Consider the following 57,302-nt stretch of genomic DNA (forward strand, 5'->3'; position numbering starts at 1 on the left):
GAACAAGGTGCGCCAGCTCCTGCGCGACGGCCACCTGATCGCGGTGCGGCGGGACGGCGAACTGTGCGTACCGGGCGATTTCTTCGTCTCCGGTGGGGTGGTCAAGGGCCTGGCCGGCACGATCACCGTGCTCGCCGACTCCGGCTTCACCCGGACCGAGATGCTGCGCTGGCTGTTCACCGCGGACGAGACGCTGCCGGGCACCACCCCGATCAACGCCCTGCGCACCAGTCACGGCACCGAGGTTAAGCGGCGCGCCCAGGCCATGGCCTTCTGACCACGGTCACGGAGCGTGCGGACACCGGCGCCGCGTGACCGATCCGTGCCGCCTAACTCCGGCGGAGCCACCCGGCGCACAGCGCGGGGAGCGCGACCGTGAGCCGCCGCCGGAGGCCGACCACCGCGCGGCGGTCGAGCACGTCGTAGTCCATCGCCTCGATCTCGTCCAGGATGCCCTCGTACAGCGTCATCGAGGTCCGCACGCAGGGTCGGGATTCCGGGCGCAGCAAACGAATTCCGGCCTCGGCACGGCGGTAGACGGCGCGCGTGCGCGACACCGTGAAGGCGAGCGCGGCCCGCACCCGCGGGTCCGGCCGTCCGGCGCGGCGGGCCGCCTGCAGGATCTCCCGGTCCACTCCGAAGGCGGCCAGTTCGCCGGCCGGCAGATACAGCCTTCCGCGGTCGAGGTCTTCCCCGATGTCCCGCAGGAAATTGGTCATCTGGAACGCTTCGCCCAGCGCGGCCGCTCCAGGCTCGGCCTCGGCGAGCGGGCCGACGGTGCCGAACACCGGCAGCATCTGCAGCCCGATCACGCCCGCGGAGCCGTGGATGTACTCGGCGAGGTCGGCGTACGTGGCGTACTCGGTGACGGTGAGGTCCATCCGCATCGAGTGCAGGAATGCGTCCACCAGCGTCCGCTCGATGCGGTAGCGGCGCACTGTGTCCGCCATGGCGCGTAGTACGGGCTCGGCCGGCTCGCCCCCGCCGTAGACCTCGTCGACGAAGTCGCCCACCTTGTCCAGTGCCACGGCCGGGTCGACGCCGGGTTCGGGGTTGTCGACCAGTTCGTCGGCCATGCGCGCGAAGCCGTACAGCGCGTGCGCGGCCGGCCGGGCACGCGCCGGAAGCAGCCGGGTGGCGAGGAAGAACGTACGGCCGTAGTGGGCGTTGATGCGTCGGCATTCGAGGTAGGCGGCCCGCAGGCCGGGATCGGTGATGCCGGCGGCATCCAGCTCGGTCACCGTCCGGTGATCCTTTCCGCGGCGAGACGTCCGGAGATGAGTACCGGCGGGATGCCGACGCCGGGCGTGGTGCCGCAGCCGGCGAGCACCACGTTGCCCGCCGCGCGTACCAGGTTGGCGGGACGGAACGGGCCGGTCTGGGCGAAGGTATGCGCGAGAGAGAACGGCGTGCCCGCGGCGAGCCCACGGGCCGCCCAGTCCGCCGGGGTGAGCTGTTCGTCCACAGTGAACTCTTCGGCGAACCCGGTGAGCCCACGGGCTTCAAGCGTGCGAAGGAGTTCTTCGCGATAGGCGGGGCCGATGCTCGCCCAGTCCTGGCGGCCGGTGCGCAGGTTCGGCGTGGGAGCGAGCACGGAGACGATCTCGCCGCCTTCCCCGGCGAGCGACGGCTCCGTCGCGGTCGGCCGGGTCACCAGCAGCGACGGGTCGCTCATCAGCGTGCCCTCGCGGACTATCTCGGCGAAGGTCCGATGCCAGGCTTCGCCGAAGAAGATCGTGTGGTGCTCCAGCTCCGGCCAGGAACGGCGTGCGTGCCCGTGCAATACGAAGGCCGAAGGCGAGTACCGCAGTGGCAGCACACGGCGGGGGCGCGCGCCGAGCAAGCGGTACGCGGCCGACAGCTCCGTCGCGAGCACCACGGCGTCACAGGCCATGCGTTCGCCCGCGCGCGTGCGTACGGCGCGTACGCGGGACGAAACCCGCTCCAGCCACGCAGCTTCGGTACCGAACCGCAGTTCGCCGCCCGCGCGCGTCACGGCGTCGGCCATCGCGCGGGCGATGGCGCCCATACCGCCGCGTGGGTGGTAAACGCCGCCGACAGTGTCCATGTACGCAATCACGCCGTACGCGCCCAAAGCGCGCGCAGGTTCGAGACCTGCGTACAACGCCTGGAACGAGAAGAGCCGTTGAAGGCGTTCGTCGCGAAGGAACTTCGCCACGCGCGGGCCGAGACGTCCGAAGCCGCCCAACGCGGCGAGCTTCACCAGTTCCGGCCGGACGAGATCAAACGGCGAGTCGAAGTTGGTGCCGATAAAGCGGTCCTTCTGCACTGCGTACAGCGCGGTGAGCCACTGTCGCAGCTTCCGGTACCGCAGCGCTTCGGCCGGACCGGCGAACGCGCGGATCTCGGCTTCCATCGCTTCGCCATCCGTACGCAGCGCGAGCGTGCTGCCGTCGGCGAACCGGGCGCGGTAAGCCGGATCAAGGCGAGTGAGCGGCACGGTGTCCGCGAGCGATTCGCCCACCGCGTGCAATGCCTCGTCCACCAGCTCCGGCATGGTCAGCACGCTGGCACCGGTGTCCACCGCGTTCGCGCCGAAATCCTGCTGCCCGGCCCGGCCACCGGGCGTCTTGTGCTGCTCCAGCAGCGTGACCCGGCGCCCCGCGCCGAGCAGGTGCAGCGCAGCCGACAGCCCGGCCAGCCCCGCACCCACGACCACCACATGGTCGGCGTACGTGCCGACAGTCCGCATCACGAGGTCCGTTGCGTGGCCAGCCGGATCAGCTCGGCCAACACCGACGGCGCAGGCTCGGCCAGGTGCGCGCGCTCCAGCGCGTCCGCCGCGGACGTGGTCAGCTCGTCGATCCGGCGCTCCACCGCAGCCACCGCGCCCACGGACGTGAGCGCCTCGCGTACGCGGTCCACCGCCGCGCCGGCGAGGTCCGTGGCGCCGATCGCGTCCGCGATGACCCGCGCCGCCGCGTCGTCGCCCCGCTCGGCCGCCAGCTGCAGGCCCAGCGCCACAAGCAGGGTGCGTTTGCCCTCGCGCAGATCGTCGCCCGCGGGCTTCCCGGTGACCGACGGGTCGCCGAACACGCCGAGCAGGTCGTCACGCAGCTGGAAAGCCACGCCGACCTCGCCGCCGAACTCCAGGAGGGTGGTGATCAGCTCCTCGCCGGCACCGGCGAGGGCGGCACCGAGGTGCAGGGGGCGCTGCACGGTGTACGCGGCGGTCTTCAGCCTGTCGATCCGCAGAGCGGCTTCGGGGGAGGCGTCGCCCACTGCCTGCGTACGCACGTCGAGGTACTGCCCGGCGAGCACTTCGGTACGCATCGCGCGCCAGGCCGGCCGCGCCGCAGCGAGCGTGGCTGCGGGCAGCGGAGCTTCGGCGAACATGTCGTCGGCCCACGCGAGCGCGAGATCCCCGACCAGCACCGCGCTGGCCAGGCCGAACGTCGCGGGCGAGCCGAGCCAGCCGTGGTCGGCGTGCAGCTTCGCGGACGCGACGTGCACCGTCGGGTTGCCGCGGCGGGAGTCGGAGGAGTCGATGAGGTCGTCGTGGATCAGCGCGCAGGCCTGGATCAGTTCCAGGCTCGACACCACCTGCAGCGCGCCCTCGGCGGCCGGCCCGGTGGCCGCGCCGCCCGCACCGCGCCAGCCCCACCAGGCGAACGTCGGCCGGATCCGCTTGCCGCCGCCCAGCACGAAGCCGGACAGCGCGTCGATCCCGGCCGCCACGCTCGGTTCGGTGCGCACGATCTGCTCGCGCGCGTGGCCGAGGAAGGCGGCCAGCGCGCGCTCCACGTGCGCGGGGAGATCGGCGTCGAATCCGTCCATACCGCCATCCTCACCGACGCCGGTGCTCGTGCTCGCGGCGGGTGGCCCCGGATGTGGTGAACCAGACGTGCTCACGCACTCCAGAACGCACCGGTGAGCCCGGCGGACGCGAAGTACCCGGCGGCCGCCTCCGGACCGCGCGGCCGGTAGCCAGGGGCCAGGCAGCCGGTGTACCAGTCCTTGGCCAGATGCCACAGCGCGGGCAGGCCGAGCAGCTCACCCGAACTGTCCACACAGGACTCATCGCAGTACAGCCGCTGGTTCGCGCGCTGTCCGGCCAGCCGGGCGGGGGAGGCCGGGAAGCAGGCGACCCGCGGCCCGTCCGGCGGCGGCCGGTCGCGGCGCACGACCAGCGCGGACGGCTCGCCGCAGCCGGGACAGCGGGTGGCCACCAGCACCTCGGGCTCCTCCGGCACCACGTGCGGGATCGCGAACGAGTCCCACGCGCAGCCGCCCCACCACAGCGTGTGCTCGCCCATCACGGCGAACCCGAGCGGGACCGCGGCGAACGGCGCGGCCAGCGCGACGTGCTCCCGCTCGTCGAGCCACAGCCAGTGCGGGTCGGCCATCCGGTGCAGCGCCTGCTTGGCCACCGCGAGCGAACCGTGCGCGGCGTCCGCCAGCTCCGCGGCGGTGGGCGGAGCGCCACGGGTGGCGAAGGCCTGGTACACCGCCAGCCGCACGTCCTCGTCCCAGGCCAGGTCGTCTTCGCTGCTCACCGGCGGCTCCTTCCGGAGGCTCCCGGACCCGACGGTACGCCCGCGCGGGAGGCCGGGCCATGTGCCGGATCTGCCGGGCTTCGAGGCGAGCTACTACCATTTCACGGTATGACGTCGGTGATCGAGCGGCTGCAGGGGGACGCGCCCCCGTTCTCCATCGAGTTCTTCCCGCCCCGGGACGAGGCGGACGAGGCCGTGCTGTGGCGCTCGATCCGGGAACTGGAGCCGCTGGACCCGGCGTACATGTCGATCACCTACGGCGCCGGCGGGTCCAGCCGGGACGGCACCATCCGCAGCATCGCCCGCGTGGCCACCGAGACCACGCTGTGCCCGATGGCGCACCTGACCGCGGTCGACCATTCGGTGGCCGAACTGCGGAACGTGATCGGCTGGTACGCCGCGGTCGGCGTGCGCAACATCCTCGCCTTGCGCGGCGACCCGCCCGGCGATGTCTACGGCGACTGGGTCCCGCACCCCGAAGGCCTCACCTACGCCGAGGAACTGGTCGAGCTGGTCCGCTCGCTCGGCGACTTCTGCGTGGGCGTGTCCGCGTTCCCCTATGGCCACCCGCGCTCGGCCGACCTGGAGACCGACACCAAGTACCTGGTCCGGAAATTCCGCGCGGGCGCGGACTTCGCCATCGCGCAGCTGTTCTTCGAGGCCGAGGATTTCCTGCGGCTGCGCGACCGGGTGGCCGCGGCCGGCTGCGACGCGCTGGTGCTGCCCGGCATCATGCCGCTGACCACGCCGCGGACCCTGCGCACCACCATCAAGCTCTCTGGCACGAGGGCGTCTCAGCGGCTGCTGGACCGGCTCGAACCGCTGTCGGACGACCCGAAGGCGTTTCGCGCCGCGGGGCTGGACGCGGTCACCGAAATGTGCGAGAAGCTGCTCGCCGAGGGCGTGCCCGACCTGCACTTCTACACGTTCAACCGGGCGAAGGCCACGCGTGAGGTGGTGACCCGGCTGGGACTCGTCCCCGCGCGGGCCTGATCGGGTGCCCCGGCGGGCGGTAGCGTGCCGGGCATGGCTTCCACCGAACAGAGCGTGCCGGGCATCTGCGACCGGTACGTCGACGATTACGCGGCCGTGGACCCGGTCGCGGCGACCATGCTCGGCGTCACCGGCTACGACGACCGGCTCACCGACTACTCGCCCGAGGGCCACGCCGCGCGTGCCGAGCTGGGCCGGCGGACGCTGGCCGCGATCACCGCCGCGGAGCCCGCCGACGCGGGGCAGCGGGTCGCCAAGGCGGTCTTCGCCGAGCGGACCGGTCTCGAACTGGAGATCCACGACGCGGGCCTCGACGTGGCGGCGCTCAACGTGATCGACAGCCCGGTGCAGAGCCTGCGCATGGTGTTCGACCTGATGCCGAACGAGACCGAGCAGGACTGGGCGAACATCGCGGCCCGGCTGCGCGCGGTCCCGGAGGCGCTCGCCGGAATGCGGGCGTCGCTGCTCAGCGCGGCCGGAGACGGGCGCGTGTCGGCGCTGCGACAGGTCGCCAAGGTCGCCGAACAGTGCGAGACCTGGGCCGTACTCAAGGACGGCGGCGGATTCTTCCGCCACCTGGTGTCCGGCGCGGAGATCGACGCGCTGCGCGGTGACCTGGACGCCGGTGCCCGCGCGGCCGGGAAGGCGTTCGCCGAGTTCGCCGGCTTCCTGCGGGCCGAGCTGGCTCCGGAGGCCCCCGCGAAGGACGCGGTCGGCGAGGACGCCTACCGGCTGTGGTCGCGCTACTTCATCGGCGCGGAGCTGGACCTGCGGGAAGCCTACGAGTGGGGCTGGGAGGAGTTCGCCCGGATCGAGGCGGACATGCGCGAGGTGGCCGGCCGGATCCGCCCGGGCGCCTCGGTCGCCGAGGCGGCGCAGGTACTCGACGCCGACCCGCGCTACCACGTGCACGGCCGGCCGCAGTTCGAAGCCTGGATGCAAACCCTGTCGGACGACGCGCTGAAGTCGTTGCGCGGCAAGCACTTCGACATCCCGGACCGGCTGATGGCGCTGGACTGCCGGATCGCTCCGCCGGGTGGCGGCGTCGGCGCGTATTACACCGGGCCGAGCGAGGATTTCACCCGCCCAGGCCAGATGTGGTGGTCGGTCCCCGCCGACCGCGAGGACTTCATCACCTGGCGCGAGGTCTCGACCGTCTATCACGAGGGCGTGCCCGGCCACCACCTGCAGATCGCGACCGCGGTGAACCAGGCCGCGACGCTCACCAAGTACCAGCGCCTGATGACCTTCGTCTCCGCGCATGGTGAGGGCTGGGCCCTGTACGCCGAGCGCCTGATGCGGGAACTGGGCTACCTCTCCGACGACGGCAACCTGCTGGGCATGCTGTCGGACCAGCTGTTCCGCGCCGCCCGCGTGGTCGTCGACCTGGGCATGCACCTGGAACTGACCATCCCCGCCGGCACCGGTTTCCACGAGGGCGAACGCTGGACCCCGGACCTGGGCCTGGAATTCATGCTGACCCGCACGATCACCGAGGAGGCCCACGTCCGCGACGAGATCGATCGCTACCTGGGCTGGCCGGGCCAGGCCCCGGCGTACAAACTGGGCGAACGCCTGTGGCTGGCCGCCCGCGAAGAGGCCCGCCACCGGCAGGGTGCGGCGTTCGACCTGCAGCAGTTCCACACCAAGGCTTTGCGCATGGGCGGGATGGGGCTGGACACGCTTCGGGAGCAACTGGCACGGCTGGACTGAGCCGGTGCGCGGGCTCGGGGCAGCCTGCTGTGAGGCCGGGTGAAGGGTCCCTTCACGGACGCTGGGGCCAGGGTTCCGGCAAGTCGGTGTAGAGGTCCGTGAAGGGACCCTTCACGGACTCTGAGTCTGTGAAGGGTCCCTTCACAGACCCGAAACCGGTCCGGCGCACGCCACGAGGTGGTCGCACACACCTCCGCATCGCCCACTGCCGGGTCCCCGACCAACTTTGCCGACACCCTGGCCGCTGAGTCCGTGAAGGGCACCTTCACGGAATCAGGTGGTCCCTCCTCGGGGCGCTCGTGGGTTTCGGTGCCACGTAACGGCTCTTGCCGGGTCTCGGTGGGCTACCGGCGGCTCGCACCACGGTGAACTCAGCGCCGCTCCAGCGGCAGCTGCCGTCCGAGGATCGCGAACGGCCGTGGGTCGCCGGTGAAGTGGTAGTCACGCAGGACGTCGACGAACCCGGTGCGGCGGTACAGGTTCCATGCACGGTTGGTGCCCTCGGGCGTGGAGAGCAGCACCTTCGACTTCTCGACGCCGTCGAGCAGCCCGAGCAACAGGCCCTCGCCGATCTGCTTGCCCTGGTTTTCCGGGCGTACGTGGATCTCGGTGAGTTCGAAGTAGTCCGACAGCCACTCGTCCGCCTTCTCTCGCCCGGAACGCCGGGTGAGGCCCTGGCGGACCTGCTCGTGCCACCACTGCCCGGCACGGCCGTGGTACCCGTAGGCGAGACCGAGCAGCACTCCGTTGCCGTCCAGCGCGGCCATGCAGCGCCAGCCGTCGCGCAGGGCGTGGGTGAGCCACATCGGCGCGCGCTGCTCGGCCGTGCCCTCGGGGTACTGCATGGCCTGCACGTAGATCGCGAGGGCTTCCTGCAGCCGCGCGCGGAACTCGTCCGCGGAGAGCCGCACGTAGCGGGAGCATCCGGAGGACATGGCGGTCACGGTCGTTCATCCTCCCCTTCTCCGGCGAACGTGCCCGCGATACCCCCGGTGAGTTCGACGAGCAGGTCGAACGTGGCCGGGAAGATCGACTTCGGATGCCCGGCCGCGGCCCACACCTCGGGATACTCGCGCAGCGTGGGGTCCACGAGCGTGACCAGCCGGGCAGGGTGCCCGATCGGGGCGACCCCGCCGATCGCCTGCCCGGTGTGCTCCCGGACGAACGCCGCGTCGGCCTTGCCCACCTCGGCGAAGCCGGCCAGCTCGGCCATCCGGGATTCCCGCGCCCGGTGCGCCCCCGAGGTGAGCGCGAGCAGCGCGGCCTCCTCGCCGTCCGCGGTGCGGGCACGGAACACCAGGCTGTTGGCGATGGCGCCGACCGGGACGCCGAGCGCCGCCGCGGCCTGCGCGGCGGTGCGGACCTCGGCGGGCAGCATCCGCACCCGATCGGCGGCGGCCTGGTGACCCGCCTCGGCCAGTGCGGCGGTGACCTTGGCGACGGCGGGGTGATCGTGGGAGCTCATGCGGTTATGAGACCACGCCGGGGTGGTCGTGTCCGGAGCCACGCCCTGGATTTCCCCGCCAGGGTTGAGCCCGCCCGCCCCCGGAGCTATCCTGGAATCGTTCGAACAGACGTTCGACATCCGGTGGGAAATCCCGGACCGGCCCCGGGGCGGGGGAAGCGCCTCGTGGCCGGACCGGTCCCGCCCGAGCAGGAGGAGGGTCGTCATGTCCGTCTCGGCCGTGTCCCCCGCGGATGGTCCCCCCGGCCGGGGGCAGCCGCAGCTGCCGCTGTCGCTGCGCCCGCCGGCGCACCCGGCCGCCGCGGCCCTGCTCACCCAGGCGAAGCGCGGTCTGGCGCACGCCGCGAACGAACGTGATCCGGCCGAGCGTTTCATCGGCGCCTACCTGGCCGCACTGCGCGGTGCGGGGGCGGTGCTCGCCGCCCGCGGGCGGCCGCGCCGGGGCCGGGGCCGTCCGGCCAGCGGCTGGGTGCTGCTCGACGCGGTGGCACCCGAGCTGCGGGACTGGTCGGCGTTCTTCGCCGCCAACTCCGAGACCAGGGCCGCCGCCGAGGCGGGCATCACCGGCCGCGTCACCGCCGAATCGGCCGCCGATCTGCTGCAGGCCACCGGCCGGTTCCTCGAGCTGGTCCGACGGGTCGTGCACGGCCTGCCGATCTCCGGCGAAGCCCATGTCGCGTGAACTCGGCACGGTCGATCACGGCCGGTTGCTCGAGGCGTTCCGGATCGAGGCCCGCCTGCTGGGCGAGGTGGCCCACACGGCGTCGCCGGACGTTCCCGTGCTGGCCACCCCCGGGTGGACGCTGAACGATCTGCTCCAGCACGTCGGAAGCATCCACCGGTACGCGGTGGCGTGGCTGCGCCGGGGCCGCCGTCCCGGGCGATGGCGGACGGCCCCGGCCGCGGGCGAGTCCGTGGCCGGGTTCTACGAGTCCGGGCACGAGGAGCTGGCCGCCGAGCTGGCCGCGCACGACCCGGAGACCCGCGCCGCCACCTGGTGGCCCGCCGATCCGACCTACGGTTTCTGGCGCCGCCGCGCCCTGCACGAAACCCTGATCCACCGGGTGGACGCCGAACGCGCCGCGGCCACCGGCGTCCCGGCGGTCCCGGAAGACCTGGCCACCGACGGCGTGGACGAGGCGCTCACCCTCTACTTCGGACACCGCCTCACCACCATGGGCATCTCCGGTACCCGCCACGGCACCGTGGGCTTTCACGCCGAGGGCTCCCACCCCGGCGGCCACAGCTGGATCGCCCGCGCCGGCCCCGGTGAAACCGAGGCCTGGCGCTGTGCCCCGTCCGAAGCGGATACCGCGGACGCCGTGGTCACCGGTTCTCCCGCCACCGTGTATCTCTGGCTGTGGGGCCGGACCCCGGTGACGGCGACCCACACCGAGGGGGATCACGAGCTGTCCGCGCAGCTCTGGGCATTGCTCCGGCTGGCCACCCGCTGAACCCGGGGTTCTTCTTCCGTCGGGCTTGCGTTGCTGGACTTTCGGGCCTCGTTGGCTGGTCGATTGTCGCCCGGTGTGCTTCGGTTTTCCGTGCCGCTGTGCCGCTGTGCCGCTGTGCCGCTGTGCCGCTGTGCCGCTGTGCCGCTGTGCCGCTGTGCCGCTGTGCCGCTGTGCCGCTGTGCCGCTGTGCCGCTGTGCCGCTGTGCCGCTGTGCCGCTGTGCCCGAGCGCCTGGCCGCGGTTCGCGTGGTGACGCGATCGATCTCGCCGATGTCTTGTCTTGCAAGGGTTGTGCCTCGGAACGACACCGGCGCGGAACGACACCGGACGCGGCGGCAACCGTCGTGGATCAGTGGTCGGTGAGGCGGAATTCCAGCAGGCACCGTTGGTCGCTCAGATCGGTCACCTGGTCCAGGATCAGGCGGTGGGCGGCGGCGAGAGTGCGGAATTCGTCGACTCGACGTTCGCGGCTGCCGAAGATCGTGAGCATGGCCAGGTTCATGGCGCTTTCCCGCGGCGGCCGCCGACCGGTTCGATGATCAGGATGCGGCCGGTGGCGGGGGCGGCTTCGGCGCAGCGGGCCAGGATCCGGTGGGCGTGCTCGTCATCCCAATCGTGCAGGATGTCGGACAGCAGATAGGCGTCCGCGCCGGCCGGAAGAGGGTCGAAGAAGCTTCCCGCGGTGACGCGCGCCCGGTCGCCGAGGGCGTGGCCGCGGAAAGTGCGCTCGGCGGCGGCAGCAGTGGGGGCCAAGTCGATCAGGTGACCTCGCACCGCGGGATGCGCGAGCAGGATCGCGGCGAGGAGAGTGCCGCGCCCGCCCCCGACGTCCACGATGCCGGAGTACCTGCCCCAGTCGTGCCCGGCGGCGACCTGCGGTATCTGGTCCCGGAACCGGTGCGTCATCTGCCGGTCGAACGATTCCCGCAGGCGCGGCTGCGCGGCGAGATCCGCCCAGAAATCCTGCCCGTACCGCCGGGGGTACCCGGCCTCGCCGGTGGTGACGCTGTGCAGCAGTTCGGTAAAGGCCAGCTCCGCTCGCCCACCCGCGGCGGTCAGGTCCAGGAGATTCGCCAGGCCGTTGCCCGCGTCCGCGCACAAGGCCGTGCCATAGGCGGTGGTCCGGTAGCCGCCGGGTCCCGTGGTCGACGACGCCGAGCGTGCCGAGGTGCCCCAGCAGGAGTTCGAGCGCGACCGGCGAAACACTGAGTTCCGCCGCGATCTGCTCGATGCCCGCACCGTCCCCGCGCAGCCGATCGGGCAGCCCCAAGGTGACCGCGACCCGTAATGCCATCGGAGTGGCCAGCCCGGCGAGTTCCCGGAGCGTGGCAAAGTCCTGTTCGCTCACGAAGATCGACGATGGCATGCCGGTCAACCGGTTAACGCCGGCGGATGTTTCGTCCGGATCACCGATCGCGCGTGACTGCTGACATGGGCGAAACATCCGGGGAGCAGGCCGGTTACCGGCGACGGGGACCGTGGAACCATGGAGACATTCCGAGCACGAACGACGCAGGTCCTTCCGGCCGGAACGGAACCGGTGACGCCGGTGTGGCGGGTCCGGGTGCGGATGGACGACCGGCCCGGCACGCTCGCGCGCATCGCCGTCCGGCTGGCCGATCTGGAGTGCAACGTCCTCGGGCTCACCGTGCTCCCGGTTCCTGGCGGGGTGCTCGACGAGATCGTGCTGCGCCCGGCGGAGGGCCTGCCGAAGCACGTGCTCGCCGCCGCGATCCGGGAGGAGGGCTGCGCCTGTTCAGGAATCGTCGAAACGGACCTGCACGAACTACGGGATCCACCAACCGCCATGCTTCTCGCTGCGAAGCAAGCAGTCGACGCGCCTCCGCAGCTCATCGAAGCGGTGCGTCACGTGCTGGCGGCCGACCTCGTCACCCTCCTCCCGGCCGCCGAGGCGAACCCGGATCGCACCGAAGGCGGGCATCGGGCCGTTTTCCCGCTCGACACAACGAAAGTGCTGGTCGCACGCCGCCACTGGGCGCCGTTCGTCGATCTCGAACTGACCCGCGTGGCAACGCTGATCGATCTTCTCGCCGCGGCACGCGACAACCTGTCGGGCGCTGTAGTGCTCGACCGCCGGGACGGCGCCGCGGTCGTGCTGCGCCCCGGCACACTCCGGGACACCGAAGCCGTGGCCGAGCTGCACCGGCGATGTTCGAGCACGACGTTGTACAGCCGCTATCACACCGGAATCCGCACCGTGCCGCGAAACTGGCTGCACAAACTGCTGCTGCCGCCGGGCGGCCTGAGCGTGCTCGCGGTCTGTGGCCGGGACGTCCTCGGATTCGGCCAGCTCATCCCGCAGCCGGACCGGACCGCGGAGATCTCGCTCCTGGTCGAGGATTCCTGGCAACGTCAGGGCATCGGCACCGCACTGCTGGCGAGGATGACCGTGCTGGCGGCGGCACGGTCGATCACCGGGCTCACCGCGAACCGCCTCCCCGGCAACGACGCGATGATCCGCACCGCGCTCCGGGCCGGACTGCACGCCGCCCCGGCACCGGACGACCCGGAAACGGTACGGGTGGAGATCCCGTCGCCGCGGTGACTCACCGGTTCCAGAACCAGTCCTTGCCGCGTGCTTCGCGCAGGGCCTGCTTCTTCCGTTCAGGGGTGAGCCGGTCGAGGTAGAGCTTGCCGTCGAGGTGGTCGGTCTCGTGCATCAGGCACTGGGCGAGCACCTCCGTGCCCTCGACCTGGATCGGCTCGTTGCGCAGATCGACCCCGCGCACCACCACGTGGTCCGGCCGCACCGTGGGAAACCACAGCTCGGGAACAGACAGGCAGCCCTCGCCGATCTCCCGCGTCTCCTCGGAAACGTGCACGACCTCGGGGTTGATGACGTACCCCGTCGCCTTGCCGACGTCGTAGCTGAACACCCGCAGCCCGACCCCGATCTGCGGCGCCGCGAGCCCCGCGCGCCCCTCCGGCTGCACGCTGTCCAGCAGATCCCTCACCAGCGCCTCGGTCTTGCCGTCGAAGGAGGTCACCGGATCGCAGACGGACTTCAGCACCGGGTCACCGAAGTAGCGCAGCTCGCGCATAGCCATGTTCACAACGTCCTTAGCTCACCGAAGGGCCGTCGTGCAGCTTACTGACCGCGGATCGCCCGCCCGGCGGGGTATGCGCGGATCAACCGCGCGAACTGTTGTCGTCTCGGAATCCTTTCTGCAGCGATCGATCGGGTCAGGCACGCAGGCGGAGGCCCTTCGGAGTGGCCCGGAAACCGGCTTCCTGCAGGACTCCGGCCAGCTCCGAGGTCAGGGCGTGCTCGCCGTCGGCCCGTTGGACCGCCAGCTGGCCCAGCCAGCCTTCCCGCACCGCGGTGGACAGCGCGGTCGCGGCCGCTTGCAAGGGCGCCCGCTCCTCGGTGAAGCTCAGCAGGGAACGGCCACCTCGCTCGACGTACAGAGCAGGTATTCCGTCGACCAGTACGGTCAAAGCGCCGGCTTTGCGGGCCGGGCGGTGTTTCGTGTCGCCGGTCGCGGCCGGCCACCGCAGCGCGGCGCCGTAGGGCTGCGCCGGATCCGCGGCCGCGAGGACCACCGCGCTCTGGTGACCCCGGTCCGTCGGCGACGGACCGGACGGCGAGGCTCCGGACGATGCGCGTAACCGGTCGACGGCGCCCTTGGCGGCGAACTGCGCCGCACCGAGCCCCTCGACCACATACCCGCGCACCACCTGCCCGGCGTCCTCCATCCCGCGCAGCACCTTGTAGATACCGGAGAAACCCCCGGTGACCCGCTCGGTGTCGAGGGCGCCACGGGTGAGGACGCCATGGCGTTCCAGGAAGGACTCGGTCCGCGCGTGGGCACGCCGGGTCGGGTCGGTCTCCCGCAGCGGGGTGAGCGCCCACCGCCCGGCGACGGTCGGCGGGCCGGTGCGGGACGGCATGGCCGGGCGGCCCGCCCGCATCCGCGCGTACCGGCCGCGGGGCGCGGCCCGGCGGGGTTTGTGTGCTCCACCGCCGGCGACCTGGGCGCGCAGCGGCGCGAGCGTGTCGCCGGTGACCAGCCCGGCCCACACCAGATCCCACAGCGCTGCCACCACGGCGCCATCGTCCGGCGGGGTTTCCACCAGTGGCGTGGCGCGGTCCACGAGCTGCCGGAAGAACAGCGCCCCGCCCTCCAGCGCCGCGAGGATCGCCTCGTGCAGCGGACTGTCCGGCGGATTCTCCTCCACCTCGGGCAGCAGCAGATCGGCCACGTCGGACGGGGCCAGCGCCAGCCAGCCGTCGCCGCCGGAGAGCGCCCCGCACCCGGCCCAGGTGACCTCGCCCGCCGTGGTGAGTTCGTCGAGCAGCGCCGGCGAGTAGCCCGGCAACCGGCTCGGCAGGATCAGGGACTCCACGGCACTGGCCGGCAACGGCGCACCGGCCAGCTGCTCGACCACGGACAGCACGTCATCGGCGGTCGGTGCGGACCGGACTCGTGCGCCGATGCCGTGCCAGGCGGGCAAAAACCGGCCCAGCGCCGCGGGTTCCACCGGTTCGACCTCGGCACGCAGCCGCGCGAGCGACGCCCGCCGCAGCCGTCGCAGCACGGCCGCGTCGCAGAACTCGACTCCGACGCCGTGGGTGTCCGGATGGCCGACCGGGCTCAGTTCGCCGCGCACCAGCCTGCCTTCGCCGGTCAGCCGGTCCAGCACGCCGGTGACCACTGCGGTACCCAGCCCGAACCGGCCGGCGGCGGCCGCCGCGGGGAACGGGCCGCGGATCCGCGCATAACGGCCGAGCAGGTCACCGAGCGGATCGGCGACCGGTTCGGTGAACGCCTCGGGCACGCCGACCGGGAGCGCGACGCCCAGCGCGTCCCGCACCCGTCCGGCGTCCTCGATGGCCAGATACCGCTCCTCGCCGCCGATGCGCACCCGGATCGCGCGCCGCGCCGATTCGAGCTCCGCCAGCCATTCCGGCCGGATCCCGCGGTCCGCCGCCTCCGCGACGGACAGGTCGCCGAGGAACCGCAGCAGGTCGGCCGTCTCCTCGGCGGAACGGGCGTGGCGGTCCGGATCGAGCCGCTGCAGCGACCGTTCGACCTCGGCGACCGCCTCGGGATCGAGCAGCTCCCGGATCGCCTCGGTGCCCAGCAATTCGGCCAGCAGCGCGGAATCCAGCGACAGCGCCGCGGCCCGCCGCTCGGCGAGCGGGGCATCGGTCTCGTACAGGAACATCCCGACGTAGCCGAACAGCAAGCTCCGCGCGAACGGCGACGCGGCCGGAGTCTCCACTTCGACCAATCGGACTTTGCGCGCCCGGACGTCGGCCATCAGCTCCCGCAGACCGCCCACGTCGTAGACGTCCTGCAGGACCTCGCGCATGGCCTCCAGCACGACCGGGAACCGCTCGTACTTCGCGGCGACCGACAACAGCTGTGACGCCCGTTGCCGTTGCTGCCACAACGGTGTGCGCCGGCGGGGATCACGCCGTGGAAGCAGCAGCGACCGGGCCGCGCACTCCCGGAACCGCGCCGCGAACACCGCCGAACCGCCGACTTCCGCGACGATCAGCTGCTCGACTTCCTCGGGATCGAGCAGCACGTCGTCGGCGCCGATGGTGACCTCGCCGCCCTCGGCGTCCAGCGCGTCGGGCAGCCGCAGCACGATGCCGTCGTCGGAATGCGCCACCTGTGCGTCGACCCCGCGGTTCTCCCGCAGCCGGGCCGCGATCGCGAGCGCCCACGGCGCGTTCACCTGCGCGCCGAACGGCGAGTGCAGCACGATCCGCCAGTCGCCCAGCTCGTCGCGGTAGCGCTCCAGCAGGATGACGCGGTCGTTCGGCACGTGCCGGGTCGCGGACTTCTGCTCCTCCAGGTACGCCAGCAGGTTGTCGCACGCCCGCCCGTCGAGCCCGGCCGCGGCAGCCCGCTCGCGGGCCCCCGCGGTGTCCGAAGTGGACAGTTCACGGACGAACGCGCCGAGCGCCCGCCCCAGCTCCAGCGGCCGTCCCGCGGCGTCGCCCTTCCAGAACGGCATCCGCGCGGGCTGGCCGGGGGCGGGCACCACGAGGACCCGGTCATGGGTGATGTCGGTGATCCGCCAGGACGAGGTGCCGAGCAGGATCGTGTCGCCGACCCGCGATTCGTACACCATTTCCTCGTCGAACTCGCCGACGCGAGACCCTGGCCCGCCCTCCTCTCCCGGCGTCATCACGGTGAACAGCCCGCGATCGGGAATGGTGCCGCCGGAGGTGACGGCCAGCCGCTGCGAACCCGGCCGGCCGTGCAGTTCGCCGCCGACCCGGTCCCAGGTGATCCGGGCACGCAGCTCCCCGAACTCCTCGCTCGGATAGCGGCCGGCGAGCATGTCGAGCACCGCGTGCAGCGCGTCGTCCGGCAGCGAGCTGAACGGCGCGGCCCGCCGGACGAGCGCCGCCAGCTCCGGCACGGTCCACGGTTCGAGCGCCACCATCGCCACGACATGCTGGGCCAGCACGTCGAGCGGGTTGCGGGGATAGCGCACCGCCTCGATCGCCCCGGCCGCCATCCGCTCCGCGACCACCGCGCACGACACCAGGTCCCCACGGAACTTCGGGAACATCACGCCGGAGGACACCGCGCCGACCTGGTGCCCGGCCCGCCCCACGCGCTGCAGGCCGGAAGCGACGGTGGGCGGGGCCTCGATCTGCACCACCAGATCGACCGCGCCCATGTCGATGCCGAGTTCGAGCGACGATGTGGCCACCACACACGGCAGCCGCCCGGACTTCAGCTCCTCCTCGACATGGGTGCGCTGCTCGCGTGACATCGACCCGTGGTGCGCTCGCGCGATCACCGGCGCCGCACCCGTCGTGACGCCGGACTGCCCGACGGCTTCGGCCGGGAACGCCTCGCCCGGGACCGGCCCGGTCTCCCCGGCGGCCAGCTCGTTGAGCCGCGCGGTGAGCCGTTCGGTGAGCCGCCGCGAGTTGCCGAACACGATGGTGGAGCGATGGGCGCGGATCAGCTCCAGCACCCGTTCCTCGACCGCGGGCCAGATCGACGGGCGGTGGACCGCCGCTCCGGATACTTCCTCCTGCGTGCCGATCCCGCCTTCCGAGGGCAGTTGCGACAAGGACGTGAGGTCGTCGAGCCGCTCCATCGGCGACGGGGCCGGACCGTCGAGGTTGGCCATGTCCTCGACCGGCACCTCCACCCGCACCTCGATCGTCTTGGCGAGCTTCGGCTGCACCACCGTGACCGGTCGCCCACCGGCGAGGAACGCGCTCACCTCGTCGATCGGGCGCACGGTCGCCGACAGCCCGATGCGCTGGGCCGGCCGGGGCAGCAGCGCGTCGAGCCGCTCCAGCGACAGCGCCAGATGCGCGCCGCGTTTGCCGCCCGCGACCGCGTGCACCTCGTCGACGATGACGGTCTCGACGCCCGTCAACGATTCCCGCGCCGACGAGGTGAGAATGAGAAACAGCGACTCCGGCGTGGTGACCAGCACGTCCGGCGGGGTCTTCCCGAACGATCGGCGCTCGGCCGCCGTGGTGTCGCCGGTGCGCATGCCGACCTCGATCTCCGGCACCGGCAGGCCGAGCCGCCGCGCGGCCTGGGAGATGCCGGCCAGCGGCGCGCGCAGGTTGCGCTGCACGTCGACCGCCAGTGCTTTCAGCGGGGAGACATAGAGGATCCGGCACCGCTCGCGCGGGTCCGCCGGAGCCGGTTCCACCGACAGCCGGTCCAGCGCCCAGAGGAACGCGGACAGCGTCTTGCCGGACCCGGTGGGAGCCACGACCAGGGAGTGCTGCCCGGCGTGTGCTGCCCGCCAGGCCCCTTCCTGCGCGGCCGTCGGGGCGGCGAAGGCTCCGGCGAACCAGGTGCGGGTCGCCGGGGAGAAGAGGTCGAGGACGTCGGTTGCCACGGGATCCATCATGCGCGGCACCTCCGACAATTTCCGCGGCCCGCCGGGGCAGCCCGTCCCGGATCCCCTCGTGTGGGTGACGAAACGGCTTAGATCGCGTACTGCCACACGGTCAGCGAATAGGCCGAAAACCAGGCTCCGACCAGCACGAACGAGGTTGTCGTGACGATCATCGTGGACGTCCGGCGGTGAGCCAGCCCGATCGCGATCGGAAGCAGCAGCGCGAAGTCGGGGAGGAGGAACCTCGATTTCAGGAACGGCAGCCCGGCACTGCACAGGACCAGCACCACGACGCCCGCCGCGTAGGCGGCCAGTGGCCACGGCATCCTGCGGCCGGTCACCGCGACGACGGCGAGCACGACCGCGGCGAGCGTCACGAGCGAAACGAGCGTCTCCCATGCGTTGCCCGGCCCGAAGAGCGTGTGCGTGAGCCAGTTCCACGCTTCGGCGCCGCCATCGAAACGCGTGTTCCACCCGCGGAGTTCGACGTCCTGCCAACCGGTCACACTGCCTATCTGTGCCGCGACCACAGCCCAGTACCCGAGCAGGCCGAGTGGCGCGGTGACAATGCACGCGAGGGCTGCCCACCGTTGCTGGTTCCGCAACACGCTTATCGCCGCGGCTATCACCACGACGGCGATCAACACGGTTGCAGTCGACCGCGTGAGCCCGGCGAGGAGCGTCGCAACGGCAGCGAGAGACCAGTTGCGTTCAAGGACACCGGCGAGCGCCCACGCGGCCAGCGCGGTGAAGAGCGCTTCGGTCATCACCATGCTCTGCGTGATCGCCATGGGCGCGGCGCCCCACAGCACAGCGAGTAGTAGTCCCGTACGCGGGCTGTCGACCAGTCGGCCGATGCGATACAGCGCTGCTGCTGCGGCGATCCCGGCGACTGTGGACAGGAGGATGCCCGCGGCGACGAAGGACATCCCAGGCAGCTTCGCGATCAGCCCGGTCATGGAGGGGTACAGCGGGAAAAAGCCGTACGGCGCGTCGGGGTACGGGAGCCCGACAACGTCCGTGGGGTTGCTTACGCCCCCGTAGTTGTTCTGGGCGATCTGCAGGTACCACCAGCCGTCCCAGGACTGCAGCCGTTCGATCAACGGCATGCCGCGCGGCGCAGCCATGGCAGCGAGCACGCTGACGCCGATCAGCCTTACCGCGAGGAACAGTGCTGCCGCGCGTACGTAACCGGATCCGGCCAGCTTGCTCGCTATCACCCGCAGGGGGTGCGACGGACTGCTCGTCAACGTTTGCCCGAACGGGGGCCTGTCCGCGAGCTCTGTCATGGTCTCCTCGTCCTCACCGGGATGGACCTTTTGCGTTCGCCGCAAGTCGTGCGCGTCGCGCTCCGCACACACTGTGACCGGGTACGTGGCAGCATCTCCGCCGGCGCTGTTCGAGCCTGAGGGGAAGTTGCTGTGCGGATCCTGTCAGTAGACCTGGGGACGTCCAACACCGTTGCCGTCCTTTCCGCGCACGGCAGGCTACCCCGCGTCGTAGAAGTGGACGGGTCGGCCACCATGCCGTCCCGCAGTGTTCGCGGGCGAGGACGGCGCGCTCATGGTGGGCCGTGACGCCGAGCGCCGCGCACGGCTCGACCCGACGCGTTTCGAGCCGAGGACGGCTTGCCCGATCTCGGCGGTCTCGATGTCGACCAGGCACTGATGGTCCACGTCGGCCGTGAGGCGTCCCATTCCGACCCACAGCGCTGGCAACGGTTGCTTCGCCCCGAGTCGACTGCGGATCGGCGTACGCGGCGCGCGTTGCATGAAGACGTGAAGGCCGCGAAGGAAGCATTGTCCCGGCATCCGCAGGCCGAGGTGCCGATGCTCGAGCCCTTCAAGGACGTGCTCGTCACGCGCGGTGAACTCGAAAGCCTGGTGCGTCCCGCCATGTTGCGCAGTGTCGAGCTGCTGTCGCGGACACTGCATCCGGCCGGGCTCACGCAAGATCGTCTCGCGGGCATCTATCTCGTCTATCTCGTCTATCTCGTCGGCGGGTCGAACCGGTTGCCGTTGGTCGGTGGATCGGTATCGCCGCAGCCGCCGTGATGCTGCTCGCCGGGCTCCTCTATCAGGTGAATTCCGGGGACCAGGCGACCACGCCGAGCGCGCCAGCGGACTACTTCGAGCAGAGCGTGCAGCCGGGGGAGTGATACCCGGCGCCGGGCCGGGAGCTAGCATTCGGCCGATGCGTATCACGGTGTTTCGGCGGCTGATGGCCGAGGAGTTCGGACCCGGCCGCGCCGATGTGCTTGCGCAGGACCACGTGCTCAGCGGGCTCGGCGGCCGGACGGTCGAACAGGCGCTGGTAGCGGGGATCCCGGCCAAGGAGATCTGGCGCGCGGTCTGCGCCGCCTTCGACGTCCCGCCGGAACGGCGCTGACCTGCGGTTTCCCCGGTACTCGGGCGGCGCGGCGGAAAAACCCGCGGGTGCTGGGCGTGTCGCTGAAATCCTCGAACATCTGTTCGTCTATGGTGTTGTCCACAACGGGGCCAGCGATCCACAGATCGGTCGCCGCGCCGGGAATTGTCGGTCCCTCCCCGTAGCGTCGGACCGGAGCCCGACTCCTCAGGCGGGCTCGCCGGACAACCGAACACACACAGGCCCCAACCAGCGAGGTGGACTTCCATGGCAGCAGCACCCGACAAGGACAAGGCGCTCGAGCTCGCCCTTGCGCAGATCGACAAGCAGTACGGCAAGGGCTCGGTGATGCGCCTCGGCGAGGACACCCGCCCGCCCATCGCGGTGATCCCCACCGGCGCGATCGCGCTGGACGTCGCACTCGGGATCGGCGGCCTGCCGCGCGGCCGGGTCATCGAGATCTACGGTCCGGAATCCTCCGGTAAGACCACCGTCGCCCTGCACGCGGTGGCCAACGCGCAGCGCAACGGCGGGATCGCCGCGTTCATCGACGCGGAGCACGCGCTCGACCCGGAGTACGCGAAGGCACTCGGCGTGGACACCGACGCGCTGCTGGTCTCCCAGCCGGACACCGGGGAGCAGGCGCTGGAGATCGCGGACATGCTGATCCGCTCCGGCGCGCTCGACATCCTGGTCATCGACTCCGTCGCGGCGCTCGTACCGCGCGCCGAGATCGAGGGCGAGATGGGTGATTCGCACGTCGGCCTGCAGGCCCGCCTGATGAGCCAGGCGCTGCGGAAGATCACCGGTGCGCTGTCCAACTCCGGCACCACCGCGATCTTCATCAACCAGCTGCGCGAGAAGGTCGGCGTGATGTTCGGCTCGCCGGAGACCACCACCGGCGGCAAGGCGCTGAAGTTCTACGCCTCGGTCCGGCTCGACGTGCGCCGCATCGAGACGCTCAAGGACAGTGGCGAGGCGGTCGGCAACCGCACCCGGGTCAAGGTGGTCAAGAACAAGGTGGCCCCGCCGTTCAAGCAGGCCGAGTTCGACATCCTCTACGGCCAGGGCGTGTCCCGCGAGGGCTCGCTCATCGACATGGGCGTCGACCAGGGCATCCTGCGCAAGTCGGGCGCCTGGTACACCTACGAGGGCGACCAGCTCGGCCAGGGCAAGGAGAACGCCCGCCGCTTCCTGCGCGACAACCCGGACATCGCGAACGAGATCGAGAAGCGCATCAAGGAGAAGCTCGGCATCGGCCCGCAGCTCGACGCCGAAGCCGAGGCGGCGCCCGCACCCGTCGACTTCTGATCCGGGGAGGGGAGGGATTCGGCCGGATTCCTCCCCGGGCTCCGGATGTGGTCGTGCCCGGTGGCTGTGGTGGCCGGCTGTGCCTCTGCCGGGCCTGGCTGGTGCGCCGGTCGCGGCAGTGGCCGCGGTGGTCGTGGTCGCGTGTTCCGGTGCCGCGGCTGGTTTCGGGTGAAGGTGCCGGGGTTGTGGCCGGGGGTGCCTTGCCGGTGGTCGAGGCCGGGACGGTGGCATCGGCGTCGAGGTGAGGGTGCCGCCGGGAACGGCGGGACCGGGAAACGGGAGTGCGGTCGTGGCCAGGATGCCGAAAATCGAACCGGCGGAGCTGCTGCCGGAGGAGCGGGCGAAAAAGGCCAAGGAGATCTGTTTCGACCTCCTCGCCGCGCGTCCCCGTACCGTCGAGGAGCTGCGGCAGGCGTTGCAGCGCAAGGGTTTCGACAGCGACACCGTGGAAACCCTGCTCGGCAAGCTCGACCGGGCCGGTCTCATCAACGACGCCGAGTTCGCCGAAGCATGGGTACGCAACCGGCACGCCTACCAAGGACTGTCCCGCACCGCGCTCGTCGCGGAGCTGCGGCGCAAGGGCGTTGACGGCGAGGTCGCCGCACAGGCCGCGGAGGAGGTCGACCGGGACGCCGAGGAACAACGCGCTCGCGAGCTGGTACGCAAACGGCTCGGGTCCCTCGGAAACGTCGACGAGCAGACCGCGATCCGCCGGTTGCTCGGGTTTCTCGCGCGGAAAGGCTATCCGCAAGGGCTGGCCTACACCGTGATCCGGGACGAACTCCGCGAGTTCGGTGTGGAATCCACCCTGCTCGACGACGCGGCGATCGACTGACCACGGGCCGGAGGTACGGGGATCGGTACCTGCATAAAGGAATCGGGCACACGGAGACCGATGCACAACCAAGGAGGACCCGAATACGACGAACCGCACACGCGGAGGAACCGAACGCGCGAAGACCCGGTGTGCGAAGACCCTGTGTGCGAAGGCCCGATACGCGATGACGGGTCCGCGAAAGACCGAGTGAGTGGAGAGCAGACGTGCGAAGCCGGGATGCGTAAAGAGACCTGACGCGTGAAGGCGGAGTGCGAAACCTCGTTGCGAACGAAGGCGGGGCGTGTGGGAGTCGGGTGAAGCCGGATGCGCATGAAACTCCCGGCATACGAGGCAGGGCGCGAAGCCACGTGCACGAAACCGGGAGTAGAAGCCGGATGCGCGCGAAGGTCGGGTATGTGAACTCGGGCGTGCGGAGCCCGGTGCGCGAAAGGCCGAGCGCGCGAATGAGGGCGCGTGAGGTCCGATGTGGAGGCCTTCGGCGCACGAAGGTTGGGTGTGTGGAGCTGGGGTGGGAACCTCGTGCGGAGGCTCTCGCTGGGCGAAGGTCGGGTGCGTGTAGCCGGTCGTGGAGCCCCGGGTGGAGAACCCCCGGCGCGCGGAAGTCGGATGTGTGAAGTCGGGCGTGCTAGTCAGGTGCGGAGGCCCGATGCGTGAAAGCCGGGCGCGCGAATCAGGGTGCGCCAACCCGGACACACAAGCCCACTGTGAAGCCCAGGTGCGCTGAGCCCGCTGTGAAGCCTCCGGCGCGCGAAGACCCGCCGCCCCAACGAAAGGCGACGGGTCCCCCAACGACCTCAGCGCAGGGCGGCAGCCTCCGCAGCCAGCTTCTCGACCGCGGCGAAGTCCTTGGCCGCCAGCAGTTTCGCCGGGGTCAGCCACGAGCCGCCGATGCAGCCGACGTTCGGCAGTGCGAGGTAGGACGGCGCGGACGACACCGTGATGCCGCCCGTCGGGCAGAACCGCAGCTGGGGCAGCGGACCGGCGATCGACTTCAGGAACGCCGCGCCTCCGCTGGCCTCCGCCGGGAAGAACTTCAGCGCGTGCAACCCCCGCTCGGCGAGTCGCATGGCTTCCGACACCGTGCTCGAACCCGGCAGGAACGGCAGCCCGGTCGCGAACGCGGCGTCCAGCAGAGCGTCCGTGCACCCCGGAGTCACCAGGAATTTCGCGCCCGCTTCGGCGGCCTGCCGGGCTTGCGCCGACGAGGTCACTGTGCCCGCGCCGACGACGATGTCCGGGACCTCGGTGGCCACGCGTTCGATCGCGGCGAGCGCGACCGGCGTACGCAGCGTCAGCTCGATCACCCCGATCCCGCCGGCGTGCAGAGCACGGGCCGTCGGCACCGCGTCGTCGACGTCGTCGATCACCACGACGGGCATGACGGGGGAGAGGGCGAGCAAGTCCGTGCCGGTGGTCACTGACCGACCTCCTGGGTGTGGAGCGCGTACGAGGGCACTGTCATTGTTCCCTGGCCGAACGCCGGAACGCCGCGGGCGAGGTCCAGTTCCGGAGTGAGCGCGCCGAAAACGCTCGCGCCCTGGTCGGCCGGTCCGACGGCACGCCGCATCGCGCCGAAGAGTTCCCGGCCGGTGCCGTGCCACGCCGCTTCCGACGGTGGTGCGTCGGTCAGGGCGCGGGCGGCCAGCTCATCGTCGGTGACCAGCACATCGAGGGTGCCGGTCCGGGCGTCGAAGCGGATCAGGTCACCGTCGCGGATCCGGGCGATCGGGCCGCCCACCGCGGCTTCCGGCGTCACCTGGATCGCCGCCGGGACTTTGCCCGAGGCACCGGACATCCGGCCGTCGGTGACCAGCGCGACGCGGAATCCGCGATCCATCAGCACACCCAGCGCGGGCGTCAGGCCGTGCAGCTCCGGCATTCCGTTGGCCTGCGGGCCCTGCTGTCGCACCACCACGACCACATCCCGATCCAGCTCCCCGGCCCGGAACGCGGCAGTGAACTCCTCCTGCGTCGTGAACACCCGCGCCGGCGCCTCCACGACGCGGTGTTCCGGCGCGACAGCCGACACCTTCGTGACCGCGCGTCCCAGATTCCCTGCCACCATCCGCAATCCGCCGTCCGACGCGAAGGGACGCCACACCGGACGCAGCACCTCTTCGTCGAGACTGCGCGTGGGCACGTCGCGCCACACCAGCTCGCCGTCGGACAGGATCGGTTCCTGCGTGTAGCGGCGCAGCCCGAAGCCCGCCACCGTGTGCACGTCCTCGTGCAGCAGACCGGCATCGAGCAACGTGCCCACCAGGAACTGGATTCCGCCCGCGGCGTGGAAGTGGTTGATGTCCGCGCTGCCGTTCGGGTACACCCGTGCCAGCAACGGAACCACAGCCGACAGATCCGAGAAGTCGTCCCAGCTCAGCTGAATCCCCGCAGCCGCGGCGATCGCGACCAGGTGCATCGTGTGGTTCGTCGACCCGCCGGTGGCCAGCAGCGCGATGATGCCGTTCACGAACGCCTTTTCGTCCAGCACCTGCGAAACCGGCGTGTACTCCTCGCCACGGGACAGCGCGACGACGCGCCGCCCGGCCTCCTCGGTGAGCGCCTGCCGCAGCGGGGTGTTCGGCTGCACGAAGCTCGCGCCGGGCAGGTGCAGGCCCATCACCTCCACCACCATCTGGTTGGAGTTGGCAGTGCCGTAGAACGTGCAGGTGCCGGCCGAATGGTACGACGCGGCTTCGGCGTCGAGCAGCTCTTCGCGCGTGGCGAGGCCCTCGGCGTACCGCTGTCGCACGGCTGCCTTGTCCTTGTTCGGCAGGCCCGAGTTCATCGGCCCGGCCGGCACGAGGATCGCCGGCAGATGCCCGAACGACAGCGCCCCGATCAACAGCCCCGGCACGATCTTGTCGCACACACCCAGCAACAGCGTCGCGTCGAACATGTCATGCGACAACGCGATCGCCGTCGCCATCGCGATCACTTCGCGGCTGAACAGGGACAACTCCATGCCCGGCCGCCCCTGCGTGATGCCGTCGCACATCGCGGGCACACCGCCGGCGAACTGTGCGACGCCCCCGGCCGTACGCACGGATTTCTTCAGCCACGACGGATAGTCCTGCATCGGCTGATGCGCGGAGAGCATGTCGTTGTACGAAGACACAATCGCCACACCGGGTGCGCGCAGCTGTCGGAGCGCCTGCTTGTCCACGCCCTCCATCGCGGCGAATCCGTGCGCGAGGTTGCTGCAGGCAAGGCCGCGCCGTACGGGTCCCTCTTCGTAGGCGGCGGCACTACGGGCGAGGTACGCCGCGCGCGTCTCCGCGCTCCGCGCGGCGATACGGTCGGTGACTTCGGCGACGACAGGATGGACAGCGACGGTCGGGTGGCTCATCTCCGGCTCCCGGCTCACGAATGATGGGGTTCGCGGGACGGCGGCGGTGGCGTCGCTGGAACGTGACGGTTACCACCGTAGCCTGGAAACCTCCGGGAAACAAAATCGATTCAGAGAGACTGCCCGCCGACCGCATCGGAGGTGCACCGAAGGGCACGGTCCGCTCAGAGGTTCTCGATCTCCACCGGTGCGACGTCCGGCGGCGCCGGGAAGCCGAAGATCCGCGAGTAGAACCACAGTTCGGCATCCAGCGCGTGACAGACGTTCGCGGCCTGCCGGAATCCGTGCTGCTCCCCGGGAAACCTCAGGTAGGCCACCGGAACGCGGTGCTCCCGCAGGGCGTTCACCAGTATCTCCGACTGAGCGCGCGGCACGATCGGATCCTCGTCCCCCTGGAGCACGATGAGCGGGGTGCGCAACCGGTCCGCCCGGGTGATCGGCGAACGCGCGCGGTAGCGTTCCCGCTCCGCAGGGTAGGGGCCGATGAGGCATTCCAGGTAGCGCGATTCGAACTTGTGCGTCTCTCCGGCCAGCGCTTCGAGGTCGGCGATCCCGAAGTGATCGGCGCCGGCGGAGAACGGGGTGTCCTCCGCGACCAGCGCGGCCAGCGTGGTGAAGCCGCCCGCCGAGCTGCCGCGGATGGCCATCCTGCGCGGGTCCACGCGCCTGGTGCCGGCCAGAAGTCGTGCCACGGCAACACAATCCGCCACGTCCAGCACACCCCAGGCGCCGCGCAGCAGCTCTCGGTAGGCCCGGCCGTACCCGGATGAACCCGCATAGTTGACGTCTGCGACCGCGAAGCCGCGGCTGGTCCAGTACTGCAGGCCGGCGTCGAAGACCGGCATCGCCGCCGCGGTCGGCCCGCCGTGCAGGACCACCAGCAGCGGTGGCAGTTCGCCTTCGGTCCCGCGGTAGGGACCGGCCGGCGGGTAGTACAGCGCGTGGCCGATTCGGGGTGCGCCGGCCAGATCGACCGACGGGAAGTCGACAGGCTCGGGGACGGAGATGTCCGAGGGGGCCAGGCCGAGTTCCCGGCGGGGCTGCAGGGCGCTCGCCTCGGCGCCGTCCCCGGCCAGCGTCACGCGGTACACCAGGGGCTCCGTCACCGGGCTGCCGGCGACGCACACGAACGCCGCCGGGCCGTCCGCGCGCACCGAACGGATCGCAGTGAACGGCAGGTCCAGCTCGGTCCTTCCGCCGTCCGGACACTGCACGGTGAGCGAGTCGGACCCGTTCCGGGAACAGGCGTACACGATCCGGCCATCATCGAGGACGGCGTAGCGCGAACCACCCAGCGCCCAGCCCGGCACACCGATCTCCGCGTCGAGCACCACGAGCAGGGTCACACCGTGGCCGGGTGTCCAGCGGTAGAGGTTCCACCATCCGGTGCGATCGGAGAGAAAAGTGAGCGAACCGTCCGGCTGCCACTGCGGTTCCGCGGCCGCTTCCCCCGGCCCGCCGGCGACCACGGACTCGGTGCCTGAGGCCAGGTCGCGCACCTGCAGCCGGACGTCGTCCCAGGGCATCGACGGATGGTCCCAGGCCAGCCAGGCCAGCTGTCGCCCGTCGGGGGAGATCCGGGGCGCAGCAACGAAATCCGAGCCGGTGACGAGAACTTCCGGCTCGCCGGGGACATGCGCGCGGAGCCGGACCACCTCGTTGCGCACCTGATCCGGCGGGCCACCCGGCACCTGATGCCGCTCTCGTACGGCGACCAGCCAGGTGCCGTCGGGACTGACGTGCCCGTCGGCGTAGCGGTCCGCGCGGGGGAACGCCGGTTCCGGGGTCAGCGGCACCAGTTCGCCGTCCGCTTCGAGGACCCGCACCCGCTGGTCGCCGCCGTCGACATACCAGACCGCACCCGGGCTGCCCGGGTGAAGCCACCACGCGCCGCCGCCGTACTCGTGCACCGAACTGCGCACGTCCGTGCCCGCGGGCAGCACCTCGGATCGGACGTCGCCGAGCAGGCGCAGCAACACGGTGCGCCCGGCCTCGTCCGGTCGCATCTCGGCCCAGAACACCCCGCTCCCGGGAATGGCTTCCCCCGGACCGGCGACGGCGGTGGTCACCGCCGCGGAGGTCAACGGTGTCGGCCACGAACCGCAGGGCAGTGCAGGCTTCCCCATGATCCCCCTTCGCCTCGCCATCCGGACGAGCGTGCCGCACCGGAATTCCGGCCTCCAGGCCGGGACGACCGGCCCGCAGGCCGGTGTGCGCGACGCCCCCGCGCCGGACCATGGTGCCGTGATCCACACCAACTTGTCGAGCCCGCCGCAGGCCACCACCACGGTCCGGGCGCGCGGCGTCCGCAAGAGCTACGGCACCGGGCCCGGCCTCGTCGAGGCGCTGCGCGGGGTCGACGTGTCGTTCCACCCCAGGATGTTCACCGCGTTGATGGGACCGTCGGGCTCGGGCAAGTCCACGCTGCTGCACTGCCTGGCCGGGCTGGACTCGGTCACCTCGGGCAGCGTGGAGATCCACGGGACCAAGCTGGAGCAGCTGAACGACGCCGGGCTGACGGCGCTGCGCCGGGACCGGATCGGGTTCATCTTCCAGAGCTTCAACCTGCTGCCCACGCTGACCGCGCGGGAGAACATCCTGCTGCCGCTGGAGATCGCCGGGAAACCGGTGGACGAGCGGCTGTTCGACCACGTGGTCCGGATCGTCGGCCTCACCGACCGGCTCGGCCACCGGCCCTCGGAGATGTCCGGCGGCCAGCAGCAGCGGGTGGCGGTGGCGCGCGCGATGATCGCCCGGCCGGAGGTCATCTTCGCGGACGAGCCGACCGGCAACCTCGATTCGGTGTCCCGTACCGACGTGCTGCGCTTCCTGCAGTCCTCGGTGCGGGAGCTGGGGCAGATGATCGTCATGGTGACGCACGACCCGTTCGCCGCGGCCTGCGCCGATCGCGTGGTCTTCCTGCGTGACGGCCTGGTCGCCGGGGAGCTGCCGCGCCCCACCGAGGAACAGGTGCTCGACACCATGAAGGCGCTCGGACGGGCGGTCCGCCGGTGAAGCGGCTGCTCCTGGCGAATCTGCGCGGCAACTACCGGCGGATGCTGCTGGCCGCGCTCGCCACGCTGCTCGGATCCGCGTTCGTCGCGGGCACGCTGGTGCTCGGGGACACTCTTCAGGCCACTGTGGACAGTCAGGTGGTCGGGAACGCGGCCAAGGTCTCCGCGGTCGCCACCACGGAGAACCAGCTGCGCCCGCTGCCGGCGGAATCGCTCGGCCGGATCGCCGGTCTCCCCGGAGTGCGCCAGGCGGACGGCATGGTGAGCGGGGACGTCACCGTGCTCGGCGCCGACGGCCGTCCGCGCCGGGACGCGCCGGTCGGCTTCTCCACCACCCTGCGGACGACGTTGTCCGGCGGACGGCTGCCCGCGGCCGGGGAGACGGTGCTCGCCGATCAGACCGCGACCTCGCTCGGCGTGCCGATCGGCGGCACGGTGTCCGTGCTCGATTTCGCCGGCGGGCAGCCGCGGCAGTTCCGCGTGTCCGGCACGGTGAACGTGCGCGGGCAGGGGGATTTCTCCTTGCACGGGGCGATGGGCTTCACCGAGGCGGACGCCCGCGCGGTCACCGGGAAGACCGGTTACGCGGAGATCGACGTCGCCGGTGCCGACCCGGCCGCGCTCGTGCCCGCGATGCGCACGGCGATCGGGAACGGGCCGTACCGGGTCGTCGACGGCCAGGACTTCGCCCGCGAACAGGCCGCGGGCAGCGGTGTCGACCCGGTGGTGCTGCGCGCCGGGCTGGTGCTGTTCGCGATCGTCGCCCTGTTCGTGGCCGGGTTCGTCATCTACAACACGTTCATCATCCTGGTCGCGCAGCGGACCCGGGAACTCGCGCTCACCCGGTGCCTCGGCGCCTCCCGCGGGCAGGTGTTCCGCGCGGTGCTCGCCGAATCCGCGATCGTCGGTGCGGTGGCGTCGCTCCTCGGGAGCGCGCTGGGCGTCGGGGTCGCCTGGCTCCTGATGCCGGTCGTGAACTCCCTCGGCGGCGCGGTCGCGATGGACTCCCTCTCGGTCGGCCCGGGCGCGTTGCTGCTCAGCTTCGCCGCGGGCACCCTCGCGACCGTGGGGGCCGCGCTGGTCCCGGCCCGGGTGGCGACCGCGACGAAGCCGGTCAGCGCGTTGACCGCGGGGCAGGAGCCCTCGGCGGGCGGCAAGCTGGGCTGGGTGCGCCGGGTGTTCGCCGCGGGGCTCTGCACGGCGGGGCTGCTCGCCGCGCTGGCCGGGCTGTCCGGCGGCAACGGCCAGTCCGGGCTGGTCCTGGTCGGGCTGGGCGGGATCCTGTTCTTCCTCGGCACGGTCGCGGCCGGGCCGGCGCTGGTCCGGATCCTGGTGCGGGCGGCCGGATTCCCCTTGCGCCGGGCGCTGGGCGTGCCCGGCCGGCTCGCCGCGGGCAACGCCCTGCGCAAGCCCCGCCGCTCCGCCACCACCGCGCTGGCGCTGGTCATCGGGATCACGCTGACCGCGGGGATCACCGTGATCACGAGTTCGCTGGAGTCCTCTGTGGACGTCGGCATCGGGCAGGCGCTGCCCGCGGACTTCCTGATCCAGCGTCCCGGTGCGAACAACGGTCCGGTCATCCCGCGGGCGGTGGCCGGGCAGCTGCAGGCGGCTCCCGGCGCGGTCGTCACCGAGGTCCGCGAGGCGCCGGCCGCGGCGAAGGACGGCGAGACCATGGTGAGCACCCTCGCCGGGGCGATCCGGCCGAAGGTGCTCAGCGGATCGCTGGACGGGCTCCGCGACGGCGGGGTCGCCCTGCGGCCGGAACGGGCGCAGGATCTCGGGGTGCGGGCCGGGGACACCGTCGGCTTCCGGATCGGGGACCGCACCGTCGCGATGCCGGTCGCGGCGGTGGTGACCGGACCGGCCGTGCCTCGCACGATCGTGTCCCCGGACCGGTTCGACGCGCTGTTCCCCGGCACCGGTGACGCGCTGGTCCTCGTCGACTTCGCCGCCGGGACCAGCCCGGCCGACGCCAGGGCGGTGGTCGACGCGGCCACCGCGGCCTTCCCGACCGCGCGGGTCACCTCCACCTACGACGCGCACGATCAGCTCGCCCGGACCCTCGGCCAGGTCACGTCCTTCGTCACCGCGCTGCTGGCGCTGGCGATCGTCATTTCCTTGCTGGGCATTTCGAGCACGATGACGCTGTCGGTGCTCGAACGGACCCGGGAGACCGCGGTCCTGCGTGCGCTGGGGTTCCCGATCGCCAAGATCCGGGGGATGCTGACCACCGAGGCACTGCTGCTCGGGCTGATCGGCGGGGTGCTCGGGGTCGTGCTCGGCACGGCGTTCGGGCTCGCCGCGGCGCGCGTCATCAACACCCGGATCACGCTGACCGTGCCGTGGGGAGTGCTGATCGCGCTCGTCGCCGGAGCCGGGGCGGCGGCCGCGCTCGCCTCTCTGCTGCCCACCCGGAATGCGACCAGGGTTTCGGTGGTCGCGGCGCTGGCCGACGAATGAACCGGCGGCCCGATGTACGCACGGTGTACTCGCGCTGTACTTCCGCTCCTTACCGTGGAATGAGCCCGGCAATGCCGCCGGGCGATACCGAGAGGGAACGGAGAAACTCAGATGAACGAGATTTCCTTTGCCGACACGGGTGAGCAGTTCGCCGACCGGGCCGGCGCCGGCTTCGGTGAACTGGCCGCGGACGAGCTGCGGGAGACCCGCACGCCGTCGCTGCTGAGCAGCGGCTTCATCTGCACCCTCACTGCGGAGTGCAACTGCTGATCCGCATCAGGAATGCGCCGGCCGGCCCGGGCCCGTCCGCCCGGGCCGGCCTCGGAGAAGGGAGAACACCGGTGATTCCCGGAAGCGTGGCAAGGTCGAGTTTTCTGCATGAGCGGATCGCCGTGCCCGGGGACGGTGCCGAACCCGATCCCGGGGAAATGCGCCGGTGGCAGGATTCCGCGTATCTCGACGAAAAGACTTTTCACCGGCGCCTCAGCGCGGCCGGGCACACCGCGGAATCGTTCGCCACGCTCATCACCGCGGTGAGTTATCGCGCCGCGGACACGGTGCCCGACTGGCCGGGCGAGTTGCGCGCCGCGCTGGCCGCGAAGCCGTTCTCCCGGGACGAACCGCGAAAGACCCGGCTGTACGGGGAAACCTACGACGAGCTGCTGTTCGCCGGCGTGGTCCGCCCGATCTCCGATCACTATGCGGAGCGGCTCGCTGTCGAGCTGCGCCGGTCGCCGCTGAAGCATTCCTGTGCGCCCACGGTGCTCGGGGCGTTGGCCGTGGATCTGGACGACCTGCTCGTCACGGTGGTGCACCGGCCGTTGATCACCGAGGTGCACCGGTTCCGGGAGGTCGGGCTGCTTCGCGGTGCCACCTCACGGGATCGCTACCTCGACTACGACACCCGGATCCTGGCCGATCCGGGCTATCTCGCCGGGCTCTGGCGCCGATATCCGGTGCTCGGCCGGATGCTCGTCGAAGCGGGCCGCACCTGGGTGGAGTCGAGTCGTGAGACGCTGCGCCGATTCGATCAGGACCACGTCCTGTTGCGTGAGACGGAGCTGCTGCCGGTGGACGCGGGCCCGCTGGTCGCGATCCGGCCGGGCCTGGGGGACCGGCATCATCACGGCCGGACGGCGAGCCTGCTGGAATTCCAGGACGGCACCCGGCTGGTCTACAAGCCGCGGCCGGTCGAGCCCGAGCAGCTCTACGCCCGCGCCGTCGAAGTCCTCAATGGACTGACCGGATCGGGGTTGCGTGCCGCGAAGGTGCTGGCCCGTCCCGGATACGGCTGGTGCGAACACGTGGCGAGGAAGGACGCCGCGGAACCTGCCGCGCTCGACCGCTTCTACCACCGGCTCGGCGCGGTACTGGCCGTGCTGCACGTGTTCGGCACCACCGATCTGCACACCGGCAATCTCATCGCGGCCGCCGACCAGCCGGTGCCGATCGATCTGGAGACTGTCTTCCAGCCGCCGGACACCCCTGGCCCCGAGGCCACCGGCGCCTACGACCGGGCCGTGGACCTGCTGGGGCGCAGTGTGCTCGCCACGGCGATGCTGCCGCAGCGGGCATTCGGTGACGGGGTCAGCCCCGGGGCGGACTTCAGCGCGATCGGCGGAGGGGGACGATGCCGCTCGGCCCGTCCGCTGCCCTGGCTCACCGGCGCGTTCACCGACGAGCCCGCGATCGAGGCACGTCATCGTGAACTCGGCGAGTCGTCCGGGCGGCCCACCGTGGCCGGCGTGCCGGCGACGCCAGGGCCGCACGCGCCGGCGATCCTGTCCGGCTTCACCGAGGCCTACGACGCCATCGCCGCGCACCGGGACGTGTTCGCCGCGCTGGTCGGGGAATTCGCCTCGACGCCGATCCGGGTGGTTCTGCGCAACACCCGGCGCTACGACCTGTTCCTCTACGAAGCCCGGCACCCGCGTTATCTGCGGGACGGCAAGGACCAGGACGAGCTGCTCGACAAGCTGTGGACCGCGGTGCGCGACCGGCCGTCGCTGGCGCCGGTGGTCGAGTCCGAACGCCGTCAGCTGCTCGCCGGCGACATCCCCAGCTTCACCTGCCGGGCCGATTCCCGGCATCTGCGGGCCGAGAACACCGTGGTGGCCCCGGATTACTGGGCCGAGCCGCCGATCCGCCACGTGGAGCGGACCCTGGCCGGGCTCGGCGGTACGCATCGCGCGGTCCAGCTGCAGATCATCGCCGACTCGCTGTCCGCGCTCCCGGGTTGCCCGCCCGCTTTGGGGGAAACGGTGCCGTCGGCCGGGGGCACCTCGGTGGCCGAGCTGGCCGAAGCAGGTCTGGACCACTTGGCGGAAGGCGCGCTGACCGGCCGGGACGACGTCACCTGGATCGGCATCGGCCTGGACGGGGCCGCCGACGAATCCCTCACCTTCAAGCCGCTGTCTACCTCGCTCTACGACGGGCTCGCCGGCATGGCGCTCGTCTACACGCACGCCGCGGCGCTCACCGGGTCCGCTCGCCATGCCGACCTCGGCCGGCGGGCACTACAGCCGGTCCTCGCCGAGCTGACGCGCTTCGCCGAGTCCGGCGGCAGCCTTCCGCTCGGCGCCTACGCCGGGCTGGCCGGCGCACTGTACACAGTGGACCAAGTGGGCCGGTGCACGGCAGACGACGCGCATCGCGTGCTGGTGGCGGCCGTCGCCGGACGTCTGCACGACGCGGTCCGGACCACTACGTCACCGGACCTGATCTCCGGCGTCGCGGGCTGCCTCGCGGTCACAGCCGCACTGGAGACCCGCACGGAGACCGAGCAGGCGACGCTGGCGAAGCTGGCCGCGGCGTGCGTGGAACGGCTCGGGGAGCTGGCCGTGCCTGCCGGTGGTGGTGTCGGCTGGGCGCCTCGCCCCGGTGACCCGTTGCTCGGTGGATTTTCCCACGGCAGCGCCGGAATCGGCTGGGCGCTGCTGCGCGCGGGCGCCCGGTTCGACGACCCGTCCGCCACCGAACTGGGCCTGCGGGGCCTCACCTACGACGCGTCGCTCCGGATTCCCGGCCGTCCGGTGTGGCGGGATCTGCGCGATTTCCCGGACAATACCGGCAGCGGCCAGCGGCACCCGACGCTGTGGTGCCACGGCGCGACCGGAATCGGGATCTCGCGCCTGCTGGCCTACCGGATCACCGGCGAACAACGGTTCCGGGAGGAAGCCGCGGCGGCGGTGACCGCGGTCGCCGAGGCGGGTGCGCTGCCCGGTCAGTCCTTGTGCCACGGCACCGCCGGCTCGATCGAGTTCCTCACGCTCGCCGCGCAGGTGCTCGACGGCGACCCGGCGGCCGATCTCGCGGCCCGGCACCGTGCGCTCCTGCTGAGCGGCCTGTGCACCGGGATCCGGGCGGAGGGGTTCACCTTCGGCAAGGTCAGCGGCACCAACGTGCCCGGCCTGATGATGGGCAAGGCGGGGGTCTGCCTGACCCTGCTGCGAGCCGCGTGGCCGGGGCGGGTCCCCTCGCCTTTGTGGCTCGCGGAGGGTGCGGCGCGGCCGGCTGCGCCTACCCCTGCCGAAAGCTGTGAAGGGTCCCTTCACAGCCTCAGGGACCGTGAAGGGACCCTTCACAGCCTTTTCCGGGAGCCGCGACGCGGCCGTGGGCCGCGTCCGAAGGAGGTTCGGTGATGACCACTCCACTACCCGGCTGCCGCCGTCGGCACCGTCCGGCGCCGCGGTGCCGGGGACCGCGCCCGGTCGGAGCGCGTCGGTGACCCGGCCCGAGCCACCCCCGGAGATCGCCGATCATCTTGCCGGGCAACGGTTCCTGGTGATCGGTACCGGAGCGCCCGCCGTCTCCGCGCTGCCCGCGGGGGTGCTGGAGCTGGAGGCGCTCACCGGCGGCGGGCCGATCCGGATCGCGCTCACCCGCCAGAGCCTGCGTTTCCTGACGAGGACCACGCTCACCGCGGTGACCGGGCGCAAGGCCTTCGTCGACGAATGGGGGACGGACGAGCCGCTGAACCCGGATCACGTGGACATCGCGCAGTGGGCCACCGTGATCCTCGTCTACCCGGCGACGCTGCACTTCCTGTCGAGGCTGGCGCTGGGCCAGTGCGACACCCCGGTCATGCTGGCGCTGCAATGCACCACCGCGCCGATCGTGCTGGCGCCTTCGCTGCCGCCGGGCGGTTTCGAAAGCGCCGCCTACCGGGATCACCGGCAGCGCCTCGAAACCCGGCCGCACATCCGCATCGCCGAGCCGCGAGCCGGGTACAGCATGCGGACGGGGGCGGACAACGTCGGCGCGCCCTGCCCGTTCGGTGAACTGCTCCCGCTCGTCACGGCGCTGCTGGCGGAACGGGGCCAAGGATGACCGACCAGCACGGAATGCCGGACATGCCGATGCACATGCGGCGGTGCGGGGTCGACCCGGTGCCGGAACTCCACGCCTGCCGCGCGCGGGCCGAGCTGTCCACTGTGGACACCGAGTTCGGGCAGCCGGCCTTCCTCGTCACCCGGTACGAGGACGTGCGCGCGGTGCTCGGGGACAGCACCCGGTTCAGCAACGCCGCCGACTTCTCGCGCAGGCGCGGCGCCGAGCCGGCCTCGCCCGAGCAGCTCGCCCGGGCCAGGGCGGGCAACATCCTGGTGCAGGACCCGCCGGAGCACACCCGGCTGCGCCGGTTGCTGGCCAGGGAATTCACCCAGGCCCGGATGCGGGATCTGCGGCCGCGCATCGAGATAATCGTGGACGCCCGGCTGGACGCGCTGGCCGCCGCGGGCCGGCCGGCGGACCTGGTCACGGAGTTCGCGATGCCGATCCCGCTGCTCGTGATCTGCGAGCTGTTCGCCGTTCCGGAAGCCGACCGCGCGGAGTTCCAGGCCCGCTCGGGCCGCCTGTTCGACGTCTCGTTGGAAACCGGGAGCCGGCTGGCAGCGGCGCGGGAGAACCGGGAGTACATGGCCTCGCTGGCCGCGGCGGCGCTGGCCGCACCGGGCGAGGACATCCTGGGCAGGCTGGTCCGCGACCATCCGGACGAACTCACCCGCGACGAGCTGACCGGCATCGCCACGCTGGTGCTGGTCGCCGGACACGAGACCACGGCGAGCATGCTCGCGCTCGGCACCCAGGCCCTGCTATGGCATCCCGACCAGCTGGCACTCGTCCGGGACGACCCGGCGGCCGTCCGGCCCGCGGTGGAGGAGCTGCTGCGCTGGCTGTCGGTCGTCCATTCGGCGACACTGCGGCTGACCACCGCGGAGATCCGGCTGCAGAACACCACCGTGCCCAAGGGGAGCCTCGTCCTGTGCTCGCTGCCGGCGGCCAACCGCGATCCCGCGTACACCCCGGATCCGGACCGGCTCGACATCCGGCGCGGCCGGGCGACACACGTCGCATTCGGGCACGGCTTGCACCACTGCCTTGGCGCGCCACTGGCCCGGACACAGCTGGAAACGGCTCTGCCACGGCTGTTCCGCCGATTCCCCGGACTCGCGCCGGTCGCCGCCGAACCCGAGTACTCTCCGTACGCGGTAGTCTACGGAGCGCGGAAGCTGCCGGTCACCTGGTGACGCGAGAGGCAGTCCCGCCGGGCCGGGGACGGAGGGAAAGCACTGCGGTGACGGGTGAGCTGAGCGCGACGGCGGCCACGCTGGTGCGTCGCCAGTGGCCGGTCGCGGTGGTGCTGCTGGTCCTGATCGCGGCCGACCTCACGGGCACCAGCTCCTGGACCGCGGGCACTTTCATCGCGGTCACGCAGATGCTCGTCACCTGTGTGCTCGCCGTGCTCTCGGTGCTGCATCCGCAGCGCGTCGCGATCCTCGCCGCGCTGGCCGTGATCATCGGCAGTGCGCTGCTCACCAGCGTCGAACACGGCTCGGTGGGCCTGCACGTCGCCAGCCTGGCCAGTCTCGTGGTCGTCGCGGCCGAGGTGATCGGCTCGAATCCGGCCGCGGCCGCCGGGGGCGCGGCCGCGGTGCTGATCGCGGCGTCGGGCGTGCAGTTCGGCATGCTCGGGGTGGCCGCCGGTATCCGCCCGGTCGAACTCACCGGATTCGGGCTGGCGTTGTGCGCGGGCAGCGTGCTCGGCGGGCTGTTCCTGCGCGGCCGGGTCGCCGATCGGGCCAGAGCCGCCGCCGCGGAGGTCGCCGCGGCCCGTCAGGCGGAGCGGCTGGCGATGGCCCGCGAGGTGCACGACGTGGTGGCGCACCACGTGACCAGCATCGTGGTCACCGCGAACGCGCAGCGCTGGGCGAACCGGGACGACGGGACCGGTTCGCCGTTCGTCGAGCTGATCGTGCGCGAAGGCACGGCGGCGCTCGAAGCGACCCGTCAGCTCGTCCAGACCCTGCGGTTCGAGGACAGCCCGGGCAGCACCGATCTCGCCGACGCCGTGGCGCAGGCCGCCGGACGCTGCGCGGTGCCGGTGGACGTGCGGATCGATCTGCCCGAACGGCTGCCGGGCGAGCTGCAGAGTTCCGCGCTGCGCATCGTCACCGAATCGCTCACCAACGTCAGCCGGCACGCGCGGGACGCCACCCGGGCCGTCGTCGAAATCGCTGTCACCGGCGCCGGACGGCTTTGCGTGCGGGTGCGCGACGACGGGGCGCCGGGCACGCGGGGCCGCCCGGAGCGGCGCCGGGGATACGGCATCGTCGGCATGGTCGAGCGTGCGCAGCTGCACGGAGGCGAGCTGCACGCGGGCCGGTCGGACACCGGCTGGGAGGTCGAGGCGATGCTGCCGGTGCGCAGGCCGTGATCAGGATCCTGCTGGCCGACGACCAGGAACTCGTGCGCGCGGGATTCCGGTTCATCCTCGACAGCCACGAGGATCTCCAGGTCGTGGCCGAGGCGGGGGACGGGGTGGAGGCGCTGCGGCTGGCCAAGCAGACTCAGCCGGACGTGTGTCTGGTGGACATCCAGATGCCCCGGCTCGACGGGCTGACCCTGACCCGCCGGCTCACCGAGCTGCCCGCCGCGCCGAAGGTGGTCATCCTGACCACCTTCGATCTGGAGTCCTACGTCACCGAGGCGCTGACCAACGGGGCGCTCGGTTTCATTCTCAAGCATTCCGAACCCGAGCTGCTGATCGCCGGGGTACGCGCGGCCGTGCGCGGGGACGCGTTGCTCTCCCCGCAGATCACGCTCACCCTGCTGACGAAACTGAAAGGTATTCGATCGGGCGCCGGGCCGGGCCCGGACGTGCTGACCGAACGGGAACGCGAAATCGTCGCGGCGGCCGGAAAGGGGCTCAGCAATACCGAGATCTGCGCGGAAATCCACCTTTCTCTCTCGACGGTGAAAGGGCACCTGACCACGGCGCAGCAGAAGATCGGCGCCCGCAATCGGGTCGAGGTCGCCGTCTGGGCCTGGCGGAACAACCTGGTGGACGATCCGCGCTAACGGGGCGCCCGGCTACCCGGGATGTGGCACGGATTCCGGATCGCCGCGTCGTCGCGGCGGAGGATCGCCAGGTGCAGCCGGACCATCTCCGCGGAGGGGTCGAGACCGTGGTCGGCCAGGGTGGCGACGGCCTCGTGCCACGCACCCATGGTGGCGTCGAGATCCCCGCCGAGGTAGGTCACGCGCAGGAGCAGGCACCAGGCCCCTTCCCGCAACGGCGCGCTGCGCAGCAACTCCCGGAGACCGGGTACCAGCTCCAGCGTATGACCCAGCTGGAGCAGGGATTCGGCGTATCGTTCGCGCACCGTGAGGCACCGCTCGTGGTAGGTCTCGAACAGGGCGTCCAGCCGTCTCGACCCGGCGCATCCGGGGCCCAGCGGGCCGCGCCACGCGGACAGCGCGGCGCGGAAATGCCGCGCCGCACCCCGGCGGTCACCGGCTCTTCGCTGCTGATCACCGTGTTCGGCGTGGTGCTGGAAATGCCGGACGTCCACCGCGGCGTCCGGGATCTGCAGCGCGTAGTGGCAGCCCGCGCCCTTGAGTGTCACCAGTGACTCGCCGAGCACCGGATCGATGGCGGCGAGATCGTGGCGCAGCCGGGAGATGTACCCGCGCAGGTTGACCGGCGCCGACCGCGGGCACTCGTCCCACAGGAGATCGAGCAGCCGCTGGCGGCACACGTAGCGGCCGTTTTCGAGCACCAGCGCGACGAACACGGCGCGCAGCGCGCCCGGCCGGATGGGCTGGACGGTGCCGCCACCGGCCACCTCCACCGAGCCGGACAGCCGGATCACCGCCGGCGCGTGCGTGGCCGGAAATCCCAGCTCGCCGGAACCGGACGGGATGGCCGGGACGGGTATGTCGATCTGACAACTTTCGGTACTGGACATGCGAATCAGACGCGCTCCCCTCGTCCCGCCCGGTCGCCGGGACCGGCCCCGAGCCGGAACTTCGCACGGATGGCTGGGTTGTGCTCGCAGACTGGTTTTCCTGCGGATCCCGCCGCGCTTTACCGCCCGGCGGCAGAGATCCCCGGCAGTCTGCTTTCCTGGCGGGTCCTCGGCGGATTTCCGATCTCGCGGGCGTGCTCCACCGCGTCGGTGCGTCCGGGCATCGAGAAAATCGTGAAGACCACGACATCGCCCCCCAACGGCGCAGGCCGACCGTCGACCAGGGAGCGGTACGGGTGTCGCACTGCCCCCTCAGCGCACTGAATCGAGATTACTCAAAGATCAGTGATCAACGAATGATCCGTTCAGGTGTTTTTGTTCCCGAAAGAATCATAAGTAATGGCGAAGGCAGTTCGTCATCGTGGAATAATCCATAGGCCTCCCCGTGGTCCGGCGACCTCGGCATCGAGTCGCAGTTTTCGGCCGGCCCTCCGGCGGCTCACCGGCGAGCGCCGTCACCAAGTGGTCACCATGCGTATCCGTGAGGCTTCGCGGCGAAGCGGTCGGCACTCGTGAGTGATGTGTGTCACATCAATGCCTTGGCTCGCTCACCTCGCACACAGGTCCGGAAGGCGTCGGCAACCCCTGTCGGCGGCCCCTATCTGCGCCCCACCCCAGTAGTCCCGCTCGCCCGGCAACACTCCGGCAAATGTGCTACTTGTCACACAGCGCGACGCGAGGCAGAGTCGTGAGGGACGAGGTGATTCCTCGGCCCGCACTGCACGGCCCCACCCACCAGGGAGGCTATCGATGTCCACCACAGAACTCTCCGAACTGCGACGCACCATCGGCCAGTTACGGCAGTGCGTGGGCGCCCTGCGCTCCCGATACGGCGACGCTTCGGCGGTGCGGCGGCTGGCCAACGACGTCGAACGGCTCGACATCGACACCGCCGAACTCGACGACCATCCGCAGGCGGTCCCCGTGCAGGCGAAACCCGCGGAGCGGGTACCCGTCCCGGACACCCCGTACGACCCGGCGCTGTGGAGCGGCGCCGATGACGAAGGCGTCGGCGGCTACAAGCGCGATCAGCGGTGAGCGCGCCCGCTGACGAAGACGTCAGCCGGGCCGGTACCGGCGTCCGCTCCCCGGGGCGGGCGCGCCTGGCCGAGCGCACGCTGCGCACCGACCGGTGGTGGTTGCAGCCGCTGCTGACTGTGCTGGGGCTGGCCACTTTCATCGTCTACGCGACGATCCGGGCCTTCGTGCGTACCGCGTACTGGGTGCCGGATTACCACTACCTGACGCCGTTCTACTCGCCCTGTGTCTCCACTTCGTGCGTCGAGGGATCGAGCCACTTCGGGCACTGGTTCGGCGACTTTCCCAGCTGGCTCCCGCTCGGCACGCTGGTGCTGCCGTTCCTGCTCGGCTTCCGGCTGACCTGCTACTACTACCGCAAGGCCTATTACCGCTCGGTGTGGTTCTCGCCGCCCGCGTGCGCGGTGGCCGAGCCGCACGCGCGCTACACCGGGGAGACCCGGCTGCCGCTGATCGTGCAGAACGTGCACCGGTACTTCTTCTACGTCGCGGTGCTCGTGTCGCTGGTGAACACCTACGACGCGATCATGGCCTTCCACAGTCCCAGCGGGTTCGGTTTCGGGCTGGGCAACCTGATCCTGGTCGCGAACGTGGTGCTGCTCTGGGCCTACACGCTGTCCTGCCATTCGTGCCGGCATGTCACCGGCGGGCGGCTCAAGCATTTCTCCCGGCATCCCGTCCGGTACTGGATCTGGACGCGGGTGACCAAGCTGAACACCCGGCACCAGACGCTCGCCTGGATCACGCTCGGCACGCTCGTGCTGACCGATCTGTACGTGCTGCTGGTCTCCAGCGGCGCGATCGCGGATCCGCGGTTCGTCGGCTAGCCTCCGCTCCCTCCCTTCGCAGTCAAGACCCCCCAGCTTCGAGGTGGCTCACTTCATGACCGAGGTCGAACGGCACAGCTACGACGTGGTGGTGATCGGTGCCGGCGGCGCCGGTCTGCGCGCGGTGATCGAGGCGCGCGAACGCGGCCTGCGGGTGGCGGTGGTGTGCAAATCGCTGTTCGGCAAGGCGCACACGGTGATGGCCGAGGGCGGCTGCGCGGCGTCGATGGGCAACGCGAACCCGAACGACAACTGGCAGGTGCACTTCCGCGACACCATGCGTGGCGGGAAGTTCCTCAACAACTGGCGGATGGCGGAGCTGCACGCGAAGGAGGCGCCGGACCGCGTCTGGGAGCTGGAGACCTACGGCGCGCTGTTCGATCGCACCGCCGACGGCCGGATCAGCCAGCGCAACTTCGGCGGGCACACCTACCCGCGGCTCGCGCACGTGGGGGACCGGACCGGGCTCGAACTGATCCGCACCATGCAGCAGAAAATCGTTTCGCTGCAACAGGAGGACTTCAAGTCCTCCGGTGATTACGAAGCCCGGATCCGGGTGTTCGCCGAGTGCACGGTCACCGAGCTGCTGCTCGACGGCGGCGCGGTCGCGGGCGCGTTCGGCTATTGGCGGGAGAGCGGCCGGTTCGTGCTCTTCGAGGCGCCCGCGGTGGTGCTCGCGACCGGTGGCATCGGGAAGTCTTTCAAGGTCACTTCGAACTCGTGGGAGTACACCGGCGACGGGCACGCGCTGGCCCTGCGCGCGGGCGCGAAGCTGATCAACATGGAGTTCGTGCAGTTTCACCCCACCGGGATGGTCTGGCCGCCGAGTGTGAAGGGCATCCTGGTCACCGAGGGCGTACGTGGCGACGGTGGTGTGCTGAAGAACGCCGAGAACCAGCGGTTCATGTTCGGGTACGTGCCGGAGGTGTTCAAGGGCCAGTACGCGGACAGCGAGGAAGAGGCCGACCGCTGGTACGCCGACACGGACAACAACCGCCGCACGCCGGACCTGTTGCCGCGCGACGAGGTGGCCCGGGCGATCAACTCCGAGGTCAAGGAGGGCCGGGGTTCGCCGCACGGCGGGGTGTTCCTGGACATCGCCAGCCGGCTGCCCGCCGAGGAGATCCGGCGCCGGCTGCCCTCGATGTACCACCAGTTCAAGGAACTCGCCGACGTGGACATCACCAAGGAGGCGATGGAGGTCGGCCCGACCTGCCACTACGTGATGGGCGGGGTGGAGGTCGACCCGGACACCGGGGCGGCGAGCGTACCCGGGCTGTTCGCCGCGGGCGAATGCTCCGGCGGCATGCACGGGTCCAACCGGCTCGGCGGGAACTCGCTGTCGGACCTGCTGGTGTTCGGCCGCCGCGCGGGACTCGGCGCCGCGTCCTATGTGGACGGACTGGGTGCGGCGCGGCCGAAGGTCGCCGAGTCCGATGTGGACTCCGCGGCGAAGACCGCGCTGGCTCCGTTCGACCCGCCCGCCGAAGGCGCCGCGGAGAATCCGTACTCGCTGCACACCGAACTGCAGCAGTCGATGAACGATCTGGTCGGCATCATCCGCCGGGCGCCGGAGATCCGGGAGGCACTGGCGAAACTCGGCGAGATCCGGGAACGGATGAAGCGGGTCACCGTGGAGGGGCACCGGCAGTTCAACCCCGGCTGGCACCTCGCCGTCGACCTGCGCAACATGCTGCTGGTCAGTGAATGCGTGGCCCGCGCGGCGCTGCTGCGCACGGAGAGCCGCGGCGGGCACACCCGCGACGACTACCCGGGCATGGACGCCGAATGGCGGCACAAGCTGCTGGTCTGCTCCGCGGTGGCCGGGCCGGATCCGGTGATCCCCGGGGTCGAGGTGGCCGAACAGGAACAGCTCCCGCTGCGCGCGGACCTGCTGGAGCTGTTCGAGCTGGACGAGCTGGGCAAGTACTTCACCGAGGCCGAGCTGGCCGGGCATCCGGGGAGGACGGCATGAGCTACCAGGCGAGCTTCCGCGTCTGGCGGGGCGACGAGGCCGGCGGCGACCTGCGGGACTACCGGGTCGAGGTGAACGAGGGCGAGGTGGTCCTCGACATCATCCACCGGCTGCAGGCCACCCAGGCCGCCGATCTGGCGGTGCGCTGGAACTGCAAGGCGGGCAAGTGCGGATCCTGCTCGGCGGAGATCAACGGCAGGCCGCGACTGTTGTGCATGACACGGATGTCCACCTTCGCCGAGGACGAGGTGATCACCGTGACGCCGTTGCGTGCCTTCCCGGTGATCCGCGACCTGGTGACCGACGTGTCGTTCAACTACACCAAGGCCCGCGAGATCCCGTCGTTCACCCCGCCGGCGGGCCTGGGGCCGGGCGAGTACCGGATGCGGCAGGTGGACGTCGAACGTTCGCAGGAGTTCCGCAAGTGCATCGAGTGCTATCTGTGCCAGAACACCTGCCACGTGGTCCGCGATCACGAGGAGAACAAGGAGAACTTCGCCGGGCCGCGGTACCTGATGCGCATCGCGGAGCTGGAGATGCACCCGCTCGACGCGGCCGACCGGCGCGACGCCGCGCAGGACGAGCACGGGCTCGGCTTCTGCAACATCACCAAGTGCTGCACCGAGGTGTGCCCGGAAGGCATCCACATCACCGACAACGCGCTGATCCCGATGAAGGAACGGGTGGCCGACCGCAAGTACGATCCGATCGTGTGGCTCGGGGACAAGCTGTTCCGGCGCACTCGGTGAACCGGGCGCGCGCGATCGTGCAGGCGCGAGGGCCGGAGGCGTCGTGATCGACGGTGCGCACGTGATCATCTACAGCCGGGATCCGGATGCCGACCGGGCGTTCCTGCGGGATGTGCTGGGGTTCGGGCACGTCGACGCCGGGGACGGCTGGCTGATCTTCGAGCTGCCCCCGGCCGAGGTGGCGGTGCACCCGGCCGACGCTCCTGCCCAGGAGCTTTACCTGATGTGCTCCGATCTCGACGGGACGCTCACCGAGCTGGCCGCGAAGGGCGCCGCGATCGACGGGGATGTGCAGTACGCGAGGTGGGGCACGATCGCACGGATTCGATTGCCCAGCGGCACCACCGTGCCGCTTTATGAGCCGAAGCATCCGCGGGCCGCCGGGCGCTGATCCCGGCCGGCATTCTCGATCTCGTGTGCGCCATCGACCGGGAACTTTGATGGCAGGCTGAATGGTTCCCTGCTTTTCCTGGTGCGGATCCGGCCGATGATTCACGGGTGATCGCCGGCTTCTCGGCGACCGGCCGGGGTACCCGGGTGGGCGCGGCCCGATGCGGTGTCATGGCTCGTGATCCCACGCTCACCCGGGGGTCATCAGCCCGGTGCGGCGTTCGACCATTCTTCGGAGCCGTCGTCATCGTGCGTGCGAATTCCGGTGATCGGCTCACTCGCCTGTGGTGCCGAATGCGACGTTTTTCCGATGTCTGGAGAGGTATTCTCCAGAATATTACGACGTGTGACTACACGGTGTTGTCTCACCCATCCGAGCGGTCCTTTCACTCGTCGATCCGGGGTGTCATTCGATACGCGATGCTGGGTCGGCGGATGGCTGCGTGCCTGACGCGGAATTCGGAATGCGTCCAGCAGGGAGGATCCTTCGGTGGGAAAATACGTGACCAATTTTCGGATTGTGCACCTCGGCTGCGCTCTCGTCGCCGCGGCCGCGCTCATGCCCTCTGGTGGTGCGTCCGCGGCACCTGCCAGGAGCACCACCCCGGCGAGCGTGGCCACGCCGGCCGCGGCCCTGGCCAGCACTCCCGCCGATGCCGTCACCAGGTGGCGGCGCCAGAACTGGCCGCAGGCCAGGGGCTGGCGCCAGATCAGCGGCGTCTACTGCTTCGCGGGCGGTGAGTTCGGCGACCACGACCACCAGCTCCGAAGCAAATACGCCCCCTTCCACGAGTACGACGTCCAGTGCTACAAGACGACTTCGGAAAACCGCGGCACGGAACGCATCGTGGTCGGAGCCCTGGACAAGAGCGGTCAGCCCTCCTGTTATTCCTATACGCCCGACCACTATCGCACCTTCCGGCAGATCGGCGCGTTGCGGGACTGTGCCGCGGCGTGAGCCGAATCCACGATTCGTCATCGAAAGGAGCTGCCGAATGCCGGATTTCGACTTCTACAAGGGTGTGAAAGACGATGAGCACCTGAGCAGGAACTTCTCGGAGTCCACCACGCTGAAGACCGTGCGGGACGCCTTGCAGGCCGCGAACTTCATGCCGCCCGACGCGCCGAACGGCCCGCAGTACCGCTTCCTGAACCAATACGCGTCGAGCGAAGAGATCTCCAAGAACAAGGCGATCATCGAAAAGAACCTCGAAGACGAGCTGTCCCTCAAGAAGGCCATCGTGCCGTCTCGGAACTCGGTCATCATCACCGACATCAAGGGCAAACTGCCCGATCTCGTGGGGACGTCCACCGAGTGGCTGCAGGATCGGAAGCTCAAGGTCCGGGTTCGCTTGAACACCACCGACCCGGAGGCCAGGAAGCAGAACGAGAAGATCGGCGCCATGACGCCGCTCGTCCTGTCGAATGTGCATCCCACGACCGATACGCCGGGTCTCTACGAGAACGTCTGTGTGGTCGTGGCCGACAGTGTCGTCGACTTCGACATCAAGGCCTACGGTGGAGCCGGGTTCGGTTTCAAGATCCAGCAGGGCAAGGGCACGATGATCGTCGACGATCTCTACAGCGTCGTGCAGGACAACGCGGAGATGGGCAAGGAGCACATGACGGTCCTGCACCGTTACCAAAGCGAACAGAAGACGATCCAGATAGTCGGCGCGGATACGCAGACGCTGCCCGATCATGACAAGGTGGCCTTTTCGACGGTCACGTTCGCCGCGCGCACCGTGCACTCCTACGATATGGACGGCAAGTCGTACAAGTACGACGAGGGATTCTCCTACACGGGCGACAGCAAAGTCTTCGGTGGCGGTATTTCCGGCGAGGGCATCATTCACGGCGGCCCGATCAAGGGGCCGGATTCGAAGGAAACCTTCGGTGGGATAGAAAATGTCCAGGTCGACCCCTGGGACAAAGCGTCGGGGTCGGTCACCGTCTATTTCTTCGTGTTCAAGGACGAGCAGAGCGCCAAGGTGATCACCGGCGCTTACAATCCGCCGCCCGACCAGACCTGGGAATAGTCCGACAATCGACCCAAGGGATGCCGACATGAGCGACACCAAGCTGAAGACCCAGAAGCTGATCACCGTGGAGAAGATCGGTGGCGACAGCCGGTCGTTCCAGCTCGAAGTCACCGCCACGCTCGACGCGGTGCGGGCGGAGCTGAGCAAAGACGGTTTCATGACGCCGGAGGACAGCTTCCTGTTCAACAAGGCTCCGGTGGACCACAAGCAAGAGAAGACGATCACGCTCGCCGACCTGCTCGGAGCCGAAGGGTCGACCATCTATATCGGTAAACACGGTAACCTGAAGACCCCGGACGGCGTGGACAAGTACAACCAGCTGACCGGCTCGGACAAGAACGCACTGTTCGACAGTGTGTACATCTACCGCGGGCTGATCCTCACGAACGACGGTCTCACGCGCAGCACCCGCGGCGACGTGTGCACCTGGAGCGGCCTGCCCACGCCCACCCAGCCCACGGTCACTTCGGAGAAGTCCACCGACTACTCGTTCTCCGAGCTGACCAGCAGTCTCACCATCTCCGGGATGAAGTCCGGTTCGGTTTCGGTGGCCACCCCTTTCGCGGACGCGAAAGCGGAGTACAAGCACTCGCAAGAGCATTCCACGAACAAGAAGGACGCGACCGAGTATCTGGTCAGCCGGATGTGGGTCAGGAAGATCTTCCTGCGTGTCGATCCCAAGAAGATGACCGCCCAGCCGGAGTTCGCCCAGGAGGTCGAGGAGGCCGTCGCCTACAAGACGGATCCGAACAGCTCGAACTACGCCAGGCTCCTGGCCGTGCTCGACGACTGGGGGTACTACGTGCCCTTGGAGTTCACGCTGGGCGGCGCGATCTATGCCAAGGAGTCGACGACGATCACCAGCTTCGAGGAATCCACCAAGGAGAGCACGGACTTCGGCGCCTCGGTCAGCGCGCGTTTTGACGGAATCGGGGGCGGCGGCGACTACAAGCAGGCCGACGGGAAGGATTCCACGACCACCGAGACCGGCAAGTACAAGCACACCATCCTGCGCGCGCTCGGCGGATCGCCGGTCATCGCGGAGTCGGACTACTTCGCCTGGGTGCAATCACTCGGCTACGCGATCAACTGGGTCGTCATCGAGAATCTGAAGCTGTGCCCGACCGTGGCCCTGCTGCCCAAGAGCGACACGATCACCCGGGTCATCAAGACCATCGAAAAGAACGCGGGCCTGCCCGGCGACCACAACTTCATCAACATGCCCAACTACCGGACCGACATTCAGACGATTCTCGATCCTTATCACTGACGGCAAAGCGCCCGGCCGGGAATTCCCGGCCGGGCGCTTTTTTTCGGGTCTTGCGGGTGCAGGGGTCAGGCGCCGCCGGCCGCACCGCCGCCGGCGGCGGTGCCGATGGTGATCTGCTCGGCGGGGTTCTCCGGGGTATCGATGACCTTCTTGTTGCGCCGGTTGCGCTTCTCCAGGTACTTCGCCAGGCCGGTGAGCAGCAGGCAGAGCACGATGTAGATGGCCGCCGCCACCAGCGTCGACGGCACGATCGGCCGCCCGAAAGCGCCCTGCGAGCCGATGTAGCGCGCGTAGTACAGCAGCTCCGGGTACAGGACCAGGAAGCCGAGCGCGGTGTCCTTCAGCAGCACCACGAGCTGGCTGATGATCGACGGCAGCATCGCGCGGATCGCCTGCGGCAGCAGGACGGTGAACATCACCTGCGTCTTGCGCATGCCGAGCGCGTACGCGGCTTCGCTCTGTCCCTTCGGCAGGGACATCACGCCGGCGCGGAAGACCTCCGCCAGCACCGAGCCGTTGTACAGCGTCAGGCCGAGCACCACGGCGAAGAACGGCGAGGTCTGCACCCCGAACGTCGGCATGCCGTAGTAGAACAGGAACATCAGGATCAGCAAGGGAATCGCGCGGAAGAACTCCACCACGAAGGTGCAGATCCCGCGCAGCCACGCGCGATCGGACAGCCGCCCGGCGGCGAAGATCGAGCCGAACAGCACCGCGAGCACCGCGCCCAGCGCGAACGCTTCGATCGTGGAGAGCACGGCGTTGCCGAGATCGCTCTGGACCTGGCTGTACTGCAGCCAGTCCCACTTGCGCGCCGAGAACTGCCCGGTGTCGGCGAAGCGGTAGATCACGAACGCGACCAGCGCGAGCACCACGGCGATGCCGGCCACCGCGTAGATCCGGTGCCGCATCCGGGACTTCGGCCCCGGGGCGTCGAACAGAACGGAACTCATCGGGCCACGCTCCAGCGCTTCTCCAGGCTGCGCTGGAGCAGCGAGAGCACCAGCACCAGGACGATGAAGCCGAGCGCCACCCACAGCAGGGCGACCAGCTGGTTGCCCCCGCGCTCGGAGATGTACTGCCGGATCGCGCCGGCTTCGGCGACCGAGAACCCACTGGCGATCGTGGTGTTCTTCAGCAGCGCGATCAGCGTGCTGATCATCGGCGGGACCACCGACCGCAGGGCCTGGGGCAGCACCACCTGGCCGAGCACCTGGCCGAAGTGCAGGCCCAGCGCGCGGGCCGCCTCCGCCTGGCCGACCGGCACCGTGTTGATGCCCGAGCGCACCACCTCACAGATGAACGCCGAGGTGTAGAGGGTCAGCGCGACCGCGGCGGTCGGGAAGTAGTCGATCTTGACGATGTCCAGCAGTGGGTAGGCGAACACGAGGAACGCGAACACCAGGGTGAGCGGCGTGTTGCGCAGCAGGGTCACGTAGACCGTGCCGATCACGCGCAGTGCCGGTACCGGGCTCACCCTCAGCATGGCCAGTATCGTGCCGAGCACCAGGCTGGCGACTCCGGCGATCAGGAACAGTTCGATCGTGGTGAGAAAGAACGGACCGAACAGGTCCAGATTGTCGAGCAGGACGTCCATGGCGCCTTCCCCGCGTCCGTGGGACGGAAATCGATGTGGAACGGCCGGTGGACGGGAACCCCGCCCACCGGCCGTGATCTCGGGTCAGTACTTCTGGATCGTCGGCTTCGCCACGGTCGAACCGGGCGTGCCGAGGGTGGCGTCGTAGATCTTCTGCCAGGTGCCGTCGTCCAGCGCCTTCTGCAGGATGTCGTCCATCTTGTCGCGCAGCACCTTGTCGTTCTTGTCCAGGCCGATGCCGTAGGGCTCCTGGGAGAACGGCTTGCCGACGACCTTGAAGCTCTCCGGGTCCTGCTTGGCGAAGCCCCGCAGGATCGCGTCGTCGGTGGTGACCGCGTCCACGTCCTTGGTGGACAGCTTCTCCACGCACTGCGAGTACTTCTGGAACTCGACGATGTTGCCCGGCTCGGTCAGCTGCTGCTCGCGCACCCGCTGGATCGGGGTCGACCCGGTGACCGAGCAGACCTTCTTGCCCTTGAGCGACTGCGGCCCGGTGATCGAGTCGTCGTCCTTGCGCACCAGCAGGTCCTGACCGGCCTGGTAGTACGGGCCGGCGAAGGAGACCAGCGCCTTGCGCTTGTCGTTGATGGTGTAGGTGCCCACCATGTAGTTGACGTCGCCGTTCTGGATCGCCTGCTCGCGGGCGCCGGAGTCGACGACCTTGTAGGTGATCTTGTCCGGCGCGTAGCCCAGCCCGGCCGCGATCAGCTTGGCGATCTCGATGTCGAACCCGGCGTACTGCCCGGTCGTCGGGTCCTTCTGGCCCAGCCCGGGCTGGTCGTCCTTGGCGCCGACGACCAGCTTGCCCGCGGCCTTGATCTTCGCGAACACCGGGGAGTCCGGCAGGTCCACGTTCGACGCGACGGGGTAGGTCGGCAGCGGGGCGGCCGCCGAACTCGGGCCGCCCTGGTCACCACCGGAGGCCGGGGTGCCTTCCTTGCCACAGGCCGTGAGCAGCAGGCCACCGGCCAGCAGTCCCACCGCGAGGGTGCGGATCCTCATCTGAATCTCTCCTGGATCGGTCCGGGGGGTTCCGGCGAACCCCGGTCTGGACGGGTCAGTGGGTCAGGATCTTGCCGAGGAAATCCTTCGCGCGCTCGCTGCGCGGCTTGGTGAAGAACTCCTCCGGGGTGGTGTCCTCGACGAGTTCACCGTCGGCCATGAACAGCACCCGGTCCGCGGCACGGCGGGCGAAGCCCATCTCGTGGGTGACCACGAGCATGGTCATCCCGTCCTTGGCCAGGCCGGTCATCACGTCGAGCACCTCCTGGACCATCTCCGGGTCCAGTGCCGAGGTGGGCTCGTCGAACAGCATCACCTTGGGCCGCATGGCCAGCGCGCGGGCGATCGCGACCCGCTGCTGCTGGCCGCCGGAGAGCTGGGCCGGGTACTTGTCCGCCTGGTTGGCGATGCCGACCCGCTCGAGCAGCTCCATCGCGGTCTTGCGGGCCTCGGCGGCGGCGGTCTTGCGCACCTTCACCGGCGCGAGCATGACGTTCTCGAGAATCGTCTTGTGGGCGAACAGGTTGAACTGCTGGAAGACCATGCCCACGTCGGCGCGCAGCGCGGCGAGTGCCTTGCCCTCGGCGGGCAGCGGCACCCCGTCCACCGCGATCTCGCCGGAGTTGATCGGCTCCAGCCGGTTGATCGCGCGGCACAGGGTGGACTTGCCCGATCCGGACGGTCCGAGTACCACCACGACCTGCCCGCGCGGCACCTCGAGGGTGATCTCCCGCAGTACGTGCAGGTCGCCGAAGTACTTGTTGACGGCGACCGCCTTGATCATCGGCGTCGCCACGTCCGTGGTCATCAGGCCTCCAGGGTTGCATCTTCGTCGTCTTTGGCGGCTGCGGGGCCGGGGCTCCCACGTCGATGGCGGAAACTTACTCCGGTCGGGCTACATGTAAAGACGGCTTGACCAACCCTTAGGGTCTCAACTGTGTCTCGAACCCGGCCGCCGGACCCCGTCCGGCGCTGCTCAGCCTAGCCGCGCCCGCTCCGGCCGCGACCTGGGGAACGGGGTTCGGCGCGGTGTCCTAGAGTTCCCCGCTACCGTGGTCCGGATCACCGGGGAGGCGAGCGCGTGCGGGTGTTGCTGGTGGAGGACGACGACCGGGTCGCCGGTGCGCTCGTGCCCGCGCTGACTCGGCGCGGGCTGGTGATGCAGCGGCTGCCCTCGGGCGCCGGGGTGCTGGAGCGGGTGCATGACGTGGACGTGGTGCTGCTCGATCTCGGGCTGCCCGATGTGGACGGTGTGGTGCTGTGCCGCCAGATCCGTTCGGTCAGCGACGTGGCGGTGATCGTGGTGTCCGCGCGCGGCGAGGTGGACGACCGGGTGCAGGGCCTGCGCGCCGGTGCGGACGACTACCTGGTCAAGCCCTACGACGTGGAGGAGCTGCTGGCCAGGGTCGAGGCGGTCCGGCGGCGCCGCGGCGAGCCGTCGTCGGCGGCCGCGCCGGTGGTGGAGGTCGGCGACGTGCGAATCGACCTGGCCCGGCACGAGGTGGTGGTGGCCGGGGCGGTGGTTGCCTTGTCCCGCAAGGAGTTCCAGGTGCTGGCGCTGGTCGCCGCCGCGCGCGGCGCGGTGTGCTCGCGGGAGCAGGTGCTCAACGAGGTGTGGGGGCACCGGGGTGCCGCGGAGAGCCGCTCGCTGGACGTGCACGTGGCCACGTTGCGGACGAAACTGGGCCGTCCGGCGCTGATCGAGACGGTGCGCGGGGTCGGTTACCGGCTGGGCGGAGGAGGCTGAGCCGTGCGGGTCCGGCTGCAGGGGATCGTCGTCACGCTCGTCGCGCTGCTGGTGTTCGGGCTGGGCATCCCGCTCGCGCTGAGCATTGCCGGCAGCCTGCAGCAGCAGCTCTTCCTCGACCGGCTCACCGACGCCTCGCGGTTCGCCTCGCTCGCCCAGCGCCCGCTGCTGGACGACCGGCTGAGCCTGCTCGAACCCGAGCTGCGCCGCTACACCGAGGTCTACGACGTGCAGGTGGTCGTGGTGAATCAGGACGGCGCCCCGGTGCTCGGCTCCTACGGCGGCACCGACGCGGGCCACGTCGACCAGGCGGCGATCCGGACGACGGTGAACGAGGCGCTGGCCGGCCGGCCGCCGGTACCCGGCCCGCTGCTGCTGCCGTGGACGGCAGATCCGCTGGTGCTGGCCGAGCCGATCCTGATCGACGGCGAGGTGCGGGGGGTGGTGGTGACCGAGTCGGACACCGGGCACGTGCGCACGGTGTTGTTGTGGCGGTGGCTGTTCCTGGCCGCGGGAGCGGTGATCGCCTTCGGGATCGCGCTGCTCGTCGCGATCCCGGTGGTGCGCTGGACGCTGCGTCCGGTGCGGCGGCTCGACGAGGCGACCGGCGCGCTCGTGGCCTCCGTGGTCGGGGGGCGGCCGGCGGTCAGGGTGGGTGAGAGCAGTGGCCCGCCGGAGCTGCGTAAGCTCGGCCGCTCGTTCGATCAGATGGCGGCGAGCGTGTCCGAGGCGCTGGCCGCGCAGCGCGCGTTCGTCGCGGATGCCTCGCATCAGCTGCGCAATCCGCTGACCGCGCTGAACATCCGGCTGGGCAACCTGAAGGGCCAGGTCGGGGACGGGGTGGCAGCCGCCGATCTCACCGCCGCGCAGGTGGATGCCAAGCGGCTGAACCAGATTCTCGAGGAGCTGCTGTCCATGGCACGGGCCGAAGCGGCCGGCGGGGAGCTGGTGCCCGAGGATCTCGCCGCGGTGATCGCCGACCGTGTCGCGGACTGGTCGGTGGTCGGCGCGGCACGTGAGGTCACGCTCGAAAGCGAGGTGACCGTCGACGGTGCGCGGGTGCAGGCGCCGCCGCGCGGGCTGGAGGTCATCTTCGACGCGCTGCTGGACAACGCGCTCAAGTTCACCGCTTCGGGTAGTTCGGTGCGGGTCGCCGCGGACCGCGCCGGCGACCGGGTCACGCTATCGGTCCGTGACCACGGTCCCGGCCTGCGCGAGGAGGAGCTGGAGCGGGCCACCGACCGGTTCTGGCGCAGCACGGCGCACCAGAACGTGCCAGGTTCGGGCCTCGGCCTGGCGATTGTGCGCGAGATCGTCCGCCACTCCGACGGCGAGCTGAGGCTGTCCCTGCCCGAGGGCGGCGGCCTGCAGATCACCATGGACTTTCCCGTGGTGCAGGACGACGCCTGACGCTACAGCTTCTCCGCGCGGTAGTAGTTCAGCGCGCCGGGATGCAGCGGCACCGGCGCGGTCTCGATGCCCGGGTGCACGTCGATGGACAGCGCCGCGCGATTGGCCGCGGCCAGTTCCGGGCGGGCGGCGTAGAGGCCCTTGGTCAGCTCCTCGGCCACGTCGCCGTGCATCGAGGTGGGCACGACAAGAAAGTTCGGCACCACCAGCGTGGTCACCGGGCCGGGCTGGTCGTAGGTGCTGGCCGGGATGGTCGCGCTGCCGTAGACCGGGCTGAACCGCTGCATCCCACGCATCAGCCCGCTCATGTCGAGCAGCCGCAGGCCGATCGTGTGGGTGTACTCGGTGATCAGCGGCGTGGGCAGCCCGCCCGACCAGAACAGCGCGTCCACCTTGTGCTCCACCAGCGCGGTGAGCGAGTCTTCCAGGCCGAGGCTGCGCACGGTGACCGCGCCGCTCAGTCCGGCCACCTGCAGCACCCGCCGGGCGATGTACTCCACGCCGGACTCCGGCGAGCCGACCGCGATCTGCTGCCCGCGCAGCATCGGCACCGAGGTGTAGGCCGAGTCCCGGCGCACCACGATGTGCAGGTAGTCGTCGTGGATCCGGGCGAGCGCGGCCAGTTTGCCCGGGTGTGCGGCGGCCGAGTCGCTGGCCAGGTCCGCGGCCACGAACGCGACGTCCGCGGTCCCGGCGAGCACCCGGTTGAGGTTGTCGCCGGAGCCCTGGGTGGCCAGCACCGTCGGCCGTTCGATGTCGAGCCCACCGGCCCACGCCTCGGCCAGCGGCCCGGCCAGGTCGTGGTAGACCCCGCCGACCGCGCCCGCCGCGATACGCAGCCGCAGCCCGGGAAAGTCCGGACCGCAGCCGGCCAGCAGCGACCCGGCCGCCGCCAGCGCGGCCATCATCGCCGTGCGCCTCCGCCACGTCCGCATCCCGAGATCGTGCCAGACCCCGCGCGGGCCGGGCGCACGCGTGGGCGCGCACTGTCGGGATCGGACGGTAACGGCGGTTCGCCCGCGCCGGTGGCAGGGGCCGGTTCCGGCAGGTGGGGCGGGGGATATCCTGGAGGGCGATGACCGAGACCCAGGTTCGCAAAACCTACCAGATCCGCACTTTCGGCTGCCAGATGAACGTGCACGACTCCGAGCGGCTCGCCGGGCAGCTGGAGCAGGCGGGCTACGTGCCCGCGGGTACCGCCGGCAGCCCGGATCTGATCGTGTTCAACACCTGCGCGGTGCGGGAGAACGCGGACAACAAGCTGTACGGCACGCTCGGGCACCTGCGCCCGGACAAGACCGCGAACCCGGACATGCAGATCGCCGTCGGTGGCTGCCTGGCGCAGAAGGACCGCGGCGAGATCGTCAAGCGCGCGCCGTGGGTGGATGTCGTGTTCGGCACGCACAACATCGGGTCGCTGCCGGCGCTGCTGGAGCGCGCGCGGCACAACGCCCAGGCCGAGGTGGAGATCCTCGAATCGCTGGAGACGTTCCCGTCCACGCTGCCCGCCCGGCGCGAGTCCTCGTACGCGAGCTGGGTGTCGGTTTCGGTCGGCTGCAACAACACCTGCACCTTCTGCATCGTGCCGTCGTTGCGCGGCAAGGAGCGCGACCGCCGGCCGGGGGAGATCCTCGCCGAGGTCGAGGCGCTGGTCGCGGAAGGCGTGCTGGAGGTGACGCTGCTCGGCCAGAACGTGAACTCCTACGGCGTCGAGTTCGGCGACCGGCTCGCGTTCGGCAAGCTGCTGCGCGCGACCGGCGGGATCGCGGGCCTGGAGCGCGTGCGGTTCACCTCGCCGCACCCGGCGGCGTTCACCTCGGACGTGATCGAGGCGATGGCCGAGACGCCGAACGTCTGCCATCAGCTGCACATGCCGCTGCAGTCCGGTTCGGACCGGGTCCTGCGCGAGATGCGCCGGTCGTACCGGTCCACCCGGTTCCTGAACATCCTCGAAGAGGTGCGCGGGGCGATGCCGGACGCGGCGATCACCACGGACATCATCGTCGGTTTCCCCGGCGAGACCGAGGAGGACTTCCAGGCGACCCTGGACGTGGTCCGCGAGGCCCGGTTCGCCAGTGCGTTCACCTTCCAGTACTCGAAGCGGCCCGGCACGCCCGCTGCGACGATGCCGGACCAGCTGCCCAAGAAGGTCGTGCAGGAGCGGTACGAGCGGCTGGTCGAGTTGCAGAACGAGATCTCCTGGGCGGAGAACCGGGCGCTCGTCGGGCGCGAGGTCGAGCTGCTGGTCGCCGAGGGCGAAGGGCGCAAGGACGCCGAGACGCGCCGGATGAGCGGGCGTGCCCGGGACGGCAGGCTCGTGCACTTCACACCGACCGGCCCGGCCGTGGACCGCGCGGTGCGCCCCGGCGACATCGTGCGGACGGTGCTCACGTACGGCGCCCCGCACCACTTGGTCGCCGACGGTGATCTCCGCGCGCACCGCCGTACTCGCGCGGGCGACAATGCCGAAGCGGGCCTTCGGCCGACGACGAACGGGGTCGCGCTGGGCCTGCCCGGCTTCGGCGCTCCGCCGGCGCAGCCGGCCCCGGTGAGCGAGTGTGCGCGATGAGTGAACCGGGTGTCCCGGCCGAGTTCGACCACGAGCTGAGCGAGGAGATCGACCAGGCGGGCAGGCGCGTGGCCCGCACGGTGGAGCTGGGCAGGCGCGGGTTCACCATCTCGCTGCTGATCTTCGCGCTGCTGGTGGTGCAGTTGCTGCCGTGGGCCGAAGGGCATGCGGGCTGGCAGACGCTGGCCGGTGCGGCCGGCGGCATCCCCCAGCTGTTCGCCGTGACCTCCACCGGCGTCGGCGTGCTCGTCGGCGCCGTGGCCCTGGTGACCCGCCGCTGGTGGGTGGCCTGGTGCTGTGCGGCCGGTGGCTGGTTCGCCTCGGTCGACGGCCTGCTCGCCGTCTGGTCCCAGCAGTCCGCGCACGCCAACGGGGCCACCGGCAGCGGCCCGGGCATCGGCATGATCATCGCCTGGGTGGTCACGATCATCCTCGCCGCGCTCTGGATGCGCACCGCTTTCTCCCGCGCCTGAGGCACATGCCGTGAAGGGACCCTTCACGGACGCTGAGTCCGTGAAGGGTCCCTTCACAGCCTTGAGCGGGGACCCGTCAGCGGTCCGCGACGGCGGCTTCGGCGGCCTTCATCCACTCGCGCCATTGCGCGGCCTGCTCGTCGGCCTTCTTCGCACGGCGTTCGTCGCCGGCCGCACGGGCTTTTTCGGCCTGGGCTTCGAACTGCTCCACGCGTTCGCGGAACTGCGCGGCGCGTGCCTGGGCCTCCGGGTCGGTCCGTCGCCAGCGGCTGTCCTCGGCCGACTTCACCTTGTCCTGCACGGCCTTCAGCCGGCCGTCCAGCTCGCGGATCCGCTCGCGGGGCACCTTGCCGATCTCGTCCCACTGCTCCTGGATCCGGCGCAGCGCGGACTTCGCGGTTTCGAGGTTCGCCCCGGCGTCGATCTTCTCGGCCTCGGCCAGGAGTTCTTCCTTGCGCGTGGCGTTGCCGGCGAATTCCGCGTCCCGTTCCGAGAACACGGCGGAACGGCGCGCGAAGAACGCGTCCTGCGCCGCGCGGAAGCGTTGCCACAGCGCTTCGTCGC

The 57,302-nt window shown here is 70.5% G+C and carries 50 protein-coding genes and 2 pseudogenes (2 of these 52 cut by a window edge); 30 read left to right on the forward strand and 22 right to left on the reverse strand.

Features of this window, described 5'->3' with window-relative positions:
* Positions 1–277: the 3' portion of an Rv2175c family DNA-binding protein gene (locus D5S19_RS07775; RefSeq protein ID WP_120022630.1), read on the forward strand. Its footprint begins 92 nt before the window's first position; only the last 277 of its 369 coding nucleotides appear in the window; the start codon falls outside the window, past its left edge; its stop codon occupies positions 275–277.
* Positions 278–329: 52 nt separating this feature from the next.
* Here the strand turns inward: D5S19_RS07775 and D5S19_RS07780 are convergent, their stop codons facing one another.
* From D5S19_RS07780 to merB, 4 genes are all read right to left on the reverse strand, one after another.
* Entirely contained in the window at positions 330–1,241 is a 912-nt protein-coding gene (locus D5S19_RS07780) for a phytoene/squalene synthase family protein (protein ID WP_120022631.1), read from the reverse strand.
* Positions 1,238–2,713, reverse strand: a complete 1,476-nt coding sequence (crtI, locus tag D5S19_RS07785) for a phytoene desaturase family protein (RefSeq protein ID WP_120022632.1) — start codon at positions 2,711–2,713, stop codon at positions 1,238–1,240. Before crtI ends, D5S19_RS07780 begins: the two co-directional genes overlap by 4 nt.
* Complete coding sequence (locus tag D5S19_RS07790; protein WP_120022633.1) at positions 2,713–3,798, reverse strand: polyprenyl synthetase family protein; 1,086 nt, start codon at positions 3,796–3,798, stop codon at positions 2,713–2,715. The genes crtI and D5S19_RS07790 overlap by 1 nt, the downstream gene beginning before the upstream one ends.
* Before the next feature lie 71 nt (positions 3,799–3,869).
* Positions 3,870–4,517, reverse strand: coding sequence for an organomercurial lyase (merB, locus tag D5S19_RS07795; RefSeq protein WP_120022634.1), 648 nt, complete (start codon positions 4,515–4,517; stop codon positions 3,870–3,872).
* A gap of 108 nt (positions 4,518–4,625) precedes the next feature.
* Here merB and D5S19_RS07800 point away from each other — a divergent pair, with 108 nt between their 5' ends.
* Together D5S19_RS07800 and D5S19_RS07805 are read left to right on the forward strand one after the other, a co-directional pair.
* On the forward strand, positions 4,626–5,510 hold the full coding sequence (locus D5S19_RS07800) for a methylenetetrahydrofolate reductase (RefSeq protein WP_120022635.1): 885 nt from the start codon (positions 4,626–4,628) through the stop codon (positions 5,508–5,510).
* Positions 5,511–5,543: 33 nt separating this feature from the next.
* Positions 5,544–7,223 carry a DUF885 domain-containing protein gene (locus D5S19_RS07805; protein ID WP_199730391.1) on the forward strand — a complete coding sequence of 560 codons (1,680 nt, stop codon included), beginning with the start codon at positions 5,544–5,546 and terminating at the stop codon, positions 7,221–7,223.
* A 371-nt stretch (positions 7,224–7,594) separates the two neighbouring features.
* Here D5S19_RS07805 and D5S19_RS07810 read toward each other — a convergent pair whose 3' ends face one another.
* Both D5S19_RS07810 and D5S19_RS07815 read right to left on the reverse strand, forming a co-directional pair.
* On the reverse strand, positions 7,595–8,167 hold the full coding sequence (locus D5S19_RS07810) for a GNAT family N-acetyltransferase (protein ID WP_120022637.1): 573 nt from the start codon (positions 8,165–8,167) through the stop codon (positions 7,595–7,597).
* Positions 8,164–8,688, reverse strand: a complete 525-nt coding sequence (locus D5S19_RS07815; protein ID WP_120022638.1) for a YbaK/EbsC family protein — start codon at positions 8,686–8,688, stop codon at positions 8,164–8,166. The genes D5S19_RS07810 and D5S19_RS07815 overlap by 4 nt, the downstream gene beginning before the upstream one ends.
* 205 nt (positions 8,689–8,893) lie before the next feature.
* Between D5S19_RS07815 and D5S19_RS07820 the strand changes: the two genes are divergently transcribed.
* On the forward strand, positions 8,894–9,370 hold the full coding sequence (locus D5S19_RS07820) for an SAV_6107 family HEPN domain-containing protein (protein ID WP_120022639.1): 477 nt from the start codon (positions 8,894–8,896) through the stop codon (positions 9,368–9,370).
* Positions 9,360–10,142, forward strand: coding sequence for a maleylpyruvate isomerase N-terminal domain-containing protein (locus D5S19_RS07825; protein WP_120022640.1), 783 nt, complete (start codon positions 9,360–9,362; stop codon positions 10,140–10,142). The genes D5S19_RS07820 and D5S19_RS07825 overlap by 11 nt, the downstream gene beginning before the upstream one ends.
* 348 nt (positions 10,143–10,490) lie before the next feature.
* Here D5S19_RS07825 and D5S19_RS33755 read toward each other — a convergent pair whose 3' ends face one another.
* The 3 genes and pseudogenes from D5S19_RS33755 to D5S19_RS34300 form a co-directional block, all read right to left on the reverse strand.
* Positions 10,491–10,643: a hypothetical protein gene (locus tag D5S19_RS33755; RefSeq protein WP_325050234.1), complete on the reverse strand. Its 153-nt coding sequence runs from the start codon at positions 10,641–10,643 to the stop codon at positions 10,491–10,493.
* On the reverse strand, positions 10,640–11,242 hold the full coding sequence (locus D5S19_RS33760) for a methyltransferase (RefSeq protein ID WP_325050235.1): 603 nt from the start codon (positions 11,240–11,242) through the stop codon (positions 10,640–10,642). Before D5S19_RS33760 ends, D5S19_RS33755 begins: the two co-directional genes overlap by 4 nt.
* Positions 11,243–11,333: 91 nt before the next feature.
* Positions 11,334–11,585, reverse strand: a pseudogene (locus D5S19_RS34300) (hypothetical protein); the annotation flags it as partial.
* Between the two features lie 42 nt (positions 11,586–11,627).
* On the opposite strand from D5S19_RS34300, the gene D5S19_RS07835 reads away from it, so the two are divergent.
* Positions 11,628–12,707, forward strand: a complete 1,080-nt coding sequence (locus tag D5S19_RS07835) for a GNAT family N-acetyltransferase (protein WP_120022641.1) — start codon at positions 11,628–11,630, stop codon at positions 12,705–12,707.
* Position 12,708: 1 nt separating this feature from the next.
* On the opposite strand, the gene def is transcribed toward D5S19_RS07835, so the two are convergent.
* The 3 genes from def to D5S19_RS07850 form a co-directional block, all read right to left on the reverse strand.
* Entirely contained in the window at positions 12,709–13,209 is a 501-nt protein-coding gene (gene def, locus D5S19_RS07840) for a peptide deformylase (protein WP_120022642.1), read from the reverse strand.
* 136 nt (positions 13,210–13,345) lie between these two features.
* Positions 13,346–18,013 (reverse strand): ATP-dependent helicase, encoded by a 4,668-nt coding sequence (locus D5S19_RS07845; protein ID WP_120022643.1) that lies wholly within the window; start codon positions 18,011–18,013, stop codon positions 13,346–13,348.
* A 77-nt stretch (positions 18,014–18,090) separates the two neighbouring features.
* Positions 18,091–19,290, reverse strand: coding sequence for a glycosyltransferase family protein (locus D5S19_RS07850; protein ID WP_120022730.1), 1,200 nt, complete (start codon positions 19,288–19,290; stop codon positions 18,091–18,093).
* A 132-nt stretch (positions 19,291–19,422) separates the two neighbouring features.
* On the opposite strand from D5S19_RS07850, the pseudogene D5S19_RS07855 reads away from it, so the two are divergent.
* The 4 genes and pseudogenes from D5S19_RS07855 to D5S19_RS07870 all read left to right on the forward strand — a co-directional run.
* Positions 19,423–20,040 (forward strand): annotated as a pseudogene (locus tag D5S19_RS07855) (Hsp70 family protein); the annotation flags it as partial.
* Positions 20,041–20,194: 154 nt separating this feature from the next.
* Positions 20,195–20,389: a DUF3046 domain-containing protein gene (locus D5S19_RS07860; RefSeq protein ID WP_120022644.1), complete on the forward strand. Its 195-nt coding sequence runs from the start codon at positions 20,195–20,197 to the stop codon at positions 20,387–20,389.
* A gap of 246 nt (positions 20,390–20,635) precedes the next feature.
* The gene (gene recA, locus D5S19_RS07865) at positions 20,636–21,679 is read left to right on the forward strand and encodes a recombinase RecA (protein ID WP_120022645.1); all 1,044 of its coding nucleotides are present in this window, start codon (positions 20,636–20,638) and stop codon (positions 21,677–21,679) included.
* A 307-nt stretch (positions 21,680–21,986) separates the two neighbouring features.
* Positions 21,987–22,514 (forward strand): regulatory protein RecX, encoded by a 528-nt coding sequence (locus D5S19_RS07870; protein ID WP_120022731.1) that lies wholly within the window; start codon positions 21,987–21,989, stop codon positions 22,512–22,514.
* 797 nt (positions 22,515–23,311) lie between these two features.
* Here the strand turns inward: D5S19_RS07870 and eda are convergent.
* The 3 genes from eda to D5S19_RS07885 all read right to left on the reverse strand — a co-directional run bounded on the left by eda (position 23,312) and on the right by D5S19_RS07885 (position 27,989).
* Positions 23,312–23,935 (reverse strand): bifunctional 4-hydroxy-2-oxoglutarate aldolase/2-dehydro-3-deoxy-phosphogluconate aldolase, encoded by a 624-nt coding sequence (eda, locus tag D5S19_RS07875; protein ID WP_120022646.1) that lies wholly within the window; start codon positions 23,933–23,935, stop codon positions 23,312–23,314.
* Positions 23,932–25,863, reverse strand: a complete 1,932-nt coding sequence (gene edd, locus D5S19_RS07880) for a phosphogluconate dehydratase (protein WP_120022647.1) — start codon at positions 25,861–25,863, stop codon at positions 23,932–23,934. Before edd ends, eda begins: the two co-directional genes overlap by 4 nt.
* A gap of 164 nt (positions 25,864–26,027) precedes the next feature.
* A complete protein-coding gene (locus D5S19_RS07885; protein WP_120022648.1) occupies positions 26,028–27,989 on the reverse strand; it encodes a S9 family peptidase in 1,962 nt (653 codons plus the stop codon).
* Here D5S19_RS07885 and D5S19_RS07890 point away from each other — a divergent pair.
* From D5S19_RS07890 to D5S19_RS07920, 8 genes are all read left to right on the forward strand, one after another.
* Positions 27,988–28,878: an ABC transporter ATP-binding protein gene (locus tag D5S19_RS07890; protein WP_120022649.1), complete on the forward strand. Its 891-nt coding sequence runs from the start codon at positions 27,988–27,990 to the stop codon at positions 28,876–28,878. The genes D5S19_RS07885 and D5S19_RS07890 overlap by 2 nt on opposite strands.
* Complete coding sequence (locus D5S19_RS07895) at positions 28,875–31,340, forward strand: ABC transporter permease (protein WP_120022650.1); 2,466 nt, start codon at positions 28,875–28,877, stop codon at positions 31,338–31,340. Before D5S19_RS07890 ends, D5S19_RS07895 begins: the two co-directional genes overlap by 4 nt.
* Positions 31,341–31,451: 111 nt before the next feature.
* Complete coding sequence (locus tag D5S19_RS32375) at positions 31,452–31,610, forward strand: hypothetical protein (protein WP_170069648.1); 159 nt, start codon at positions 31,452–31,454, stop codon at positions 31,608–31,610.
* A 71-nt stretch (positions 31,611–31,681) separates the two neighbouring features.
* Entirely contained in the window at positions 31,682–34,981 is a 3,300-nt protein-coding gene (locus D5S19_RS07900; RefSeq protein ID WP_147397355.1) for a type 2 lanthipeptide synthetase LanM family protein, read from the forward strand.
* Positions 34,982–35,063: 82 nt separating this feature from the next.
* Positions 35,064–35,669: a flavoprotein gene (locus tag D5S19_RS07905; protein WP_158605506.1), complete on the forward strand. Its 606-nt coding sequence runs from the start codon at positions 35,064–35,066 to the stop codon at positions 35,667–35,669.
* Complete coding sequence (locus D5S19_RS07910; RefSeq protein ID WP_120022652.1) at positions 35,666–36,868, forward strand: cytochrome P450; 1,203 nt, start codon at positions 35,666–35,668, stop codon at positions 36,866–36,868. The genes D5S19_RS07905 and D5S19_RS07910 overlap by 4 nt, the downstream gene beginning before the upstream one ends.
* 47 nt (positions 36,869–36,915) lie before the next feature.
* Positions 36,916–38,055, forward strand: coding sequence for a sensor histidine kinase (locus D5S19_RS07915; protein ID WP_120022653.1), 1,140 nt, complete (start codon positions 36,916–36,918; stop codon positions 38,053–38,055).
* Positions 38,052–38,699, forward strand: a complete 648-nt coding sequence (locus D5S19_RS07920; RefSeq protein ID WP_098510477.1) for a response regulator — start codon at positions 38,052–38,054, stop codon at positions 38,697–38,699. The genes D5S19_RS07915 and D5S19_RS07920 overlap by 4 nt, the downstream gene beginning before the upstream one ends.
* Here the strand turns inward: D5S19_RS07920 and D5S19_RS07925 are convergent.
* Complete coding sequence (locus D5S19_RS07925) at positions 38,696–39,589, reverse strand: AfsR/SARP family transcriptional regulator (protein WP_120022654.1); 894 nt, start codon at positions 39,587–39,589, stop codon at positions 38,696–38,698. The two genes, D5S19_RS07920 and D5S19_RS07925, sit on opposite strands and share 4 nt — an antisense overlap.
* Before the next feature lie 810 nt (positions 39,590–40,399).
* Here D5S19_RS07925 and D5S19_RS07935 point away from each other — a divergent pair.
* From D5S19_RS07935 to D5S19_RS07970, 8 genes are all read left to right on the forward strand, one after another.
* Positions 40,400–40,687, forward strand: coding sequence for a hypothetical protein (locus D5S19_RS07935; RefSeq protein WP_098510474.1), 288 nt, complete (start codon positions 40,400–40,402; stop codon positions 40,685–40,687).
* Positions 40,684–41,514, forward strand: a complete 831-nt coding sequence (locus D5S19_RS07940) for a hypothetical protein (RefSeq protein ID WP_120022656.1) — start codon at positions 40,684–40,686, stop codon at positions 41,512–41,514. The genes D5S19_RS07935 and D5S19_RS07940 overlap by 4 nt, the downstream gene beginning before the upstream one ends.
* Before the next feature lie 55 nt (positions 41,515–41,569).
* A complete protein-coding gene (locus tag D5S19_RS07945) occupies positions 41,570–43,489 on the forward strand; it encodes a fumarate reductase/succinate dehydrogenase flavoprotein subunit (RefSeq protein ID WP_120022657.1) in 1,920 nt (639 codons plus the stop codon).
* Positions 43,486–44,238 (forward strand): succinate dehydrogenase/fumarate reductase iron-sulfur subunit, encoded by a 753-nt coding sequence (locus tag D5S19_RS07950; RefSeq protein ID WP_120022658.1) that lies wholly within the window; start codon positions 43,486–43,488, stop codon positions 44,236–44,238. The genes D5S19_RS07945 and D5S19_RS07950 overlap by 4 nt, the downstream gene beginning before the upstream one ends.
* 43 nt (positions 44,239–44,281) lie before the next feature.
* Positions 44,282–44,629, forward strand: coding sequence for a VOC family protein (locus D5S19_RS07955; RefSeq protein ID WP_120022659.1), 348 nt, complete (start codon positions 44,282–44,284; stop codon positions 44,627–44,629).
* A gap of 489 nt (positions 44,630–45,118) precedes the next feature.
* Complete coding sequence (locus D5S19_RS07960; protein WP_120022660.1) at positions 45,119–45,586, forward strand: ribonuclease domain-containing protein; 468 nt, start codon at positions 45,119–45,121, stop codon at positions 45,584–45,586.
* Positions 45,587–45,623: 37 nt separating this feature from the next.
* The gene (locus D5S19_RS07965; RefSeq protein WP_120022661.1) at positions 45,624–46,667 is read left to right on the forward strand and encodes a hypothetical protein; all 1,044 of its coding nucleotides are present in this window, start codon (positions 45,624–45,626) and stop codon (positions 46,665–46,667) included.
* Positions 46,668–46,695: 28 nt separating this feature from the next.
* Positions 46,696–47,940 (forward strand): MAC/perforin domain-containing protein, encoded by a 1,245-nt coding sequence (locus D5S19_RS07970; protein ID WP_120022662.1) that lies wholly within the window; start codon positions 46,696–46,698, stop codon positions 47,938–47,940.
* 65 nt (positions 47,941–48,005) lie between these two features.
* Here the strand turns inward: D5S19_RS07970 and D5S19_RS07975 are convergent, their stop codons facing one another.
* From D5S19_RS07975 to D5S19_RS07990, 4 genes are all read right to left on the reverse strand, one after another.
* Entirely contained in the window at positions 48,006–48,893 is an 888-nt protein-coding gene (locus tag D5S19_RS07975) for an amino acid ABC transporter permease (protein WP_120022663.1), read from the reverse strand.
* Positions 48,890–49,537, reverse strand: coding sequence for an amino acid ABC transporter permease (locus D5S19_RS07980; protein WP_120022664.1), 648 nt, complete (start codon positions 49,535–49,537; stop codon positions 48,890–48,892). The genes D5S19_RS07975 and D5S19_RS07980 overlap by 4 nt, the downstream gene beginning before the upstream one ends.
* An 84-nt stretch (positions 49,538–49,621) precedes the next feature.
* Positions 49,622–50,539, reverse strand: a complete 918-nt coding sequence (locus D5S19_RS07985) for a glutamate ABC transporter substrate-binding protein (RefSeq protein ID WP_120022665.1) — start codon at positions 50,537–50,539, stop codon at positions 49,622–49,624.
* A gap of 55 nt (positions 50,540–50,594) precedes the next feature.
* Positions 50,595–51,323 carry an amino acid ABC transporter ATP-binding protein gene (locus tag D5S19_RS07990; RefSeq protein WP_199730394.1) on the reverse strand — a complete coding sequence of 243 codons (729 nt, stop codon included), beginning with the start codon at positions 51,321–51,323 and terminating at the stop codon, positions 50,595–50,597.
* 297 nt (positions 51,324–51,620) lie between these two features.
* Here D5S19_RS07990 and D5S19_RS07995 point away from each other — a divergent pair, with 297 nt between their 5' ends.
* Together D5S19_RS07995 and D5S19_RS08000 are read left to right on the forward strand one after the other, a co-directional pair.
* Entirely contained in the window at positions 51,621–52,286 is a 666-nt protein-coding gene (locus D5S19_RS07995; RefSeq protein ID WP_120022667.1) for a response regulator transcription factor, read from the forward strand.
* 3 nt (positions 52,287–52,289) lie between these two features.
* A complete protein-coding gene (locus tag D5S19_RS08000; protein ID WP_120022668.1) occupies positions 52,290–53,696 on the forward strand; it encodes a sensor histidine kinase in 1,407 nt (468 codons plus the stop codon).
* 2 nt (positions 53,697–53,698) lie between these two features.
* Here D5S19_RS08000 and D5S19_RS08005 read toward each other — a convergent pair whose 3' ends face one another.
* Positions 53,699–54,631 (reverse strand): TAXI family TRAP transporter solute-binding subunit, encoded by a 933-nt coding sequence (locus D5S19_RS08005; RefSeq protein WP_233573767.1) that lies wholly within the window; start codon positions 54,629–54,631, stop codon positions 53,699–53,701.
* Between the two features lie 140 nt (positions 54,632–54,771).
* Between D5S19_RS08005 and miaB the strand changes: the two genes are divergently transcribed.
* Both miaB and D5S19_RS08020 read left to right on the forward strand, forming a co-directional pair.
* Positions 54,772–56,265, forward strand: coding sequence for a tRNA (N6-isopentenyl adenosine(37)-C2)-methylthiotransferase MiaB (gene miaB / locus D5S19_RS08015; RefSeq protein ID WP_120022670.1), 1,494 nt, complete (start codon positions 54,772–54,774; stop codon positions 56,263–56,265).
* Positions 56,262–56,738 carry an Rv2732c family membrane protein gene (locus tag D5S19_RS08020; protein WP_120022734.1) on the forward strand — a complete coding sequence of 159 codons (477 nt, stop codon included), beginning with the start codon at positions 56,262–56,264 and terminating at the stop codon, positions 56,736–56,738. The genes miaB and D5S19_RS08020 overlap by 4 nt, the downstream gene beginning before the upstream one ends.
* Before the next feature lie 76 nt (positions 56,739–56,814).
* Here D5S19_RS08020 and D5S19_RS08025 read toward each other — a convergent pair whose 3' ends face one another.
* Positions 56,815–57,302, reverse strand: the 3' portion of a protein-coding gene (locus D5S19_RS08025; protein ID WP_120022671.1) for a DUF349 domain-containing protein. Its footprint extends 826 nt past the window's final position; the window shows 488 of its 1,314 coding nt (coding positions 827–1,314); the start codon falls outside the window, past its right edge; the stop codon is at positions 56,815–56,817.

It is taken from the genome of Amycolatopsis panacis (assembly GCF_003600245.1).
GTDB classification, from domain to species: Bacteria; Actinomycetota; Actinomycetes; order Mycobacteriales; family Pseudonocardiaceae; genus Amycolatopsis; species Amycolatopsis sulphurea.

What these genes read in the sequence shown, in the direction of transcription:
- D5S19_RS07950 (WP_120022658.1), top strand. Translation starts at nt 43,486, where the DNA reads ATGAGCTACCAGGCGAGCTTCCGCGTCTGGCGGGGCGACGAGGCCGGC.
- D5S19_RS33755 (WP_325050234.1), bottom strand. Translation starts at nt 10,643, where the DNA reads ATGAACCTGGCCATGCTCACGATCTTCGGCAGCCGCGAACGTCGAGTC.
- def (WP_120022642.1), bottom strand. Translation starts at nt 13,209, where the DNA reads ATGGCTATGCGCGAGCTGCGCTACTTCGGTGACCCGGTGCTGAAGTCC.
- D5S19_RS32375 (WP_170069648.1), top strand. Translation starts at nt 31,452, where the DNA reads ATGAACGAGATTTCCTTTGCCGACACGGGTGAGCAGTTCGCCGACCGG.
- miaB (WP_120022670.1), top strand. Translation starts at nt 54,772, where the DNA reads ATGACCGAGACCCAGGTTCGCAAAACCTACCAGATCCGCACTTTCGGC.
- D5S19_RS07970 (WP_120022662.1), top strand. Translation starts at nt 46,696, where the DNA reads ATGAGCGACACCAAGCTGAAGACCCAGAAGCTGATCACCGTGGAGAAG.
- D5S19_RS07985 (WP_120022665.1), bottom strand. Translation starts at nt 50,539, where the DNA reads ATGAGGATCCGCACCCTCGCGGTGGGACTGCTGGCCGGTGGCCTGCTG.
- D5S19_RS07910 (WP_120022652.1), top strand. Translation starts at nt 35,666, where the DNA reads ATGACCGACCAGCACGGAATGCCGGACATGCCGATGCACATGCGGCGG.
- D5S19_RS07835 (WP_120022641.1), top strand. Translation starts at nt 11,628, where the DNA reads ATGGAGACATTCCGAGCACGAACGACGCAGGTCCTTCCGGCCGGAACG.
- D5S19_RS08005 (WP_233573767.1), bottom strand. Translation starts at nt 54,631, where the DNA reads ATGCGGACGTGGCGGAGGCGCACGGCGATGATGGCCGCGCTGGCGGCG.
- D5S19_RS08020 (WP_120022734.1), top strand. Translation starts at nt 56,262, where the DNA reads ATGAGTGAACCGGGTGTCCCGGCCGAGTTCGACCACGAGCTGAGCGAG.
- crtI (WP_120022632.1), bottom strand. Translation starts at nt 2,713, where the DNA reads ATGCGGACTGTCGGCACGTACGCCGACCATGTGGTGGTCGTGGGTGCG.
- D5S19_RS07800 (WP_120022635.1), top strand. Translation starts at nt 4,626, where the DNA reads ATGACGTCGGTGATCGAGCGGCTGCAGGGGGACGCGCCCCCGTTCTCC.
- D5S19_RS07890 (WP_120022649.1), top strand. Translation starts at nt 27,988, where the DNA reads ATGATCCCCCTTCGCCTCGCCATCCGGACGAGCGTGCCGCACCGGAAT.
- D5S19_RS07860 (WP_120022644.1), top strand. Translation starts at nt 20,195, where the DNA reads ATGCGTATCACGGTGTTTCGGCGGCTGATGGCCGAGGAGTTCGGACCC.
- D5S19_RS07885 (WP_120022648.1), bottom strand. Translation starts at nt 27,989, where the DNA reads ATGGGGAAGCCTGCACTGCCCTGCGGTTCGTGGCCGACACCGTTGACC.
- D5S19_RS07965 (WP_120022661.1), top strand. Translation starts at nt 45,624, where the DNA reads ATGCCGGATTTCGACTTCTACAAGGGTGTGAAAGACGATGAGCACCTG.
- D5S19_RS07935 (WP_098510474.1), top strand. Translation starts at nt 40,400, where the DNA reads ATGTCCACCACAGAACTCTCCGAACTGCGACGCACCATCGGCCAGTTA.
- D5S19_RS07945 (WP_120022657.1), top strand. Translation starts at nt 41,570, where the DNA reads ATGACCGAGGTCGAACGGCACAGCTACGACGTGGTGGTGATCGGTGCC.
- edd (WP_120022647.1), bottom strand. Translation starts at nt 25,863, where the DNA reads ATGAGCCACCCGACCGTCGCTGTCCATCCTGTCGTCGCCGAAGTCACC.
- D5S19_RS07845 (WP_120022643.1), bottom strand. Translation starts at nt 18,013, where the DNA reads ATGATGGATCCCGTGGCAACCGACGTCCTCGACCTCTTCTCCCCGGCG.
- D5S19_RS07990 (WP_199730394.1), bottom strand. Translation starts at nt 51,323, where the DNA reads ATGATCAAGGCGGTCGCCGTCAACAAGTACTTCGGCGACCTGCACGTA.
- D5S19_RS07850 (WP_120022730.1), bottom strand. Translation starts at nt 19,290, where the DNA reads ATGACAGAGCTCGCGGACAGGCCCCCGTTCGGGCAAACGTTGACGAGC.
- D5S19_RS07815 (WP_120022638.1), bottom strand. Translation starts at nt 8,688, where the DNA reads ATGAGCTCCCACGATCACCCCGCCGTCGCCAAGGTCACCGCCGCACTG.
- D5S19_RS07820 (WP_120022639.1), top strand. Translation starts at nt 8,894, where the DNA reads ATGTCCGTCTCGGCCGTGTCCCCCGCGGATGGTCCCCCCGGCCGGGGG.
- D5S19_RS07805 (WP_199730391.1), top strand. Translation starts at nt 5,544, where the DNA reads ATGGCTTCCACCGAACAGAGCGTGCCGGGCATCTGCGACCGGTACGTC.
- D5S19_RS07975 (WP_120022663.1), bottom strand. Translation starts at nt 48,893, where the DNA reads ATGAGTTCCGTTCTGTTCGACGCCCCGGGGCCGAAGTCCCGGATGCGG.
- recA (WP_120022645.1), top strand. Translation starts at nt 20,636, where the DNA reads ATGGCAGCAGCACCCGACAAGGACAAGGCGCTCGAGCTCGCCCTTGCG.
- D5S19_RS07980 (WP_120022664.1), bottom strand. Translation starts at nt 49,537, where the DNA reads ATGGACGTCCTGCTCGACAATCTGGACCTGTTCGGTCCGTTCTTTCTC.
- D5S19_RS07825 (WP_120022640.1), top strand. Translation starts at nt 9,360, where the DNA reads ATGTCGCGTGAACTCGGCACGGTCGATCACGGCCGGTTGCTCGAGGCG.
- D5S19_RS07925 (WP_120022654.1), bottom strand. Translation starts at nt 39,589, where the DNA reads ATGTCCAGTACCGAAAGTTGTCAGATCGACATACCCGTCCCGGCCATC.
- D5S19_RS07790 (WP_120022633.1), bottom strand. Translation starts at nt 3,798, where the DNA reads ATGGACGGATTCGACGCCGATCTCCCCGCGCACGTGGAGCGCGCGCTG.